At 67.9% G+C, this 57,671-nt stretch carries 48 protein-coding genes (1 of these 48 only partly in view); 20 read left to right on the plus strand and 28 right to left on the minus strand.

Annotated elements, in window-relative coordinates; translation table 11 throughout:
* The 18 genes from ASG74_RS14205 to mraZ all read right to left on the minus strand — a co-directional run.
* Window positions 1–1,243: the 5' portion of a DivIVA domain-containing protein gene (locus tag ASG74_RS14205; protein ID WP_056144979.1), read on the minus strand. It extends 161 nt beyond the left edge of the window; 1,243 of the gene's 1,404 nt are visible here — the first part of the coding sequence; its start codon is at window positions 1,241–1,243; its stop codon lies beyond the left edge, outside the window.
* A 69-nt stretch (window positions 1,244–1,312) separates the two neighbouring features.
* On the minus strand, window positions 1,313–1,588 hold the full coding sequence (locus ASG74_RS14210; RefSeq protein ID WP_056144983.1) for a YggT family protein: 276 nt from the start codon (window positions 1,586–1,588) through the stop codon (window positions 1,313–1,315).
* Window positions 1,589–1,633: 45 nt separating this feature from the next.
* Window positions 1,634–2,122 (minus strand): cell division protein SepF, encoded by a 489-nt coding sequence (locus ASG74_RS14215; protein ID WP_056144986.1) that lies wholly within the window; start codon window positions 2,120–2,122, stop codon window positions 1,634–1,636.
* 54 nt (window positions 2,123–2,176) lie between these two features.
* Window positions 2,177–2,875, minus strand: a complete 699-nt coding sequence (locus ASG74_RS14220; protein ID WP_056144989.1) for a YggS family pyridoxal phosphate-dependent enzyme — start codon at window positions 2,873–2,875, stop codon at window positions 2,177–2,179.
* A complete protein-coding gene (pgeF, locus tag ASG74_RS14225) occupies window positions 2,872–3,594 on the minus strand; it encodes a peptidoglycan editing factor PgeF (protein WP_056144991.1) in 723 nt (240 codons plus the stop codon). Before pgeF ends, ASG74_RS14220 begins: the two co-directional genes overlap by 4 nt.
* Before the next feature lie 95 nt (window positions 3,595–3,689).
* Window positions 3,690–4,961 (minus strand): cell division protein FtsZ, encoded by a 1,272-nt coding sequence (gene ftsZ, locus ASG74_RS14230; RefSeq protein ID WP_056144994.1) that lies wholly within the window; start codon window positions 4,959–4,961, stop codon window positions 3,690–3,692.
* A 464-nt stretch (window positions 4,962–5,425) separates the two neighbouring features.
* The gene (locus tag ASG74_RS14235) at window positions 5,426–6,199 is read right to left on the minus strand and encodes a cell division protein FtsQ/DivIB (protein WP_235498994.1); all 774 of its coding nucleotides are present in this window, start codon (window positions 6,197–6,199) and stop codon (window positions 5,426–5,428) included.
* A 5-nt stretch (window positions 6,200–6,204) separates the two neighbouring features.
* Window positions 6,205–7,596 carry a UDP-N-acetylmuramate--L-alanine ligase gene (murC, locus tag ASG74_RS14240; RefSeq protein ID WP_056145332.1) on the minus strand — a complete coding sequence of 464 codons (1,392 nt, stop codon included), beginning with the start codon at window positions 7,594–7,596 and terminating at the stop codon, window positions 6,205–6,207.
* A 59-nt stretch (window positions 7,597–7,655) separates the two neighbouring features.
* Window positions 7,656–8,774, minus strand: a complete 1,119-nt coding sequence (gene murG / locus ASG74_RS14245; RefSeq protein WP_056144999.1) for an undecaprenyldiphospho-muramoylpentapeptide beta-N-acetylglucosaminyltransferase — start codon at window positions 8,772–8,774, stop codon at window positions 7,656–7,658.
* Window positions 8,771–10,132, minus strand: coding sequence for a putative lipid II flippase FtsW (gene ftsW / locus ASG74_RS14250; protein ID WP_082569779.1), 1,362 nt, complete (start codon window positions 10,130–10,132; stop codon window positions 8,771–8,773). The genes murG and ftsW overlap by 4 nt, the downstream gene beginning before the upstream one ends.
* A 4-nt stretch (window positions 10,133–10,136) precedes the next feature.
* Window positions 10,137–11,624: a UDP-N-acetylmuramoyl-L-alanine--D-glutamate ligase gene (gene murD, locus ASG74_RS14255; RefSeq protein WP_235498996.1), complete on the minus strand. Its 1,488-nt coding sequence runs from the start codon at window positions 11,622–11,624 to the stop codon at window positions 10,137–10,139.
* Entirely contained in the window at window positions 11,621–12,703 is a 1,083-nt protein-coding gene (gene mraY, locus ASG74_RS14260) for a phospho-N-acetylmuramoyl-pentapeptide-transferase (RefSeq protein ID WP_056145005.1), read from the minus strand. Before mraY ends, murD begins: the two co-directional genes overlap by 4 nt.
* Window positions 12,700–14,127: a UDP-N-acetylmuramoyl-tripeptide--D-alanyl-D-alanine ligase gene (locus ASG74_RS14265; RefSeq protein ID WP_056145008.1), complete on the minus strand. Its 1,428-nt coding sequence runs from the start codon at window positions 14,125–14,127 to the stop codon at window positions 12,700–12,702. Before ASG74_RS14265 ends, mraY begins: the two co-directional genes overlap by 4 nt.
* Complete coding sequence (locus tag ASG74_RS14270; protein WP_056145011.1) at window positions 14,124–15,683, minus strand: UDP-N-acetylmuramoyl-L-alanyl-D-glutamate--2,6-diaminopimelate ligase; 1,560 nt, start codon at window positions 15,681–15,683, stop codon at window positions 14,124–14,126. Before ASG74_RS14270 ends, ASG74_RS14265 begins: the two co-directional genes overlap by 4 nt.
* 11 nt (window positions 15,684–15,694) lie before the next feature.
* Window positions 15,695–17,545: a peptidoglycan D,D-transpeptidase FtsI family protein gene (locus tag ASG74_RS14275; protein ID WP_082569780.1), complete on the minus strand. Its 1,851-nt coding sequence runs from the start codon at window positions 17,543–17,545 to the stop codon at window positions 15,695–15,697.
* A 179-nt stretch (window positions 17,546–17,724) separates the two neighbouring features.
* Window positions 17,725–18,429, minus strand: coding sequence for a hypothetical protein (locus tag ASG74_RS14280; RefSeq protein ID WP_056145013.1), 705 nt, complete (start codon window positions 18,427–18,429; stop codon window positions 17,725–17,727).
* A complete protein-coding gene (rsmH, locus tag ASG74_RS14285) occupies window positions 18,426–19,406 on the minus strand; it encodes a 16S rRNA (cytosine(1402)-N(4))-methyltransferase RsmH (RefSeq protein ID WP_056145017.1) in 981 nt (326 codons plus the stop codon). Before rsmH ends, ASG74_RS14280 begins: the two co-directional genes overlap by 4 nt.
* Before the next feature lie 154 nt (window positions 19,407–19,560).
* Entirely contained in the window at window positions 19,561–19,992 is a 432-nt protein-coding gene (gene mraZ / locus ASG74_RS14290) for a division/cell wall cluster transcriptional repressor MraZ (protein ID WP_056145020.1), read from the minus strand.
* A gap of 346 nt (window positions 19,993–20,338) precedes the next feature.
* On the opposite strand from mraZ, the gene ASG74_RS14295 reads away from it, so the two are divergent.
* The 3 genes from ASG74_RS14295 to ASG74_RS14305 are packed head-to-tail and all read left to right on the plus strand — an operon-like array spanning window position 20,339 to window position 24,940.
* Window positions 20,339–21,361 (plus strand): AAA family ATPase, encoded by a 1,023-nt coding sequence (locus tag ASG74_RS14295; RefSeq protein WP_442910090.1) that lies wholly within the window; start codon window positions 20,339–20,341, stop codon window positions 21,359–21,361.
* 7 nt (window positions 21,362–21,368) lie between these two features.
* Window positions 21,369–22,631 (plus strand): DUF58 domain-containing protein, encoded by a 1,263-nt coding sequence (locus tag ASG74_RS14300; RefSeq protein WP_056145023.1) that lies wholly within the window; start codon window positions 21,369–21,371, stop codon window positions 22,629–22,631.
* Window positions 22,628–24,940: a transglutaminase TgpA family protein gene (locus tag ASG74_RS14305; RefSeq protein WP_056145028.1), complete on the plus strand. Its 2,313-nt coding sequence runs from the start codon at window positions 22,628–22,630 to the stop codon at window positions 24,938–24,940. Before ASG74_RS14300 ends, ASG74_RS14305 begins: the two co-directional genes overlap by 4 nt.
* A 286-nt stretch (window positions 24,941–25,226) precedes the next feature.
* Here the strand turns inward: ASG74_RS14305 and ASG74_RS14310 are convergent, their stop codons facing one another.
* Both ASG74_RS14310 and ASG74_RS14315 read right to left on the minus strand, forming a co-directional pair.
* A complete protein-coding gene (locus ASG74_RS14310; RefSeq protein ID WP_162252808.1) occupies window positions 25,227–26,132 on the minus strand; it encodes an EcsC family protein in 906 nt (301 codons plus the stop codon).
* A gap of 496 nt (window positions 26,133–26,628) precedes the next feature.
* A complete protein-coding gene (locus ASG74_RS14315) occupies window positions 26,629–27,615 on the minus strand; it encodes a hypothetical protein (RefSeq protein WP_235498999.1) in 987 nt (328 codons plus the stop codon).
* Between the two features lie 154 nt (window positions 27,616–27,769).
* Here ASG74_RS14315 and ASG74_RS14320 point away from each other — a divergent pair, with 154 nt between their 5' ends.
* From ASG74_RS14320 to ASG74_RS17770, 5 genes are read left to right on the plus strand one after another with little or no spacing between them, the layout of a single operon-like run.
* A complete protein-coding gene (locus ASG74_RS14320) occupies window positions 27,770–29,224 on the plus strand; it encodes a type I restriction-modification system subunit M (protein WP_056145036.1) in 1,455 nt (484 codons plus the stop codon).
* A complete protein-coding gene (locus tag ASG74_RS14325; RefSeq protein WP_156465416.1) occupies window positions 29,221–30,363 on the plus strand; it encodes a restriction endonuclease subunit S in 1,143 nt (380 codons plus the stop codon). The genes ASG74_RS14320 and ASG74_RS14325 overlap by 4 nt, the downstream gene beginning before the upstream one ends.
* A 3-nt stretch (window positions 30,364–30,366) precedes the next feature.
* Complete coding sequence (locus tag ASG74_RS14330) at window positions 30,367–31,452, plus strand: endonuclease NucS domain-containing protein (RefSeq protein WP_056145038.1); 1,086 nt, start codon at window positions 30,367–30,369, stop codon at window positions 31,450–31,452.
* Window positions 31,453–31,461: 9 nt separating this feature from the next.
* Window positions 31,462–34,293 (plus strand): DEAD/DEAH box helicase family protein, encoded by a 2,832-nt coding sequence (locus ASG74_RS14335; RefSeq protein WP_235499001.1) that lies wholly within the window; start codon window positions 31,462–31,464, stop codon window positions 34,291–34,293.
* Entirely contained in the window at window positions 34,175–34,813 is a 639-nt protein-coding gene (locus ASG74_RS17770; protein WP_235499003.1) for a type I restriction-modification enzyme R subunit C-terminal domain-containing protein, read from the plus strand. Before ASG74_RS14335 ends, ASG74_RS17770 begins: the two co-directional genes overlap by 119 nt.
* A gap of 144 nt (window positions 34,814–34,957) precedes the next feature.
* Here ASG74_RS17770 and ASG74_RS14340 read toward each other — a convergent pair whose 3' ends face one another.
* Window positions 34,958–35,392 carry a helix-turn-helix domain-containing protein gene (locus ASG74_RS14340; protein WP_056145041.1) on the minus strand — a complete coding sequence of 145 codons (435 nt, stop codon included), beginning with the start codon at window positions 35,390–35,392 and terminating at the stop codon, window positions 34,958–34,960.
* A gap of 369 nt (window positions 35,393–35,761) precedes the next feature.
* Here ASG74_RS14340 and ASG74_RS14345 point away from each other — a divergent pair, with 369 nt between their 5' ends.
* The 8 genes from ASG74_RS14345 (at window position 35,762) to ASG74_RS17250 (ending at window position 42,403) form a co-directional block, all read left to right on the plus strand.
* Window positions 35,762–36,577, plus strand: coding sequence for a hypothetical protein (locus ASG74_RS14345; protein ID WP_156465417.1), 816 nt, complete (start codon window positions 35,762–35,764; stop codon window positions 36,575–36,577).
* 181 nt (window positions 36,578–36,758) lie between these two features.
* The gene (locus tag ASG74_RS14350) at window positions 36,759–37,199 is read left to right on the plus strand and encodes a hypothetical protein (protein ID WP_156465418.1); all 441 of its coding nucleotides are present in this window, start codon (window positions 36,759–36,761) and stop codon (window positions 37,197–37,199) included.
* A 204-nt stretch (window positions 37,200–37,403) separates the two neighbouring features.
* Window positions 37,404–37,778, plus strand: a complete 375-nt coding sequence (locus ASG74_RS14355) for a DUF6308 family protein (protein WP_056145056.1) — start codon at window positions 37,404–37,406, stop codon at window positions 37,776–37,778.
* Between the two features lie 500 nt (window positions 37,779–38,278).
* Window positions 38,279–39,283 carry a DUF4192 domain-containing protein gene (locus ASG74_RS14360; protein WP_056145058.1) on the plus strand — a complete coding sequence of 335 codons (1,005 nt, stop codon included), beginning with the start codon at window positions 38,279–38,281 and terminating at the stop codon, window positions 39,281–39,283.
* 193 nt (window positions 39,284–39,476) lie between these two features.
* A complete protein-coding gene (locus ASG74_RS14365) occupies window positions 39,477–40,367 on the plus strand; it encodes a hypothetical protein (protein ID WP_056145061.1) in 891 nt (296 codons plus the stop codon).
* A gap of 69 nt (window positions 40,368–40,436) precedes the next feature.
* Window positions 40,437–40,676 (plus strand): hypothetical protein, encoded by a 240-nt coding sequence (locus ASG74_RS14370; RefSeq protein ID WP_056145063.1) that lies wholly within the window; start codon window positions 40,437–40,439, stop codon window positions 40,674–40,676.
* 131 nt (window positions 40,677–40,807) lie between these two features.
* A complete protein-coding gene (locus ASG74_RS14375) occupies window positions 40,808–41,374 on the plus strand; it encodes a hypothetical protein (protein WP_056145065.1) in 567 nt (188 codons plus the stop codon).
* A gap of 126 nt (window positions 41,375–41,500) precedes the next feature.
* Window positions 41,501–42,403 carry a hypothetical protein gene (locus tag ASG74_RS17250; RefSeq protein ID WP_156465419.1) on the plus strand — a complete coding sequence of 301 codons (903 nt, stop codon included), beginning with the start codon at window positions 41,501–41,503 and terminating at the stop codon, window positions 42,401–42,403.
* Between the two features lie 334 nt (window positions 42,404–42,737).
* Here the strand turns inward: ASG74_RS17250 and ASG74_RS14390 are convergent, their stop codons facing one another.
* Window positions 42,738–43,016, minus strand: coding sequence for a hypothetical protein (locus ASG74_RS14390; RefSeq protein ID WP_056145073.1), 279 nt, complete (start codon window positions 43,014–43,016; stop codon window positions 42,738–42,740).
* 154 nt (window positions 43,017–43,170) lie between these two features.
* On the opposite strand from ASG74_RS14390, the gene ASG74_RS14395 reads away from it, so the two are divergent.
* The 4 genes from ASG74_RS14395 to ASG74_RS17265 all read left to right on the plus strand — a co-directional run bounded on the left by ASG74_RS14395 (window position 43,171) and on the right by ASG74_RS17265 (window position 47,947).
* Window positions 43,171–43,764 (plus strand): recombinase family protein, encoded by a 594-nt coding sequence (locus ASG74_RS14395; protein ID WP_056145076.1) that lies wholly within the window; start codon window positions 43,171–43,173, stop codon window positions 43,762–43,764.
* Between the two features lie 161 nt (window positions 43,765–43,925).
* Window positions 43,926–44,456 carry a hypothetical protein gene (locus tag ASG74_RS17255; RefSeq protein WP_156465420.1) on the plus strand — a complete coding sequence of 177 codons (531 nt, stop codon included), beginning with the start codon at window positions 43,926–43,928 and terminating at the stop codon, window positions 44,454–44,456.
* Between the two features lie 392 nt (window positions 44,457–44,848).
* Window positions 44,849–46,495 carry a hypothetical protein gene (locus ASG74_RS17260; RefSeq protein ID WP_156465421.1) on the plus strand — a complete coding sequence of 549 codons (1,647 nt, stop codon included), beginning with the start codon at window positions 44,849–44,851 and terminating at the stop codon, window positions 46,493–46,495.
* A 258-nt stretch (window positions 46,496–46,753) separates the two neighbouring features.
* Entirely contained in the window at window positions 46,754–47,947 is a 1,194-nt protein-coding gene (locus ASG74_RS17265; protein ID WP_156465422.1) for a hypothetical protein, read from the plus strand.
* Here ASG74_RS17265 and ASG74_RS14415 read toward each other — a convergent pair.
* The 6 genes from ASG74_RS14415 to ASG74_RS14445 form a co-directional block, all read right to left on the minus strand.
* Complete coding sequence (locus ASG74_RS14415) at window positions 47,936–49,165, minus strand: PGN_0703 family putative restriction endonuclease (protein WP_056145087.1); 1,230 nt, start codon at window positions 49,163–49,165, stop codon at window positions 47,936–47,938. The genes ASG74_RS17265 and ASG74_RS14415 overlap by 12 nt on opposite strands.
* A 61-nt stretch (window positions 49,166–49,226) precedes the next feature.
* Window positions 49,227–52,985 carry a DNA polymerase gene (locus ASG74_RS14420; RefSeq protein ID WP_162252809.1) on the minus strand — a complete coding sequence of 1,253 codons (3,759 nt, stop codon included), beginning with the start codon at window positions 52,983–52,985 and terminating at the stop codon, window positions 49,227–49,229.
* Between the two features lie 569 nt (window positions 52,986–53,554).
* Complete coding sequence (locus tag ASG74_RS17775) at window positions 53,555–53,953, minus strand: hypothetical protein (RefSeq protein ID WP_235499005.1); 399 nt, start codon at window positions 53,951–53,953, stop codon at window positions 53,555–53,557.
* A 275-nt stretch (window positions 53,954–54,228) separates the two neighbouring features.
* Window positions 54,229–55,158 carry a tyrosine-type recombinase/integrase gene (locus ASG74_RS14435; RefSeq protein ID WP_235499007.1) on the minus strand — a complete coding sequence of 310 codons (930 nt, stop codon included), beginning with the start codon at window positions 55,156–55,158 and terminating at the stop codon, window positions 54,229–54,231.
* 114 nt (window positions 55,159–55,272) lie between these two features.
* On the minus strand, window positions 55,273–56,952 hold the full coding sequence (locus ASG74_RS14440; RefSeq protein WP_056145348.1) for an RNA polymerase sigma factor: 1,680 nt from the start codon (window positions 56,950–56,952) through the stop codon (window positions 55,273–55,275).
* 277 nt (window positions 56,953–57,229) lie between these two features.
* On the minus strand, window positions 57,230–57,604 hold the full coding sequence (locus ASG74_RS14445) for a universal stress protein (RefSeq protein WP_056145100.1): 375 nt from the start codon (window positions 57,602–57,604) through the stop codon (window positions 57,230–57,232).
* Between the last annotated feature and the right edge of the window lie 67 nt (window positions 57,605–57,671).

The raw sequence follows: 57,671 nt of genomic DNA on the forward strand, positions 1-57,671 counted from the left end.
TGAGCTCCTGGAGGATGGCGGCCTTGCGCTGCTGCGCCTCGTGCACCATGCCCGTGGACCGCTCGCGCGCCTCGGTGATGAGCTCCTCGCGCTTGCTCGTCGCCTCGGCCAGCATCGTGTCGTGCTGCGTCTGGGCGGTGGTCACCAGCTCGTCGTGCTGCGCCTGGGCCGTCGAGATCAGCTCGTCGTGCCGCGACTGCGCCGTGGAGACGAGCTCGTCGTGCCTGGACTGGCCGGCGTTGACCAGCTCGTCATGCTTGGACTGACCGGTGTTGACGAACTCGTGGTGCTTCGCCTCGCCGGTGCTGAGCAGCTCGTCGTGGCGCGCCTGCGCCTCGCGCAGCATCTCGTCGCGGCGGGTCTCACCGGCGCTGACGTGCTCGTCGTGGAGTCGCTGCGCGAGGGCGAGGACGCCTGCCGCGGACCCGGCACCCGCTGCGCCGGCGCCGGCGTCGCCCTGGTCGTCCTGACCCTGTCGCTGAGCCTGAGCCTTCGAGATCCGCTCCTGCGACTCGGACTCTGCCTGCTCGGCCTCTGCCTGAGCCTTCTGGATGCGGTGCTGGGCGTCCTTCTCGGCCGCGTCGACGCGAGCCTGCAGGGTGGCGAGCTGCTCGTCGGCACCTTGGTGGGCCTGGTCGCGGACGGCCTGGCGCTCCTGCTCGTTCTCGGCGGACGCGGTCTCGCGCTCGGCACGCTCGCGGTCGCGATCGGCGGCGATCGAGTCGCGCTCGCCCACGAGGGAGTCGCGCTCGCCGACCAGGGAGTCCCGCTCGCCGACGGCCTGCTGGTGCTCGTCGCGCAGGGCCGAGAGCTGCTGGTCGGACTCCGCGAGCTGCTGCTCGAGGTCCTTGACGCGCTGCTCGAGCTCGTTGTTGCGCTGGGCGAGACCCTCGGCCTCACCCTTGCCCTCGTCGTGGGCCTGCTGGCTCTTGCCCTCGAGCTCCTCGAGCTCGCGCACGCGGGCCTCGAGCTCGGAGTTGCGGCCCTCGAGCTTGCTGATCTCCGCGGACCGGTCGGGCGAGACAGCGGCGGCGACGGGTGCCGCTGCGGCGACGGGCTCGAGACCACGACCCTGACGGCAGTCGTTGAGCTGCTTGCGCACCTCGTCGTCGGCCTTGGCCATGCGACGCATCTCGGCGACGATGTCATCGAGGAAGTCGTCCACCTCGCGCTCGTCATATCCGCGCCGGAACTGGGTGGTCGTGAACGTCTTGTTGAGGACGTCCTCGGGCGACAACGCCATGTCAACTCCTCTGTCTCGATCGGTTCGGGGGTGCCGTGCGCCTCCGGGCACAGGGCTCAGCCATCCAGCCTAGAGGATGGCCAAAAGCAGGTAGAGCGCGAGGACCAGGACGAGGAAACCGAGGTCGATCGAGGCGCCACCGAGGCGCAGAGGCGGCAGGACCTTGCGCAGTGCGCGCAGCGGCGGGTCGGTCAGGGTGTAGACGGCCTCGGCGACGACGAGCATCACTCCGCGCGGGCGCCAGTCACGGGCGAAGACCCGGATCCAGTCGAGGATGAGCCGTCCGAAAACCACCATCAGATACAGCCAGACGATGAGTTTGAGCAGCTCAAGCACCGTGTTCATGGGGACCAGTGTGCGGGACCGCAGTGCGGCTGCCGCGCGCCGGGGTCAGCTCTGGTTGAACAGCGTGCGACCGGGGACGGCTGCCGACTCCTCGGCGTGGACCTCGACGGTCGACGGCGAGAGGAGGAAGACCTTGGCCGTGACGCGCTCGATCGCACCATGCAGGCCGAAGACGAGGCCGGCGGCGAAGTCGACGAGGCGCTTGGCGTCGGCGTCGTCCATGTCGGTGAGGTTCATGATGACGGGGGTGCCGTCACGGAAGTTCTCCCCGATCGTCTTCGCCTCGTTGTAGGTGCGGGGGTGGATCGTCGTGATCCGCGAGATGCCGGAGGCCTCGGGAGTGCGCACCACCTGGGCGACGCTGCGGCGGTTCGCCAGGGGGGTGACCTCGGCGCCACGCTCACGCGGCTCAGCAGCCTCCTCGGGCTCGTAGGCCGCTTCGCTGTCGTACTCGTCGTAGGCCTCGTCGTAGTAACGGCCCTCGTCCTCGGCCAGGCCGAGGTAGACCATCGTCTTGCGCAACGCGCCAGCCATGAGAGCTCCTAGTACGAATTGGCGACCGGTGTGGCCGTGTGTCCGATAGAGAAGTTACCCAAGGGGCGGGCGAGAACCGAGTATTGCGGTCCCGACACGCAGGTGTGTCGCCCCCTCGAGGACGGCGTCCTCGAGGTCGCCGCTCATCCCGGCAGAGATCCATGATGCGCCCGGATGACCTGCCTGTATGCCGTGTGCCACCGTGCGCAGCCGGCCGAAGGCCGGGCGTGGGTCACCGTCGCGCGGGGCGACCGCCATCACGCCCCGCAGGCGCAGCGAGGGGCAGTCGCCGACGAGGTCGGCGAGCGCCTCGACGTCCTGCGGCGCGGCTCCCCCGCGGCCGTCGCTGCCGTCGAGTGCCACCTGGACCAGGACGTCGAGCTCGCGTCCGCGGTGCTCGGCTGCACGCTGCAGCGCGCGCACGACCTTGGGTCGGTCCACGGACTGCACGACGTCGGCGTAGGAGGCGACGTGGGCCACCTTGTTGGACTGGAGCTGGCCGATGAAATGGACCGTGACGTCGTCGCGGCGGGTCAGGTCGGCGACCTTGGCACTGGCCTCCTGGTCCTTGTTCTCACCGATGTGGCGGACGCCGAGCCCGATGAGCAGGTCCACGTCGCTGGCCGGGAAGTACTTCGTCACGACGACGAGGTTGACCTCGTCAGGCTGGCGACCGGCTCTCGCCGCAGCCCGGTCGATGCGCTCCCTCACCTGGGCGAGGTTGGCCGCCAGCTCGTCACGACGCCCGGTCACGGTGCACTCCGCATGATGACGCCGGCGAACCGACCCGTGGTCCCATCGCGCCGGTGGGAGAAGAGCGACTCGTCCTCGCGCGCGCATCCGGGCACCCACGTGATCTCGTCGACGCCGTTCGACCGCAGCTGCGCGACGACCCCGGCGGCGACATCGATCGCCGGCTTTCCCGTCCAGGTGACCGTGCGCGACTCCGGGCTCACTTCGGCCGCGTCCTCCCGCATGTCGAGGGGGACCTCGTAGCACCGCCCGCACACACTCGGTCCGACGACCGCCGACACCCTGGAGGCCCCGAGATCACGCATCGCGGAGATCGCCTGTCCGACCACGCCTTTGGTCATGCCGGGTCGGCCCGCGTGCACTGCTGCGATGACACCGGCGTCGACGTCGGACAACAGGATGGGCGTGCAGTCCGCGACGAGCACGGCCAGGGCAAGGTCAGGCTCTGCGGTGACCACGCCGTCGACGACCAGCGGCCCCGTGGGCTTCTCGCTCACCACCGCCACGTCCGCGCCATGGCACTGGTCCATGAAGACGAGGCGGTCGACGTCGACCGCGACTCCTTCGGCGAGCCGGGCGCGGTTCTCTCGAACGGACGCGGACGAGTCGCCCACGTGACCACCCAGGTTGAGACCGGCATACGCGCCCTCGCTCACCCCGCCGGAGCGGTCGGTGAACGCACGGCGCAGGCCGTCCACGTCATTCCGCCAGAAGAACACGAGACCACCGTAGACGCGCGCCCGGACGTTGTTGTGCCCGGCTGGGGCGCTCGAGGGAAGCGAGCGTGGTCCCAGCCGGGCACAGTGAAACGGGCCTACTTGAGGAAGTCGGGCACGTCCAGGTCGTCGCCATCGTCGAAGGTGACGGTGCGCGGCGGGGTCGGACGCTGCTCGGAGTCCGGGCTGCGCTGGCTCGAAGCGGCCTCGGGCTGACGAGCCGGCTCACCGGCCGAAGCCACCGGCGCGACGGCAGGAGCCTGCGCCGGCGAAGCCTGCTGAGCCGGACGCTGCGCGCCCTGGCCCTGGCCCTGCTGCTGCCCCTGGGCAGGCTGGGCCTGCGGTTGCTGGCTGGCGGCCTGCTGCGTCCTGCTCGGACCCTGGATGCTGCCGATTCCCCGCTCGTCGGGGCGCTTGGCCGGTGTGCCGCCGTCGAAGCCGGCCGCGATGACCGTCACGCGCACCTCGTCACCGAGGGCGTCGTCGATGACCGCACCGAAGATGATGTTGGCCTCGGGGTGGGCGGCTTCCTGCACCAGTCGGGCAGCCTCATTGATCTCGAACAGCCCGAGGTCGCTGCCGCCCTGGATGGAGAGCAGCACCCCGTGGGCGCCGTCGATGCTGGCCTCGAGCAGGGGGCTCGAGATGGCGAGCTCGGCGGCCTGGACCGCGCGGTCCTCACCGCGGGACGAGCCGATGCCCATGAGGGCCGACCCGGCGCCCTGCATGACCGACTTGACGTCCGCGAAGTCGAGGTTGATCAGGCCGGGGGTCGTGATGAGGTCGGTGATGCCCTGGACACCGGAGAGCAGGACCTGGTCGGCACTGCGGAACGCGTCGAGCATGGAGACGGCGCGGTCGCTGATCGACAGGAGGCGGTCGTTGGGGATGACGATGAGGGTGTCGACCTCTTCGCGCAGACCGGCGATGCCGGACTCCGCCTGGTTGGCGCGACGACGACCCTCGAAGGTGAAGGGGCGGGTCACCACACCGATGGTCAGCGCACCCAGGCCCCGGGCGATGCGGGCGACGACGGGCGCGCCACCGGTGCCGGTGCCACCACCCTCACCAGCGGTCACGAAGACCATGTCGGCCCCCTTGAGGACCTCCTCGATCTCCTCGGCGTGGTCCTCGGCGGCCTTCTTGCCGACCTCCGGGTCCGCGCCGGCACCGAGGCCGCGCGTCAGCTCACGGCCGACGTCGAGCTTGACGTCGGCGTCGCTCATGAGGAGCGCCTGCGCATCGGTGTTGATCGCGATGAACTCGACGCCCTTGAGACCGACCTCGATCATCCGGTTGATGGCGTTGACACCACCTCCACCGATGCCGACGACCTTGATGACGGCCAAGTAGTTCTGGGGTGTTGCCACGGTGGGGCCTCTCCTGAAGTTGCTGAGTGCTCGAGCTGGTGCGACGTGCGGGGGTGCGACGTGCCGGGCGGTGCGCGATCACCCATCCCGAACTCTCGACCTCACGTCAAGAGTCACAGTTTGATCACGAACCGTTGACCTGACGCTAGGCGTCGGTGGGGCGTGATGCAACGAGCGGGTGGGCGTGTCGCGGGACGGCTCGCCGATTCTTCCCCACGCGAGTCCCACCAGCCACACCGCCCCCACCGACCACGCCTCCCCCACGCTCGGACCCAACCCCGCCCACCTCACCTTTCCCGGCCCATGCGGGAACCTGGGCGAACGGACGGAAAAGTTCCGTCCGTTCGCCTTGGTTCCCCCATGGGGAGCAAAAGTTGGGACGCCGCGGGGCCTGCCGGATGAGCCAATGCGGGTCTCGGGGCCGTCGGCGGCGGGAGCGCACCCAGGGGCCCGCGGCGGGGCGGTCAGCTCTGGGACGGGGACGGCGAGGGGGACGGGCCGCCGCGGGTGACAGGGGTGTCCGGGGCGCTCACGTCGACGACGTCGGGGTTGGTGGCGAGGAGCGCCTTGAGGATCTCGAGCTTGCGGTCCGCATCCTCCGCGCCACCCCAGACCACCTTGACGCCGTCGAGGGTGAAGGAGACGAGGTTCGCGGTGCTCACCTGGATGGCGGTGACCTTCTTGGCGAGGTCCACCGGCAGGGTGTGGATGACGGAGAGGGCTGCTTCCAGCGCCTCCTTGGTCGTGCCCTTGCTCGAGGCTGCCCTCACCACCGGCACCCCCGCCGGAGCCTTGCTCACGGTCTCGTAGGAGACGCCCGTGGAATCCACAACCTCAAGTTGACCCTGAGGGTTCTTGAGCACGAGGGCGGGCTGTCGGGAGACGGTTCGCACGCGCAGGGTGCTGGGCCACTCGCGCCGCACCGAGACCTCAGCGATGGTGCGACGGGTCCGCACCCGGTCCTCCACCGCGCCGAGGTCGACCCGTGCCAGTGGGGTGCCCTTGTCGACGTCGACCAGAGCCACCACCGCAGCCTGGTCGGCACCCGTCACTCCGGTGACCTCGACCTGGCGGACCGCCAGCACCGGACTCCAGAAGGTCAGCCACACGATCGCGGCGACGAGGACGAGGGCGCCGAGCACCCACAGCGCGCGACGCCACGGCTGACGGCGTCGCTGCAGCGCCCGCTCGCGGAAGCGCGAGTCCGCGGCGGCGAGGTGGCGTGAGGACACGCCCACGCCGCTCACCCCTCCCCCAGCGCGCGCAGCACGAGTCCGGCGAGCTCGGTGACGTCGCCCGCGCCAACCGTGAGGACGAGGTCGTCCTCACGGGCGGACGACGCCAGGGCATGGGCGACCTCCTCAAAGCTGCCGCCGACAGCGACGTTGCGCTCCCCCGGCAGCTCTCGCAGGGGGGCCGCGATGACCTCGCTCGTGATGCCCTCCATCGGCTGCTCGCGGGCACCGTAGACGTCGAGCAGCACCACCGAGTCGGCCGGCGCGAGACCTGCAGCGAAGCCTGCCGCGAAGTCGCGGGTGCGCGAGTAGAGGTGCGGCTGGAACGCCACGTGCAGGCGTCCGCCTCGCCGGGCCGCGATGTCCGCGGCGGTGCGGACGACTGCTGCGACCTTGCCCGGGTTGTGGGCGTAGTCGTCGACGACCGTGACACCCGCAGCCACCCCCCGGACCTCGAACCGCCGCCGGGCACCGTCGAACGCAGCGAGGCCCTCGAGGACGCGGGTCCCGTCGGCGCCAAAGCCTGCCGTCGCGGCGAGGTAGGCAGCCCCGGCGTTGAGGGCGTTGTGTGAACCGGGGGTCGCGAGCCGCATCGTCACGTGGCCTCCCCCTGGCAGGTGGAGCTCGGTGCTCGTCCCGATGCCCTCGTCGTCGGCGACGTGGTCGCTGAGCGTGAGGTCGGCCCTGTCGTCGAAGCCGTAGGTCAGCACCCGGGTCCCCGACTCCATCGCCGAGGCGGCAAGACGCGCGGACCCGGCATCGTCGGCGCACGCGACGAGCAGCCCCCCGGGCTGGACCGAGGCAGCGAACGTGCCATAGGCCGCCTCCACGTTCGCGAACGTGCCGTAGAAGTCGAGGTGGTCGGGCTGGACGTTGGTGACGACCGCGACCTCGGGCCGGTAGACGAGGAAGGACCCGTCGCTCTCGTCGGCCTCGACCACGAAGAGGTCACTTCCGGTCCAGGCCGCGTTGGTGCCCTGTCCGGTGAGCTCGCCCCCGGAGGCGAAGGACGGGTCGAGGCCGGCGGACTGGAGGGCGACCGTGAGCATGGAGGTCGTCGTGGTCTTGCCGTTGGCACCCGCGACGGCAGCGCGTCGGGAGTCCTGCATCGTCGCGGCCAGTCCCTGGGAGCGGTGCAGGACAAGGGCTCCGGCCTCGCGCGCCGCGGCAAGCTCCACGTTGGACTCGGGGATGGCCGAGGAGATGACGACGGTGTCGACGTCCGCGACGTGGGCCGCGTCGTGGCCGACGAAGACCTGTGCACCCAGCTCGCGCAGGGAGTCGAGAACCGCACTGTCCTTGGCGTCGGACCCGCTCACCGCGACTCCGTGCGCCAGCATGACGCGGGCGACCGCGGACATCCCCGACCCCCCAATGGCGATGAAGTGGACCCGGCCCATCGTGTCGAGCCCGGGGACCTCCGAGGTGAAGTCGAACCGGGGGTTGCGTGCGACCACGGTCAGCTCTTCCCGGACACGGCGTCGAGCACGAGGTCGGCCAGCAGCTCGTCGCCTCCGTGCTCACCCACGGACGCTGCCGCGGTGGCCATGTCCGCGAGCCCGGCCGCATCGCGCAGCAGCGGGACGAGCGTGCCCTCGATCCACCCGGTGGTGAGGTCGGCATCCTCGACGAGCAGGCCCCCACCTGCTCCGACGACGGTCCGGGCGTTGAGCCGCTGCTCGCCGTTGCCGATGGGCAGCGGGACGTAGGCCGCCGGCAGCCCGACCGCGGTCAGCTCACAGACGGTGTTGGCGCCCGAACGCGCCACGACGATGTCCGCAGCGGCATAGGCCAGCTCCATCCGGTCGGCGTAGGGCACGACGACATAGGGAGCGAGGCCCACCCCCTCCGACACGGCGAAGTCCTTGCCGACCCCCGTGACGTGCAGCACCTGGACGCCGGCCACCCGCAAGGTGTCCACGGACGCCTGGAACGCCTCGTTGATGCGCTGGGCTCCCAACGAGCCGCCGGTGACGAGGACCGTGGGCCACTCGGCCTCGAGCCCGAAGTGCGCCAGCGCCTCCGCGCGACGCGCCTTGCGGTCGAGCAGGGCGATCTCACGCCGCAGCGGCATCCCGGTCACGGTGGCACCGTGCAGCGGCGTGCCGGGGAACGTCACGGCCACGTGCGTCGCGAAGCGTGCCCCCACCTTGTTGGCCAGGCCGGGTCGGGCGTTCTGCTCATGCACGACGATGGGTATGCCGCGTCGCCGGGCCGCGAGGTAGGCGGGCGTCGAGACGTAGCCACCGAAGCCCACGACGACCCGGGCCTCGGCCGCGCTCATCGCGTCGTCCGCGGCCTGGATCGCGCGCCGCATCGATCCCGGGAGGCGCAGCAGCGCCGCCGAGGGCCGGCGGGGCATGGGGACCTTGGGCACGAACTCGAGGTCGTAGCCGCGAGCCGGCACGAGCCGGGCCTCGAGACCCTCGACCGTGCCCAGTGCGGTGATGCGGACGTCGGGCTCCCGGCGGCGCAGGCAGTCGGCGAGGGCAAGGAGCGGAGAGACGTGCCCGGCCGTGCCGCCACCGGCGACGACGACGGAGCCCAGCCGCCCTGCGCCCGGCGCGGAGCCGCTCATGAGCGTGACCGCCGCGACGGCAGGACCGCGAACGACCGCTTGACGAGCGAGGGACGCGCAGCCAGGGCCTGGGCGCACCCGGGTTCGGCGCGGGCGAACGAGAGCAGGATGCCCAGCGCGAGCATGGTCGTCACCAGGGACGACCCGCCCGACGAGACGAAGGGCAGCGGAACCCCGATGACCGGCAGGAGGCCGATCACGGCCCCCACGTTGATCATGGCCTGCACGATGATCCAGCTCATGATGCCGGCGGTGGTGACGCGGACGAAGAAGTCGGAGGTGCGCATCACGAGCCGGTAGCAGGCCAGGGCCAGGACGACGAAGAGCGTGAGCACCATGAGGGTGCCGGGCAGCCCCAGCTCCTCGCCGATGATGGCGAAGATGAAGTCGTTGTGCGGCTCGGAGAGCCAGGACCACTTCTCGCGCGACCCGCCGAGGCCCAGGCCGATCCAGCCACCGTCGGCCAGCGCATAGCGGCCGTGGATCGACTGGCGCGCGGCCCCGAACTGGTCGGTGTCGCGCCCCAGCCAGACGTCGAAGCGACCGAGCCGGTTGGGACTGGTGATGACGAAGGCCACCGCGACCGCGGCAAAGCCCGCGGCGGACAGCGCGAACCACCGCCCGGGAACGCCGGCGGTGTAGAGGACGCCACCGATGATGGCCGCCATGACGAGCACGGTGCCGAGGTCGTGGCCGAGCAGCACCAGGCCGATCGCCAACAGGGCGATGGGGAAGACGTAGGGCACCAGGGCATGGCTGACCCGGGCGAGCTGCTTGCGCTTGGCCGACAGGACGAGTCCGCCGCTGAGCGCAAGACCGACCTTGAGCAGCTCCGACGGCTGCATCGTCATGACGCCGAAGTCGAGCCAGTTGCGGTTGCCCTTGACACCGACCCCCAGTGGCGTGAAGACGAGGAGCTGGAGGACGAGCCCGGCGACCAGCACGGGCAGCGCCAGGCGCTTCCACGTCGGGACCGACAGTCGTGAGGCCACGAGCAGCGCGACCATGCCGATGACGGCGAACTGGAGCTGGCTGAAGAAGATCGCGTAGGCCGAGCCCGACTGCGTCTCGCTGAGAGAGGTGACCGCAGAGGCGGAGAGCACCATGATGAGCCCGAAGCTCACGAGCACTGACGCAACGCCCACCAGCACGTAGTAGGTCGTGACCGGCCGGTCGAGGCGCTCGAGCCACTCGGGGACGAACCCCGAGCTGCGCCCGCCGACGGAGGCCTTGGTGCCAGAGGTTGTGGTGGCAGACGTTGTGGTGGCGGAGGCCTTCGCCGTGGAGGTCTTGGCAGTCGCGCCCTTGGCGACCTTGGACCTGCTGGAGCTCTTGACCGAGCCGGTCGTGCTGCTCACTGGCTCACTCCCCCGGTGCAGCGCGGCGGAGCACCGCCTCGGCGAAGGCGTCTCCGCGTGCGCCGTAGTTGACGAACATGTCCATGGACGCGGCCGCCGGCGCGAGCAGCACGACGTCGCCCGGCTGGGCGAGCGAGGCGGCCTGCGAGACGACGCGATCCATGGTCCCAGTGTCCGTCTCGGCGACGTCGATCACGGGGAGGTCGGGCGCGTGTCGGGCGAGGGCCTGGGCGATCGCCGCCCGGTCGCGTCCCATGAGGACGACGCCACGCAGTCGGGGGGCAGCGTCGCGCACGAGGTCCTCGACGTCCGCTCCCTTGAGGAGTCCCCCGGCGATCCAGACGACATGCTCGTATGCCGCGAGCGAGGCTGCCGCTGCATGCGGGTTCGTCGCCTTGGAGTCGTCGACGTAGCGCACCTCGTCGATGGTCGCGACGTGGGCGATCCGGTGGGCCTCGGGCTGGAACGCCCGCAGTCCGGCGCGCACCGCGGCCGGGTCGACACCGTGGGCGCGGGCCAGGGCAGCCGCGGCCAGCGCGTTGGCCACGAGGTGGGGAGCCACGTCGGGGGCGTCGCCACGCAGGTCCTCGAACGACGCGAGCTCGGCAGCGGCGTGGCGCCGCTGCTCGACGAACGCCCGGTCGGCCAGCACCTCTCCGACGACGCCGACCATCGAGGGTGCCGGCGTGCCCAGGGTGAACCCGATGGCGCGACAGCCCTCCTGGACGTCGGCCTCCTCGACGAGCCGTTCGGTCTGCGGGTCGTCGACGTTGTAGATGCAGGCGATCTCGGTGCCCTGGTAGACCTTGCCCTTGGCCGCGACGTAGGCGTCGTAGCTGCCGTGCCAGTCGACGTGGTCAGGTGCGACGTTGAGGCAGGCCGAGGCCTGCGGCCGGATCGAGTCGGACCAGTGCAGCTGGAAGCTGGAGAGCTCGACGGCGATGGCGTCGAACGGCTCGGGGTCCATGACCGCCTCGAGGATCGGCGTGCCGACGTTGCCGGCACTGATGGCCCGCTTGCCCGCGGCCCGCAGGATCGAGGTGAGCATCTGCACGGTGGTCGTCTTGCCGTTGGTCCCGGTGACGGTGAGCCACGGCGCCGCACCCTCGAGCGGGCGCATGCGCCAGGCGAGCTCGACCTCACCCCAGATCGGCACTCCGGCGGACGCTGCGTCCGCGAGCAGGGGCTGGGTCGGCGCCCATCCCGGGGAGGTGACGACCAGATCGACCCGCTCGGACGGCATACGGGAGACGTGGTCGGCACCGAAGCGCAGCTCGGCGTCGAGGATCTCGAGGATCCGTGCGCGCTCGGCCATCTCGGAGCCCGGCTCGGGGGTCCTGCCGTCGACGACGACGACCTCGGCGCCCCTGTCGAGCAGGGCGTCCGCCGCCGCGAACCCACTCACGCCCAGACCGGCGACGAGGACGCGCAGCCCTGCCCAGTCGGCCTCGCGGGAGGTGAGCTCGCGCAGCCGGTCGGTGCCGCCGGTCATGCCGCGCCCACGACCCATTCGGCATAGAACAGGCCGAGGCCCAGCGCCACGAACAGGCCCGCAATGATCCAGAACCGGATGACGATCGTGACCTCCTGCCACCCGAGCAGCTCGAAGTGGTGCTGCAGCGGCGCCATGCGGAAGACACGTCTGCCGGTCGACTTGAAGGAGGCGACCTGGATGATCACCGACAGGGTGATGGTGACGAAGAGACCACCGAGGATGACCACGAGGAACTCGGTGCGGGTGACGATGGCCAGGCCGGCGAGCAGCCCACCGAGCGCGAGCGAGCCGGTGTCCCCCATGAAGATCTTGGCCGGCGAGCCGTTCCACCACAGGAAGCCGAAGCACGCGCCCATGGCCGCGGCTGCGACGATCGCGATGTCGTGGGGGTCGCGGACCTCGTAGCACTTGATGCCCGGGTTGGTCTGGCAGTTCTGGTTGAACTGCCAGATGGCGATGAGGACGTAGGCGGCGAACGTCATCACCGACGCCCCCGTCGCCAGGCCGTCGAGACCATCGGTGAGGTTCACGCCGTTGCTCGTGCCGGCGATGATGACGTTGGCGAACAGGATGAAGAGCAGCACCCCGACGATGGTCCCCGCGAACGCCAGGTCGAGGTTGGTGTCGCGCACGAACGAGATCTTCGTCGAGGCCGGAGTCCGCCCCCTGCCGTTGGGGAACTGGAGCGCGAGGACGGCGAAGATCACACCCACGAGCGTCTGGCCGAAGAGCTTCTCCTTGGACCGCAGGCCCAGGCTGCGCTGCTTGCTGATCTTGATGTAGTCGTCGAGGAAGCCCACGAGTCCCAGGCCCGCCATGAGGAAGAGCACGAGGACCCCGCTCCACGTGGGCTTGGTCCAGAAGGCGAGGTGCGCCATCGCGTAGGCGGCGAGCGTGGCCCCGACGATGACGGCACCACCCATGGTCGGCGTCCCACGCTTGGTGTGGTGCGAGGTGGGACCGTCGTCGCGGATGAACTGGCCGTAGCCCTGCTTGACGAGGAACTTGATGTACATCGGGGTGCCGAACAGCGCCACGATGAGGCTGACCACGGCGGCGACGAGCACGGCCTTCACGGGGTGTCCTCCTGGGTGGTGCGGTCGTCGGTGTCCTGGTCGGCGGTGAGCAGCGTGTCTCCGAGCCACCGTAGCCCCGCGTCACGACTCGACTTGAACAACACGATGTCGGGCGCGGCGACTTCGGCGCGCAGGAGCGACTCGGCCGCGTCGGCGTCGCCGACCCAGCGGATGCGGGTGCCGTCGACGGGCGCGATGTCCGCCATGGGACGGGCCGTCGCACCCACGACGACGAGCTCGTCGACGCCTCGGCGCTGCGCCTCCTCCCCGACCTCGGCGTGGTCGCGGTCGGACTCCTCGCCCAGCTCGAGCATCGAGCCCAGCACCGCCCACGTGCGCCGGCCCTCACCCATCGACTCGAGCGCCGCGAGGGCGGCTCGCATCGAGTCGGGGTTCGCGTTGTAGGCGTCGTTGACGATCGTCACGCCATCTGCTCGCTCGGTGACCTCCATCCGCCAGCGGCTGACGATGCCGGCCTCGGCGATCGACGTGGCCGCCAAGGACAGGGGTATGCCGCACTCCAGGGCGACCGCGAGCACGGCCAGGGCGTTGCCGACGTGGTGACGACCCACGAGCCGCAGGGCCACGCTCGCCTCCCCCGCCGGGGTCACCGCCCGGAAGGACGCGCGACCGTCGCCACCCACCGTGACGTCGACCGCGCGGACGACCGCGTCCTCCGCCTCTCCGACGAACACGACACGCGCCGCTGAGACCTCGGACATGGCACGCACCGCCGGGTCGTCGGCGTTGAGGACGGCCACCCCGTCGCTCGGGAGCGCCCTGACCAGCTCGGACTTGGCCCGCGCGATGGCCTCGCGGGAGCCGAACTCACCGACGTGGGCCGTGCCGACGTTGAGGACGACGCCGATACGTGGCGGCGCAATCGTCGTCAGGTAGTCGATGTGCCCGATGCCCCGGGCGCCCATCTCGACCACGAGGAACCGGGTCTCGTCCGTGACGCGGGTGACGGTGAGCGGCACCCCGACCTCGGAGTTGTAGGAGCCCACGGGCGCGATCGTGGGGGCGGCCGCGCCGAGCACGCTGCCCAGGAGGTCCTTCGTGCTCGTCTTGCCCGACGAGCCGGTGATGCCGATGACGGTGAGGTCGGTGGCGCGGTCGAGGACGGCGCGCGAGATCGCGACGAAGGCGGCCTGCACGTCGTCGACGACCACGCAGGGCAGCTCGTCGACCGGGCGGCTCACCAGCGCGGCGACGGCTCCGTTGTCTCGGGCGGCACCGACGAACTGGTGGCCGTCCATGGCCTCGCCGATCCGTGCCACATAGAGGCTGCCGGCCTGCGCCTCGCGGGAGTCGGTGACGACGGCACCGGTGACGAGGACCGCCTCGGGTGGGGTGCCGGGTGCCGTGGCCCGAAGCGTTCCCCCGGTGGCAGCCGCGATCTCGGCCAGCGAGAGCGCGATCATGACGTGACCTCGGCGTCGAGCGCCGCGCGCAGCTCCTCGCGGTCGTCGAACGGCTGCACCTCCCCAGCGACCTCCTGGCCGGTCTCGTGACCCTTGCCGACCACCGCGATGACGGATCCCGGTCCGCCCTCGCGGGCCAGTCGCACGGCCTCACGGATGGCGTCACGGCGTCCACCGACCTCGACGACGACCGCTGTGGTGTCGAGGGAGCGCGCTCCCTCCACCACGGCGGTCCGGATGAGGGCGGGGTCCTCGCCACGCGGGTTGTCGTCGGTGACGACGACGACGTCGGCGAGCCCTGCTGCGGCACGGCCCATGCCGTGGCGCTTGCCGCGGTCGCGGTCGCCACCGGCCCCGAGGACGACGACGAGACTGCCCCTGGTCGCGGGCCGGAGGGCAGCCAGAGCCGCCTCGACGGCGTCGGGGGTGTGGGCGTAGTCGACGACGGCGACGAGGCCACTCTCGACGTCGCTCGGCCGGCTCGGCGCGACCTTCTCCATGCGGCCCGGCACGTGCGGGTCGGTGAGGATGGCACGGCCGACCGCGTCGGTGTCCTCACCCAGCAGCAGCAGCGCGACGGCGGCCATCGCCGTGTTGGCGACGTTGAAGTCGCCGGGCAGCGCCGAGCGCAGGTCGAGCTCGATGCCGTTGCCGCGCAACGTGAACCGGGCAGGTTCGTGCGGGTCCACGCTCACGACCCAGTCCGCCTTGTGCCCCTCGAGCGTCGTCAGCGTCGTCACGGGCACGCCGGACTCCTCCGCGAGGCGACGCCCCCAGATGTCGTCGACGCACACGAGGGCACGGGTCGAGAGCTGCGGGGTGAAGAGCTGGGCCTTGGCGGAGAAGTAGTCCTCCATGTCGGCGTGGAAGTCGAGGTGGTCCTGGGAGAGGTTGGTGAACAGCGCGAGGTCGTAGACGACCCCGTCGACGCGGTGCTGGCTCAGCGCGTGGCTCGACACCTCCATGACGCAGGTGTCGGTGTCGCGCTCGTCCATGACGGCGAGGATCGCGTGGAGGTCGGTCGTCTCCGGGGTGGTGCGCACGCTCTTGATGCGCTCGTCGCCGATGCGGGTCTCGACCGTGCCGATGAGCCCCGTGCGGTGTCCGAGCACGTCCAGGGCGCTGGCCACGAGGTAGGCAGTGGTCGTCTTGCCGTTGGTGCCGGTGATCCCGATCATCGTGAGGTTGAGGTCCGTCGTGCCGTAGACCTGTGCGGAGACGGCGCCCAGGACCGTGCGCGGCGACTCCACGACCAGCACGGGCAGCTCGACGCCGGCGGCTCGAAGGCGCGCGGCACCGTCGGCGTCGGTGAGCACCGCGGCGGCCCCGGCCTCGACGACCTGGGCCCCGAAGTCGGCGCCGTGCGCACGAGCGCCGGGCAACGCGGCATACAGGTCACCGGTTCGCACGGCGCGGGAGTCGAGGGTCACTCCCGTGACTTCCACGTCCTGCCCTCCCTCGTCGAGGGAGGCGCTGCCGTCGAAGGATCCGGAGACGAGCAGCGCGAGGTCGCGAAGACTCGAGCTGGTCAGGGAGGCGGGTCGGGGTGCAGACACGACCAGTCAGACTACTTGGCGCTGCCGCGCGGCCGGTCCCGCAGGGTCGTGGGGTCAGCCGCGGCCTCCTGCGGCGTGACCTCGATCTTGATGGGCGGCGTGGTGGTTCCCGTCGGCGGGATCTTGAGCTCCTGCAGGGCGTAGGTCATGACGTCGTGGAAGACGGGGCCGGACACCGTGCCGCCGTAGATGCTGGCGCTGGGCCGCTGGATGATGACGGCCACGACGAGCTCGGGGTCGTCAGCCGGCGCGTAGCCGATGAAGCTGGCGGTCTTGCCGCTGTACTTGCGCAGCTTGGGGTCGTAGAAGTCGGCGGTGCCGGTCTTGCCTGCGACGCGGTAGCCCGGGATCTGCGCCTGCGGGGCGGTGCCCTCCTTGGACACTACGCCCTCCAGCATGGCGTTGACCTTGCTGGCGGTGTCCTGCGAGATGACCCGGCTGCCCGGCTTGGTCTCGGCCTTGGTGAACGTCCCGTTGGCGCCCGTCGTCCCCGCGATGAGGTTGGGCGTCATCCGCATGCCGCCGTTGGCGATGGTCTGGAAGACCGATGCCGCCTGGATCGCGGTGACGGACAGGCCCTGTCCGAAGACCACCGTGGAGCGCTGCGTGCCACTCCACTTCTCCGAGGGGGCGAGCAGTCCCGCCGACTCGCCGGGGAAGCCCAGGCCGGAGCGCGAGCCCAGGCCGAACTTGCGGAAGTACTCCTCGAGCCGCTTGGACGTCAGCGTCTCGCCGATGAGGATCGTCCCGATGTTGCTCGACTCGGCCAGGGTGCCCGCGACCGTGCGGTTGATCGTCGGGTGCTCGTGGCTGTCCTTGAAGGACGCGTCGTAGCGCTGGAGCCGGTTGGGGATGACGACCGGCTGGTTGGGAGTGACCTTCTTGTCCTCCAGGGCGGCCGCCACGGTCATGACCTTGGCCGTCGAGCCGGGCTCGAAGACGTCGTTGAGTGCCTTGTTGACCAGGCTCCCCTTGGCGCTGCCGACGTCGTTGGGGTCGTAGGTGGGATAGGACGCCAGCGCGAGGACGTTGCCCGTCTTGGCGTTCATCACGACCGCGGTCCCGGACTGCCCGCCCATCTTGGCCATCTGCTGGGCGATCGCGTTCTGCGCGTACCACTGGATGTTGGAGTTCACCGTCAGGGTGACGTCGCGACCGTCGACGGCCTTGACCCCGCCCTGTCGACCCCCGGGGATCTTGGAGCCGTCGGGCGCCTTCTCGAAGACCGAGTGCCCAGGGGTGCCCTTGAGCGCCGTGTCCATCATCAGCTCGAGGCCGCCACCGGCCGCGCCGTCGTTGGTGACGAAGCCGACCAGCGAGGCGGCGTTGGGTCCCTGCGGGTAGACCCGTTCAGGGACGGCCTCGGCGGAGTCCTTGTAGATGCCCGGGATGCCCAGGGCTGCGACCTTGCGCCAGGTGAGCGGGCTGACCTTGCGGTCCAGCACCTGGTAGCGGCCGCTGCCCCCGAGCTTGGGACGCAGGCTCTCGACCGACCGTCCGAGCAGCGGTGCAAGGGCCTTGGCCGCGAGGTCGACGGCGACACCGTTGGTCGCCTCGTCGCACGTGCGGTCCTTCTGCTTGTAGGTGCACACCGCGGTCGGGTCCGCGACGACCGTGTCCCGGGCGCGGCTCGACGCGAGCACGACGCCGTCGGAGGAGGTGATCTTGCCGCGCAGCGCGGGGATCGTGACCTTCTCGGTGCGCTGCTCCAGGGCCTGGGCCGCCACGGCCGAGGAGTCGAAGCCCTGGATGCGCAGCAGCTGGGCCGCGAAGATGCTGAAGACGAAGAGCGTGGCGACCGTGAGGCCCCGCATGCGGCGGCGCGGGTTGCCCGGGGGCTTGGTGGCGCCCCCGCGTGCCACAGGTGGACGTGCGACCCGACGAGGCAGGGTGCTCGTGCTGCCCTTCCTCGCCGCCGGCGGTTTGCGAGCGGCCGGGGCCTTGCGAGCAGCAGGCTTGCGAGGCGAGGGGGTGCGGCCGGAGGGAGTCGCACCGGGACGTCGAGGGTCGCGGCCACGAGGAGGTGGCGGCGTCCGGGGCGTCACGGCGTCGCGGTGGCGGAGGGCGGAGCCGCCGGGCTCGGTGAGGTCTGGGTCGACGGGCTCGGGGTGGCCTGGTCGGCAGGCGGCGTCACCGCTGCCTGCTCCTTGGTCGACGTCGTCGTGCTGGTCGCACCGTTGCGCGAGTCGACGCTCGTGGTCGTGACCTCGATGTTGTCTCCCTTGACCGTCGTCACCGTCGTCGTGGTCACGGTGCCCACCGTCTTGACGGTGGCCAGTGGCGTGGTCGACGGACGGGCCGCCGCGGCGGCTGAGTTGCCCTGTGTGGCAACAGTAAATTCCTTCTTGGTGTCAGCAGCTTCCGCCACGCCGAGGATCTTGCCGTCACTGAGACGGAGGAAGGCCGCGGTCGTCGACGGGACCATGCCCAGGGCCAGGGCCTGCTGGGCGAGGCCGGCCGGAGCGCTCTGGGCGTCGATCGCGTGGTTGAGCTCCTCCTCAGCCGCAGCCAGCTGGTTGGAGGTGTCCTGGAGGTCGCCGAGGACGAACGAGCCCTTGGCCATGGCGGTGTTGAGCATGAGCACCCCGAGCAGCCCCGCGATGAGCAGTGCCAGGCAGGAGGCGACGAACGCCGGCTGACCGTGCTGCGGCTGCGTCCTGACGACCCGCAGCGGCCTGGGCCGCGCCGCCCGCGAGGCCGGCCGCAGTGCGGGGCGGTTGAGTGGACGTGCCGCGGTCGTGGTCATCGCCGGGCTCCTTTCGTGGGGCGGGTACGTTCGGCGACCCGCAGCCGTGCTGACGCGGATCGTGGGTTCATGGACTGCTCGGACGCGGAGGGCTCCTCGGCCCCCCGGGTCAGCAGACGCAGGTATGCCGCGTGCTCGGGCAGCTCGACCGGCATACCGGGCGGGGTGCTCGAGGTGGCGCCGGCGGCCAGGGCGCGCTTGGTGATGCGGTCCTCGAGCGAGTGGTAGGACAGGACCGCCATCCGGCCGCCGACGGCGAGCACGTCGATCGCACCCGTGACCGCGCGCTGCCACGCGCCGAGCTCGTCGTTGACCTCGATGCGCAGCGCCTGGAAGGTGCGCTTGGCGGGGTGACCGCCGGTGCGCTGCGACGCCGCGGGAACGGCCTGTCGGAGCAGGTCGACGAGGCGGGCCGAGCGGGTGAACGGCTCGCTCTCGCGCTCACGGACGACGGCCGAGACGATGCGCTTGGCGAAGCGCTCCTCGCCGTAGTCGCGCAGGATCCGCAGGAGCTCGCCGGGCGCGTAGGTGTTGAGCACCTCGGCGGCCGTGATCCCACTGCCCTGGTCCATGCGCATGTCCAGCGGTGCGTCCTGCGCGTAGGCGAAGCCGCGGTCGGCCTCGTCGAGCTGGAGGGAGGAGACACCGAGGTCGAACAGGATCGCCTGGACCTCGCGCAGCCCGAGATCGGAGACGACCGTGTCGATCTCGTCGTAGACCGCGTGGACCCCGCGGAAGCGTGTCCCGAAGCGGGCCAGCCGCTCCCCCGCGAGCGCCAGCGCCTCCTCGTCGCGGTCGATGCCGATGACGGTGGCCTCGGGGCAGGCCTCGAGGAAGGCCTCGGCGTGACCGCCCATGCCGAGGGTGCCGTCGACAAGCACCGACCCCGGCTCGGTGAGGGCCGGGGCCAGGAGGCTGACGATGCGGTCGCGAAGGACGGGAACGTGCCGCTGTTCGGCGGCTCCCCGTGACTCCATCTGACGTCTCCTCATGCGTGGTGTGCGTGTGCGGTGGTCGATCCCTGTGCTGGTGGCTCCTCCCCCGGCTCCTGGTCCCCATCCGTCCGGGGCCCGGCACGGGGGAAGTCGTGTCGGGAACCGGTCGGCTGGAGGCCGGGAGCCGGGGGTGGGCTCACATGAGTCCGGGGATGACCTCCTCGGACTGCTCGGAGTAGGCCTGCTCGGTGCTCGCCAGGTAGTCGTTCCAGGCGTCGGTGTCCCAGACCTCGACGCGTGAGCCGGTGCCGATGACGGTGCACTCGCGGGTGAGGCCGGCGTACTGGCGCAGGTGGGCCGGGACCGTGACGCGTCCCTGCTTGTCGGGGATCTCGTCGCTGGCGCCGGAGAGGAAGACGCGGATGTAGTCGCGCACGGCGCGGTTGGTGGTGGGCGCCGCCTGCATCTGCTCGGTCACCTTGACGAACTCGTCCATCGGGAAGACGTAGAGGCAGCGCTCCTGCCCACGGGTGACGACGAGACCGGTCGAGAGGCGCTCACGGAACTTCGCGGGCAGGAAGAGGCGGCCCTTGTCGTCCAGGCGGGGGGTGTGGGTACCCAGGAACACACGCTCACCTCCCCATCCGTTTCGACCCGTGCGCGACACTTCTCTCCGGTTCGCTCCACTTTACTCCACCCATGACCGAAATCAAGCCGTTATCCGGTGAAACTGCCATGTTTCTGCAGGTCACAGCCGGTGGTGCAAAGTGGAGCAAACGCGCTTCCCGCGCGATTCTCGCGGCTCAGGCACCCGGCATACCCCCGTATGCCGGGCCGCCACCGATCGCTCGAACCTCCCCCAGCCCCCGCCATGAGGCTTTTTGTGACCCGAGCACCTACCTCGGTGGAGGAATGTGGGGCAAGATGAAAACCCGTTGCGCAGGGCTGCGGGAGCACTCATCCCAGGAGCCACCGTGTCGACACACGACGAGGTCCACCAGACGCAGGAGCAACGACGGCTCAACGGGGGGCCGGCCCGGTCCGGGGCTGCGCTCGACCAGGTGCTCCAGGTCGCCAGCTCGCTGCAGACGGCCATGAACACCGTCATCGAGGGCAAGCCAGCAGCGGTCCGCACGGCGGTGACGGCGCTGCTCGCCGAAGGACACCTGCTCATCGAGGACGTCCCCGGCGTCGGCAAGACGATGCTCGCCAAGACCCTCGCCCGCTGCATCGACGCCTCGGTGCGCCGCGTGCAGTTCACCCCCGACCTGCTGCCGAGCGACATCACCGGCGTCAGCGTCTACAACCAGGACGTGCGCGACTTCGAGTTCCGTCCGGGGGCGATCTTCGCCAACGTCGTCGTCGGTGACGAGATCAACCGCGCCTCACCCAAGACGCAGTCGGCGCTGCTCGAGTCGATGGAGGAGGCCCAGGTCACCGTCGACGGGACGACGTACGCGCTCCCCCGCCCGTTCATGGTCCTGGCCACCCAGAACCCCATCGAGATGGAGGGCACCTATCCGCTGCCCGAGGCACAGCGGGACCGCTTCATGGCGCGTATCTCGATGGGCTATCCGTCCGCGCGCAGCGAGGTCGACATGCTCGACCAGCACGGCGCCCACTCCCCGCTGGACGACCTGCGACCCGTCACCGACGCGGCGACGGTGATCCAGATGATCGACGCGGTGCGCAGTGTGCACGCCTCGGCCGCCCTCAAGCAGTACGTCGTCGACGTCACGCAGGCCACCCGCACGAGCTCGGCGCTGCGCCTCGGCGCGTCACCTCGGGCGAGCCTGCACCTGCTGCGCGCCAGCCGTGCCCACGCCGCCCTCGCCGGTCGCGACCACGTCCTGCCCGACGACGTGCAGTCCATGACCATCCCGGTGCTCGCGCACCGCCTCATGCTCACCGGTGAGAGCCAGCTGGCCCACCGGTCGGCGGCCGACGTGCTCACCGACCTGCTCCAGCGCGTCCGCGTGCCCGCCCCCACCCGCTGAGGCTGCCATGCGACGGTTCCGCGACTCCCTCACGACGCGTGGCGCTGCCTTCCTCGCGTCCGGGATCGTGCTCGTCCTCGCAGGCTTCGCCCTGGGCCAGCACGACCTCAGCCGCATCGGCATCGTGCTGTGCGCGCTGCCGCTCCTCGCCGGCTTCCTGGGCCGGCGGCACGACCTCTCGCTCGTCGTCGCCCGCGAGGCACGCCCCTCGCGGGTGACGATCGACGAGCCGGCCATCGTGCAGATGACGGTCTCCAACCCGTCCCTGAACCGCTCGCCGGTGCTCTTCGCGGAGGAGCACCTCGACTACTCGCTGGGCGACCGACCGCGCTTCGTCATCCCTGCCCTGTCGACGGGCGTGTCGACCCACGTGGAGTATGCCGTCCGCGCCCACGCGCGCGGTGCGCACCGTCTCGGCCCGCTCGGCGTGCGCGTCCAGGACCCGTTCGGCCTCACGATGCGCCACGCCTCGCTGAGCAGCCACGACGAGCTCCTCGTGCTGCCGCGGGTCGTCGGACTGTCCGACGGCCGCGCCCTGGGCCGCGGACTCGGGTCCGAGGGTTCGGTGCCCCACCGCGTGGCCCTGCACGGTGAGGACGACCAGTCCATCCGTGAGTACCGTGACGGTGACGACCTCAGACGCATCCACTGGCCGGCGACCGCACGCACCGGCGAGCTCATGGTGCGACAGGAGGACCGGCCGGCCAAGCGCCGCGCGGTGGTCCTGCTCGACACCAGGGCCCGCGCCCACGCCGGCTCCGGACCGTCCGGTTCGCTCGAGTGGGCCGTGACGATGGCCGCCTCCGCCGTGACCCACCTCCTCGACCTCGGCTTCGCCGTGCACCTGCTCACCCCCGATCCGGGGCAGGAGTCCGGCGTGCGCGAGGACTCCGACCTCGACCGTTCGCTCGAGACGCTCGCCCGGGCCGTGCCGACCGACGAGGCCGGCATCGGCGGCATGCTGCACGCCGCCAGCGGAGCCACCGCCCAGGGTGGGCTCATCGTCGCCGTCATCGGAGCCGTGGACGACGACGCGGCGCGTGCCCTGTCCTCGTTGCGGCAACCCGGTGGGCCTGGACTGGCCTTCGTCGTCGACGCCGCCGCCTTCTCCAGCGGTGAGCGCGGGTCGAGCGACGGCCCAGACCCGCGCGCGACCACCGCGGCACTGGCCGGCGCCGGGTGGTCGGCCGTCTCGGCGACCCCGGACCTGGCAGTGGCCGATGCCTGGGCCGGCGTCGCAGGCTCCCGCCGCATGGTCGGTGCGCGATGAACCGCACCCGCCCCACGGAGACCCTCCTCGCGGCCCTGGCGAGCTTCACCGTGGCCCTCCCCTTGCTCACGCTCTTCGACGCCAACACGTGGGTGCGTCCCAGCCTGCTGGCCATCGCCACCATCGCGCTGGCCGGCATGGGGCTGCGCCGGATGCGGGTCTCGGCGTGGGTCGTGGTGCTCGGGCAGCTCCTCGCCGGGTTCCTCATGGTCTCCTGGCTCCATGGCCGGGGGCACCTCTACCTCGGCATCGTGCCCGGACCGGACACGGTGAAGTCGTTCGGCATCCTCTTCGGCGAGGCCGGTCAGACGGTCATGGCGTTCTCGGCACCGGTGCCGACGGAACGCGGGATCGTCGTCGCCATCACGGTCCTCGTCGGGGTGACGGCCCTGGTCGTCGACGCCCTCGCCGTGACCCTGCGCTCGCCGGCGCTGGCAGGCCTCGCGCTGCTCACGGCATACCTCATCTCTGCCACGAACTCCGGCGACGGACTCTCCTGGAAGTACTTCATCCTCCCGGTGGCGTTCTGGCTCTCGCTGCTCGCCACCCAGGGCATCGGCTCGGCGCGCCGCTGGGGCACTGCCGTGCCGCTGGGACGGGCAGGTGAGGATCGTGACCCGGTGCTCGGCGTCGCGGGGACTGCGCGGCTGCTCGGTGCCGGCGCCGTGGTTCTCGCCATCGTGCTCCCCACGGTCCTGCCACACCTGCCCACGACCTTCCTCGCGGACGGCCTCGGCCGCACCGAGAACTCCCGCGGCGGTAGCGGAGCCGTGAGCCTCAACACGACCCTGGACCTGCGCCGGTCCCTCGACGACCAGTCCCAGACTCCGGTCCTCACTTACACGACGTCGGCCACCAGCCCCGAACCACTGCGGGTCGGCATCCTCACCGACTACCGGCGTGGCGAGTGGAGCACCAGCTTCGATGCCAACCGGCCCGTTCCCGGCGGTCGAGAGGAGCCGGTCGGCGATCCGGACATCAAGCGCACCACCCAGGAGGTCAAGGTCAGCGAGAACCGCCTGACCGGGCCACAGATCGCCCTGCCCACACCGCTGCTCGATGTCGACCTGGGCAGCGTGGCGCTGCGCGAGAACTTCGTCGGCGGCTACGAGGTCGACCGGAGCGTCACGGACTACACCGCCTCCTACAGCCGGCTCGCTCCGACGACCGTTGACTTCTCCGACGACGGGCGGAAGCCGCGCGGTTGGGAGGAGGGCGTCTACAACGACATCGACGGTGAGAGCATCTCCCGGCTCAGCGCGCTCGTGGACGAAGTCGTTCCCGCAGAAGCCACCCCGCTCGAGACGGCGCGCCTGCTGCAGGCGCACTTCCGCAGCAGCCAGTACACCTACTCCCTCCAGCTTCCCCAGCCGACCGATCCGGTCTCCGGTCGCACGATGATGGCCGACCCGCTGTCGAACTTCCTCGTCTCGCGCACGGGCTACTGCGTGCAGTTCGCGACGGCCTTCGTCATGGCCGCCCGGCTCAAGGACATCCCGGCCCGCATGGCCATCGGGTTCCTCCCCGGCATTCAGACGAACGGGACCTACACCGTGCGGGCCGCCGATGCGCATGCCTGGCCCGAGCTGTGGTTCCCCCACCTTGGCTGGACCCGCTTCGAGCCCACTCCGGGCACTCGCTCCGGCGGCGCCCCGGCCTACAGCCTCATCCCCACCGACACGAGCCCCGCGGAATCCTCGGCGCCCACGGCCACGGGCGCGGCCCCGACGCCGTCGGTCGCCGACCGCCCCGACCCCGACGCCGGAGCCGTCGACAGGTCGACGAGCACCTCTCCCGGCCCCTTCACGTGGCTGACCGACAACCTCCTGACGATCGTCGTCCTGCTGGCGATCGTGCTGTCCCTGCTCCTGCTGCCGGTCGCCGCGTCCGTGCGTCGACGCCGGCTGCGCACCGCGGCGCGCGACGATGCCGAGCGGGTCGAGGCCGACTGGTCCTCGCTCATCTCCCGGCTCGGTGACATCGGCATCGCCCCGCCCGAGGGCAGCACGCCACGTCAGGCCGGTGTCCGGCTCACCCACGACGCCCTCCTGCGCGGGGAGCCCCAGGAGGCGATGGGCCGCATCGTCGCCACCGTCGAGCAGGCCCGCTACGCCCCGCCGCACGCCCCGATCAACGACGTCAGCGCGGACGCCCGGACGGTGTGGAGGGCCGCGCTCTCGGCCCGTCAGCGCAGCGACCAGGTGCGGGCCCACCTCTTCCCGCGGGACGGCCTGCGTCAGTGGAACGACTCCCGGCAGGCTCTGCTGGAGTGGCCACGCGCCGCGTGGTCGCGCCTGCGCCGCCACTGACATCGAGTCCACACCCTCGGAACTTCGTGCCCTGGGACCGGGGCGCGCCGGGCCAGCGAGAACACCATGGGTGGCCGGTCGGACGCGGTCCCGGACGCAGGTATGCCGTGTGCCCGAGGTGGGCACACGGCATACGTCGCGTGGTGCAGTGCTTCGCGGTCGCTCAGTCCAGGTAGTCGCGCACTAGGAACGGCTGAGCGCTGTGCCTTCCTGCGTGACGAGCCTGCAGGTCAGGACGCTGTGCAACGAAATATCCTGGACTGACGACTGTGGCGCCCGGCCCGGATCATTGGTGTCTGTCACCGTTGCGCTCGTGCCCACCGTCGTCCTCGACCCGGACTTCCTCGAGAACCTCCAAAACGTCGACGATCTCTTCACCGCTGGTCTCGGTTTCCTCTGGAGCCGCCGCCGTTACGGAACTGTCGACCCATTCGGTCGGGTCAATCCCGTAGATCTCGGAAAGTGCACGCAGTCGGTAGACCGCCTGAGCCCTCCTGAACGTCTGCTCGGTGAGCTGGGCACTGAGAGCGGCATTCAGGCCGACGCCGACCAGGGGAACCGCCTGGGCAAGCTTGCGATGGGTCAGCCTGAAGCCGAGCAGTGCGTATGCCCTCCCGATCGCTTTCACGAGAATCCGCTCGTTGAGCTGTCTCCACGTGGCCTGACGCATCATCTCCTGCGTCAAGCGTGACAGTGCCGCCAGGGCCTGGGTCTTGGCACCGACCGAGCTCGCCACGCCGAGCGACAGCACGCCCATAGCGAACAGCTCCTCCTCAGGGAGACGGACGTCGTACCCGTAGCGCGTTGCGACCGCGCCGATCGTGCGGCCCATCAGTGCCATGGACGCCACCGCATCCGCGGCCAAGGCGCCGAAGGCCACTCCCGCCGTGGTTCCACCGGTCACGGTGGTGGACACCACTGCACCAGTGACCGCGAGGGCGCTCGCACCACCCTGACCCGCTGCGAACGCGGCGTAGCCGAACTTCGGTGGCTGCATGGCATCGCGCTGCTCGAGCGAAAGGTTCCGCACATCCGCCAAGGTCCGAACGTCAGGATACTTCTTCGCGTAGCGCTTCGCGGTCGCATCCGGTCGGGAGCTGCGCATCGCCGGCTGAAACGTGAGTGCAAGCGTTCCTTCGAACACCTTCTCCATCGTCTCTCTCGCCGAATCGACGCCCGGGAGGTCACCCATCCTGCTGGAGACCGTCGAGGCAACCTCACTGCCCCGCCTCCGGACGCTCGCAGGCACCACGCTGCGGCGTGGAGGCGCATACACGGTCCGAATCGACCGATTCCACGCCGTCTGGTCGTAGGACGTCATCTGCTCATAGCCCACAGTTGGGCCCTCCTCGTTCTTGAAGCCGGTGTCCGTTCGTTACGTCCGACAGGACCGTTCGGCGCGTCCACACAGGGCTGCGACTGTACGACGGAGGCGCCGGTCACTGGCGAGGTTGGGCGGCGTGGCGTCGACGCATCTCCTTGAGGGTCACCACGTCGCCGACGATCTGATGCTGCGCTCGCTGAAACAACCACCCGTCTGTCTCGATATGTTGTCTTGGCGAGGCTGGCCCCGCGGGACGATCTCGGGCGCCTGTGGGGTACGACAGAGAAGAGTGCGTCGGCGGTGCACGCCGATCTAACACTGGTCACGGCCTACTGTCCTCGACCAGCTAAGCCTCACTGGAGCGCTACGCGAACTGCCAGTGGCCGGAGGATGCTGCGCTACCCGCCGTCTCAATCAAGTGCAACGGCACGTCACGCCAAGTCAGGGTCGAGCCGACCACCTGCGTGCGGACTCCGGGGCCGATCAAGTACGAGACGCCATCGTGTGTCAGAACCTCGAGTCTGGCCGACTCGCTGACCGCAGTGTTATCTGACTCGTAGGAGCGCCAATCTCTGTAGCCAGCCGGTCCTGCGGACAGCCACGCTTCCAAGCGTCGTCGCGTCGACACCAATTGACTCGACGTCAAGCCCTGCACAGCGCCCTCGCGGCTTCTCGCCCCTCGGTAGACCGCTGCGTGACTCAGGGCCTCCTCCATGAGGCAGGGGTGGCACGTGTGCGCTCCCAAACCAGGTTGGGGTCCGACGGCCGCCTCGATGTGGATCGCCGTCAGGTCGAAGATCGCGTGCTCCATCTCGTGGTTGATGAGGTCGGCAGCCGCGTACCCAATCGCCCTCGCATGAGAAAACCCGGCGGGAAGATACACCTCGGCTGCCAAGTGTTCGACGCCTCCCGCATGCAAGTAGATTCCCCAGTCACGGTTCGATCCGGACGACGTGGGAGCCATGCAACGAGGGCTTCGGTAGAAGGCGAGCTGCGCTTGCCAGTCTTGCTGGGAAGCCAACGCAGCTGAAGAGTCGATGGCGCGGACAAGCGGCAGGAGGTCTTCGATTGTGTAGTCGCTCGTTTCCTCAAGAAAGAGGCCGTCGCTTGTCGCGGGACTGGCCGACTGCTGAGTAAGCAGCCGACGTCCGCCCTCGTCGACATATGCCTGCAGTTCTGGGTCTCGTAGTTGGATAGTGCGCTTCACATCCACCGCGAGCGGAGAGCCGCTCTCGCCCATGCGGAGCTCATAGATCTCAACGGAACGAGGGGGCGGTCCGCCGGGCAGCAGGGCAGGTTGCTGCTTGGCCCAGGCGACCAAGAGATCGGTGGGATACGTACGCGCAGTCACCTCCGTGATTCTGCCGGGGTGGGTCCCGTCGTGCCGGGTATTGACACTTCAGCGCCACGTTCGTGAAACCAGTGGACGCGCGTACGGTTGCGGTGCTCCCGCGAGGGTCGCTGACCTGGCGAGAAAGTCGCAAGTGTTGTGTAGCCTCCGGGACGTGATCACAGGTGACCTGAAGAGCAAGATCGACCGAGTCTGGGACGCCTTCTGGTCGGGGGGCATCAGCAACCCGCTCGAGGTGATCGAGCAGATCACCTACCTGCTCTTCATCCGCCGGCTCGACGACGTCCAAACACTCGCCGAGAAGAAAGCCCGCGTCACCGGCGGGGCCGTCGAGAACCCGGTGTTCCCGCCCGGTCAGGCGCACCTGCGGTGGAGCCAGTTCAAGAACGCGTCCCCCGACGTGATGCACAAGACGATCGCCGACGAGGTCTTCCCGTTCCTGCGGGGCCTGGGCGACGGCACCACCTACAGCGAACACATGAAGGACGCCCGCTTCACCATCCCAACGCCGGCGCTCCTGAGCAAAGTCGTCGACATGCTCGACGACATCCCAATGGTGGACCGTGACACCAACGGCGACCTGTACGAGTACCTGCTATCCAAGATCGCAGCGGCCGGCGTCAACGGCCAGTTCCGCACGCCGCGCCACATCATCGACCTCATGGTGAAGATGACAGCGCCACAACCGTCGGACGAGATCTGCGACCCGGCCTGTGGCACCGGCGGCTTCCTCGTTGCCGCCAGCGAATACGTCCGCGACACCCACGCCGACGCGCTGCTGGGCACCACGCAGCGCACGCACTTCCACAACTCGATGTTCCACGGCTACGACTTCGACTCCACCATGCTGCGCATCGGCAGCATGAACATGCTGCTGCACGGCATCGAGTCCCCCGACATCCGCTACCGCGACTCCCTCTCCGAGGGCGCTGCAGGCGACGCCGACAAGTACACGCTCATCCTCGCCAACCCGCCCTTTGCGGGATCGCTCGACTACGAATCCACCAGCAAGGACCTGCAGCGCATCGTCAAGACCAAGAAGACGGAACTGCTGTTCCTAGCGCTCTTCCTGAAACTGCTGAAGCCCGGTGGGCGGGCGGCTGTCATCGTGCCCGACGGTGTCCTGTTCGGGTCGAGCACCGCGCACAAGGCCCTGCGCAAGGCCCTGGTCGAGGACCAGAAGCTCGACGCCGTCGTGAAGCTGCCCTCCGGTGTCTTCCGCCCGTACGCCGGCGTCTCCACCGCCATCCTGTTCTTCACCAAGACCAACTCCGGTGGCACCGGCGACGTCTGGTTCTACGACGTCCGCGCCGACGGCTTCTCCCTCGACGACAAGCGCAACCCCGTTGACGCCAACGACCTCCCCGACGCGCTCGCCCGCTGGCAGAACCGCGGCTCCGAGAAGGGGCGCGCGCGCACCGAGCAATCCTTCCTCGTGCCCAAGGACGACATCGTCGCCCAGGCCTACGACCTCTCTCTGAACCGCTACAAGGAGATCGTCCACGACGAGATCGAGCACCGCGCTCCGCTGGAGATCATCGCCGACATCGAAACCCTCGAAGACGAGATCGCCAAAGGCCTCGCCGAGCTGAAGGCGATGCTCTTGTGAAGACGGTTGCACTTGGCGATGTCGTGGCTTTCACCAACGGTGGCACTCCGTCACGCTCGAAGGCGGAGTACTGGGACGGCTCGATCCCTTGGATCACCGGAGCCGACATCTCCGAGGCCGGCGATGTGGCTGCGCGTTCGTTTATCTCCGACGCTGCGGTCAAGGGCTCATCTACTAACGTCGTTCCGCAGGGCACGGTTCTATTGCTGACCCGGACGTCCGTCGGCAAGGTGGGCGTGCTAGCCGAGCCGATGGCGATCAACCAGGACATCACAGCCATCACGCCGTCGGGAGAGCTCGACACCCGCTACCTCGTGCACTTCCTGCGAACCAGCAAGCCCGCGTTGATGAGGAACCTCCGGGGCGCAACCATCAAGGGCGTCACAAGGGACGATGTAGCAGCACTGAAGTTGGCCCTCCCACCCCTTCCCGAGCAGGGCCGCATCGCCGCGATCCTCGACCACGCCGACGCCCTCCGCGCCAAGCGCCGCCAAGTCCTCGCCCACCTCGACTCAATGTCACAGGCGATCTTCTACGAGATGTTCGCCGACTGTTCCGCGACATCGACGGTCCAATCGGAGGCGTCACTAATCCGTACCGGCCCCTTTGGCAGCCAACTTCTGCACAGCGAGTTCGTCGATGAGGGAATCGCAGTACTTGGACTCGACAACGTAGTAGGCAATGAGTTCCGATGGAGCGAGCGCCGCTTCATCACGGCGACCAAGTACGAACAATTGAAGCGCTACACGGTGAAACCAGGCGACGTCCTAATCAGCATCATGGGGACGACCGGGCGGTGTGTCGTGGTCCCAGACGACATTCCGACGGCCATCCACATCTGTGCGATCACCCCGGATCCCTCCCGCCTCCATTCGACGTTCCTCCGCGCAGCGTTCCTCTGGCACCCGGAGTCGCTGGCTCACCTTCGCCGCCAGACCAAGGGCTCGATCATGGACGGACTCAACATGGGGATCATCAAGTCGGTGCCGATCCCTGTTCCGCCACTCTCGGTTCAACACGAGTTCGCGGAGCGGGCCGAGCAAGTGGCGACCAACCGCGGAATCATGACTCGTGCTGCCACTGCCGACGACCACCTCTTCGCCTCACTTCAGTCGCGTGCCTTCCGAGGGGAGCTATGACTGATGCCTGTTGAGATGAGAATGTGGCGCATCGACGACGACAGGCCGCGACCGCTGTCCACCTCGGTCCTGCCGGCCGAGAAGGATCTGCACGAGTTCCTCGCGCAGGACCCGTCGCTGCTCGGCGATCGGCTCTTGGTCATCGGGAGCGAAGTGCTGACGCCGTATGGCAAGCGCCTCGACCTGCTGGCGATTGACACTGATGGCAACCTGCACCTGCTGGAGCTGAAGCGCGACAAGACTCCGCGTGAGGTCGTCGCCCAGGTACTCGACTATGGCTCATGGGTCTCGACCCTGTCGCGGGATGACGTTCTCGACATCGCCAGTGGGCATCTCGACGAGCAGTTCGAGGTCGCGTTCGAGCGCGTCTTCGGTAGTCCGCCGCCCGACGAGTTGAACGGCGAGCTGCACCTGGAGATCGTCGCGAGCGAACTGGACGCCAGTTCGGAGCGCATCGTCACGTACTTGCGTGGCTTCGGCGTGCCCGTGAATGCGGTCTTCTTCTCGTACCTGGAGGACGAGGGTCGGCGCTACCTCGCGCGGAGTTGGCTCGTCGACGATCACCTCGCCCCTGCTGCGCCGGGTTCCAAGAAGGGCAAGCGCGCCCAGTGGAACGGCCAGGACTGGTACGTGAACTTCGGCACCCACGGCCGCGACTGGGAAGACGCTCTGGAGCTCGGATTCGTCTCAGCCGGCGGATCGCCGCGCTCGTCAGGGACGCTGCGCACCATCCCGGTGGGCGGCCGTGTCAACGTCTACGTGCCGGGGAGTGGCTATGTGGGCGTGGGGGTCACGCTCGCGGAGGCCAAGCGATTCGATGCCGCACTCGTCCAGCAAGGCGACGCCTGGCTACCCCTGGCTCAGCAGGAGCTGCGCGGCAACTATCAACACGACGGGTCGGGGCAGACGGAGACAGACGACATCTCTGAATGGGTGCTCCCGGTCAGATGGCTGGCTGCCGTCCCCTTGGCGGAGGCCTACACAGCGCCGGGCGTGTTCTCCAACCCCAGTACCTCGTGCAAGCTCCGTCAGGAGTTCACGCTGGAGCGTCTCGCCGACCACTTCGGTCTCGACAAGGACGGCGAGTGATCGACCGCGATGGGTAACTTCGACTTCGTCCGCCAGACGCTGCCGTCACTGCATGACGACTGCGCCCGGGCCGAGTCGTACCTGTCGTCCGACCCGCGATCGGCCTGCTTCTACAGCCGCCGGGTGGTCGAGGAGCTCGTCGGCTATCTGTACGACGTCCTCTCGCTGCCCATCCCGTACCGCGACGACCTCGCGGCGAAGATCAACGACGCTGCGTTCAAGGCCGAGGTGCCGCAGGGCATCACGCAGAAGATGACCGCGATCCGTCGCATCGCCAACACCGCGGTGCACGAGAGCCGGACGATCCGCCCGGACGTGTCGCTGGCGGTGCTGCGGGAGCTGTTCAACGTCGTCGTGTGGACGTCGTACCACCACTCCCCTGCGCCGACAGTGGTGCCGCTGCAGGCCCAGTTCGACCCCGCCTTTGCGGCCAAAGCCGCACCGCTCTCACGCGAGGAGGTCGCCCGCCTCGCTGCGAAGTTCAAAGAGCAGGACGAGGCCCACGCCCGCGAGCTTGCAGAGAAGGACGAGCGTCTGGCCGCCCACCAGGCGGAGATCGCCGAACTGAAGACTCAGATTGCAGCCGCCCAGGCAGCAGCCGCGCCGGATACGCGTGACTACGACGAGGCTGCGGCCCGTGACCTGTTCATCGACGTCCTCCTGCACGAGGCCGGCTGGGCGCTGGATGAGGAGCGCGACCGGGAGTACCCCGTCACGGGGATGCCCAACGCCGAGGGGACCGGCTTCGTCGACTACGTCCTCTGGGGCGCCGATGGTCTGCCGCTGGCGGTGGTGGAAGCCAAGCGCACCGCCAAGTCGCCGGAGGTGGGTCAGCAGCAGGCCAAGCTGTACGCCGACTGCCTGGAGAAGCAGTACGGTCGACGACCCGTGATCTTCTACACCAACGGCTACGAGCACCGGGTCTGGGACGACGCTGGCGGTTACCCGCCCCGCGAGATCCAGGGCTTCTACACCCGCGACGAGCTCGAGCTAATCATCCAGCGCCGCCAGACCAAGCTCCTGTTGTCGTCCGCGCAGGCGAACACCGACATCGCTGGCCGTCCGTACCAGGTGCGGGCCATCAAGGCAGTGGGCGATGCGTTCGACCGCAAGCAGCCTGAGGCCCTCCTCGTGATGGCAACCGGCTCGGGCAAGACCCGCACTACCATCGCGCTCGTCGATCTGCTGCAGAAGGCGAACTGGGCCAAGAGAGTCCTGTTCCTCGCTGACCGCACCGCCTTAGTCAACCAGGCGGCGAACGCTTTCAAGCAGCATCTGCCTGGCTCTACGACGGTCAACCTCGTGACCGAGAAGGCCGTCGAGGGCCGCGTCTACGTCTCGACGTACCCGACCATGATGAATCTCATCAATGAGGTCGACGGCGGCCTGCGCCGGTTCGGTCCGGGCTACTTCGACCTCATCGTGATCGATGAGGCTCACCGATCCGTGTACGCCAAGTACGGCGCGATCTTCGACTACTTCGACTCCTTGCTCGTCGGACTGACAGCGACGCCGAAGGACGAGGTCGACCACAACACCTACCGTCTGTTCCACCTTGAGGACGGCGTGCCCACGGACAACTACCCGCTGGACGAGGCTGTCGATGCGGGCTACCTCGTGCCCCCGAAGGGCATCAGTGTCGGCACCCAGTTCCTGCGCTCCGGCATCAAGTACGACGACCTCACCGAGGAGGAGAAGGACCAGTGGGACGCCCTCGACTGGGGTGAGGACGGACCGCCCGACGAGGTGGGCACCGAGGAGATCAACCGGTTCCTGTTCAACGAGGACACCGTCGACAAGGTCCTTGAGACGCTGATGGTGCAGGGCTACAAGGTGGCCAGTGGTGATCGGCTCGGGAAGACGATCGTCTTCGCCAAGAGCCAGAAGCACGCAGAGTTCATCGAGAAACGCTTCAACCTCGCTTACCCCGAGCTGGCCGGGCACTTCGCCCGCGTTATCACCCACGGCACCCCCTACGCCCAGTCGCTCATCGACGACTTCTCGATGAAGGACAAGGCGCCGCACATCGCGATCAGCGTCGACATGCTCGACACTGGCATCGACGTACCCGAGGTCGTGAACCTGGTGTTCTTCAAGATGGTGCGCTCGAAGTCAAAGTTCTGGCAGATGATCGGGCGCGGCACCCGCCTGTGTCCCGACCTGTTCGAACCCGGTGAGGACAAGAAGGACTTCCTCGTCTTCGACTTCTGCGGCAACCTCGAGTTCTTCAGTCAAGATCTGCCTGGCTCGCAGGGGCAGGTCCAGAAGTCGCTGTCCGAGCGGCTGTTCGAGGCTCGGGTCGGCCTAATCACGGCCTTGGGTGACGACGAGCCCGACCTGCACCGGTCGACGGCGTCGACGCTCCACGAGATCGTCGCCGGGATGAATCTCGACAACTTCGTCGTACGCCCGCACCGTCGTGCAGTCGAGAGGTACGGCTCCGCGGAGGCGTGGACGGAGCTGAGCCCGGCCGACACCGAGGCCCTGTTCAGGCTGGCCGGACTTCCGTCTTCGGTCCGTGATGACGACGAGGACGCCAAGCGTTTCGACCTACTGATCCTGCGCCGCCAGCTCGCCCAACTCGACGGTGACATGGCCTTGGCCGAGCGCGTACGTGAGACCGTGCAACACATCGCTGCCGCCCTCCTGGGCAAGACAACCATCCCGTCGGTGGCCCAGCAGGCCGTGCTCCCTGGAGTCCGTCGCTGGCGACCAGTGGTGGGTGGACGTCAACCTGCCAATGCTGGAGGAAGCTCGACGGAAGTTGCGCAGTCTGGTTCGGTTCATCGAAAAGACCACTCGCAACCCCGTCTACACCGACTTCGAGGACACCATCGGTGAAGGGGTCGAAGTCGTACTGCCCGGCGTGACGCCCGGCACGAACTTCGAACGCTTCCGCGCCAAGGCTGAGGCGTACCTGCGTGAGCATCTTGAGAACCTCGCCCTGCAGCGTCTTCGGCGCAACAAGCAGCTCACAGCCAGCGACCTCGTCGAGTTGGAGCACATGCTCGCCGCCTCCGGCGGCCAACCGGTCGACATCGCCTGGGCCACCGAGCAGGGCGGCAGTCTGGGCATCTTCGTCCGCAAGCTCGTCGGCCTCGACCGCGACGCCGCCATCGAGGCCTTTGAGAACTACCTCGATGGCACCAAGTTCTCCGCGGACCAGGTGCGCTTCGTGAACCTGATCGTCGACGAGCTCACCAAGAACGGCGTCATGGAGCCGGCACGGCTCTTTGAGTCCCCGTATACCGACCACGCCCCCACAGGCCCCGACTACTTCTTTCCCGACGCCGATGTCGAGGTCATCGTCGACATCCTTCGTCACGTCAACTCCCACGCAGTACCAAGCGGTGCGGCCTAGACAGTGCCGCCGACCGTAGATTCGCTACCAATCACCAGCCCATCAATGCATACCAACCGGGGGAACCATCCATGATGCGAGAAGGAGGGGCCCTCACTACGTTCTTCCAGGCAACACATGGGATGCAACGTACGCAGGGCACTCCTAGGTCGCTGTCTTATCCACACGGTGTCCTCTCCCTGGCGAGCATGAACACACGACCGTGGCGCAAACCCGCTTCTGTTCGACCACCCGGCCGCTCAGGCCGAATAGTCGGACTCTGGCCTCGATGATCCGTCGAACTTCGGCCACTGCGGCCACGTCGCCAGCCATCGCACGGCTCCACAAGCTCACCTGAAGCCCGTCGAGACGCTCGGTCTCCAACTCCCTCAGGTTCTCGACTTCACCGGCCTCCTGAGCAGCAAGGGCCTTGCGGACGATCGCGTAGACGGTGGCGCGGCTGGCGTAGCCAAGTTCATCAGCGATCGCCTCGTACGTCCAGCCCTGGCAGCGGAGCTCGACGGCACGGGTCCGTCGGGCAGCGGCAAGCGCTCTATTGCGGTGCCGGCCATCGACACGGGGAATGGCGGCGACGTTCACGCGTCCAGTGTGACTGGCGGGGCGGACAATCCGGCGGATGAACGGGGTGGGTCGGGAGTCCACGGACGAAGTGCGGCTGCCATTCACCGCGCCTGCGAGGCGGCACGCTCTGCGGCCAGATGAGCACCCGTTCCAAGTATCAGCGGATGTAGATCACGGCGTCGTGTTGTTCCCGCCCCAGCACACTGACGGAACAGTTAGCCCGCGACGGTGGGCGGCCACGAGCGACGTGGATATTCCTGAGTTCCCGCCCTTCGGGGCCGCAAGTGAGTACGGTCACGCTGACACCGAACAATCGGCACTTGGGGGTGATTCATGGCTGCAACCAGGACTGGTCGCAGACCTGCGGGCACCGGTCCAGCGTTTGCCGTGGCTGCAGTGCTCCTTCTGGGCGGGTGCGACCCCAGCGCGCAGGAGGTCGCCGACCAGCGGGCGAAGCAACGTGAGGCGCAGATTGAGGCCTTGAGGGACGCACCAGTCTGGATTGGCACTGTGACGGGGTACGACGGCTTCCTCGAGGACAAGGTCAGCGTGGACTACGGCGGCAAGTATGACGCCGAGGTCAAGGTCTCGTACGTCAAGAGAGTTGACCAGTACGGGGACGACTGCACGTCCGACCTTGGTGACAAAGGGCTCGACACTTTCGTTGACTTCCTCCACACCGCTGCACCTGTGGGGTCCCAAGTCGCGGTCATCCGCTCCGGCTCAGACCGAGACGGCGGTGTGCTGCTGCCGGTCACCGCGGATCGGAAGCCAGATACATCGAAGGCGTCAGTGAATGAGCGGATGGTTGCTGCCGGGGCTGCACTCGTGGACCCGTTCGCGCGAAACCTCAATGCGAAAGCGGATCAAGAAGTCGTCGCGGCGCAAAAAGTGGCACTCGACCCAGCGGACTTTGCGTGGTGGATCAAGATCGTCTCGGCCGCAACCAAGGCGTCCACGGCTGGCACTGGCCTAGTCGGTCGATGCGCGCGGGCAGTGAAGGCGGAGAAGGCCGCGGACGCGAAAGCACAAGCGAAGGCCGATGCGGATATTCGGCGGTGGGAACTCGGTCCTGACAGGCGTCGGGGCACGGCCGACGACTATTCGTACGGAGACGAGCGTGAGCGTGACGGTTCGCGCGGCCCCGGAGCTGGCGGTTTGGGCAACGTGCCCGGTGGAATGTGCCCCACACGGTGGTGTTGACCCGGCACCTAGCGCCTGCTGTGGAAGGGCTTGCGCCAGCGCACAGAGTCAGAACGGACGAGCTAGCGGGCCCTACGGAAGGAAGTGACTGCGAATGGGCATTCGTATTGGAACCGGAATAGGACCAGTGTCGGTGTCGACTGGGGTCAGCAGCCGCGATGCGTCAAGCTGCATGGCTCTGGTGGGCTATGTGATCGCCGCAACGATCGTCTTGGCCATCATCGTATTCGTCTTGCCGCCAGTCGCGGTCTTGGCCTGCGTGTACATGTGGACGACCCGGTCGCGGGCCGAAAGATCTGGTGCCCAGCTCGCGCTGGTGACAATTGTGGCCGCGGTCGGTGTTGGGGTAGCCGCGTGGGCATGGCCAACGACATACGCGTCATACAAGTACGGAGTGAATGTGCCGGCGTCGTCGTTCTCCGAGTCGGTCGGGGACTACCAGGACAAGCTCGCGACGGCTGGCTTCCAGCACGTGGACGTTGTGCTCGTCGACAAAAACACATTGCCGAAGTCGGTAGCAGACTGCGCCATGGAGTCGGTCAGCCCTGCCGAGGGCAACCGCACCGACATCCGGGACGTCGTGGTGGTAACCGCCGACTGCGCGCCGCTCCCTCAGGGTTGAAGCTCACCGTCTGCTGAGGCATGCCATCTCCGGTGACACAACCGGGCGGACGCAATCAGGGCGACGCCAAGGTACTGCGCGGGCCACACGTGGCACGGACAAGGTTATCGCTGGCAACCCTCTGTGATGAGACCGCGAACTCGGGGTGCTTAAGACACGACTATGTAGGTCACGCCTGACGAAAACAGGAAGCCTGCTACCGCAGTGACCAAGGTCGGACAGCAGTCAGCCGAGCAACTCCTGCGGCTGGGCGTGGACGGCTTCGGCCCGTTCAGTAGCGCCGAACAGTGGGACCGCGATGCGCTAAGGGGCCGTTCGAAAGATGAGGCGGTGAAGGTCTTAGTACGCAACCACTTCTTGGTAGCGGGCAATCAGGGCTTGCTCACCAATATCGGCGGCTTCATCACGATGCCGGTGACCATGCTCGCCAACATTCGGGCGGCGTTGCAAGCAGGCGGCCAAGCTTTGCATCATCGCCTCCTGGCCCTGCGGGATGAGGCGGATCTTCCCGCATCCGTGAGCGCTTTGCGGGTGTTCTACGTGATCGCGTGGCGAGATGGGAAGGACCTGGGTCACTAGGGAGCCCGGATCCGAGGCCTCCTATTGGGGCCTCCAGGTCGTCACGGCTCGATCCGCTGATGGCGCAGGCTCTCTGTTGCTCACGGACCTGCCAGAGCGCCCACGCGTCATCGAAACGTTGCAGGGCCTTCTCCGAGGCCTGCAGAGCGATGTTGACGCGTTCCACGCTCTCCTCGAACCGAGCAATCCCGGCATCGACTTTTCGCTCCAACTCCTCCAGGCGGGCAAGTCGCTCAGCGCGTCCGGGATACCTCTTCATCCTGATCAACATGCACCCAACGGTACGCAATGCTGGGGTGAGGGTCGATAAGCCATGCTGGCGTCAGTTCACCTGTGTGACAACGCAATTGGCTGGTAGAATGGCTTTCGTGAGGTAGGGGTAACCACGTCCACTTTGGACTGGAGAAACCCACCTCACCCAGGCTCGCCACACACGTGGCGGGCCTTTTCTCATGCCCGGACCCACTCCGAGCGACCGCCACGGAAAGCGAGGCACCACCATGTCCACAGCCCCTACGATCAGGATGCGCAACACAGCAGACCTCGTCGCGCTCCTGCCCCACCTTCTCGGGTACCACCCAAGCAACGCCCTCGTCCTGGTCTGTCTGCGCGAGGGGCGTATCTGCCTCACCGCGCACCAGCCGCTTCCCCCCACGCGGGAAATCCACCCCGCACTTTGCGACCTGCTGGCTGGGATGGCCAAGGCTGATCCCGAAGGCGTCATCATCGTGGGCTACGAGGTCGCGCGAGCTGCGGCCACGGCGATCAATCTCGCGGCTAAGGCCTGCAGCGAGGTGGGGGTGCGGGTGCACGACCGCATTCTCGTGACCAGCGAAGGATGGCAGTCTCTTGACACTGGGGAGGCGTCAACAACCGCCGGATCGACCTCGGCCGCGATCGCCGAACTGGTGGCCGCTGGCGTCGCCCCTCTTGCCTCACGCGAGGCTTTGGCCGCGGTCCTGGAACCCACCGGTGATGCCGCGAAAGTGGCCCGGCACATCGCCCGGTACACCGCCCGCAGGGACGACGAAGACCTCCTCGAGCTTTTCTGCTCGGCATGGCCCGTTGTCCTGGACGTCCGGGACGGCGCTGGGCAGGTGGCGTCGAAGATTGCGGCGCGGGCTGTGCTCGCTGTGCACGACGTCACCGTTCGGGACCTCCTTGTCGCCCGGCTCACTCCGGGGACCATCGACCCCGACGATGTGCCGGGGACCATGGGTGGCGCGATCCGCTCCCTCCCGAGTCCGGCGTGGGCGAACGACACCGGATGGGACCTGGTCCGCACGCAGAGCCGCCTGCAGGACCGGTTGGTGCGGCTGTGCGCGATGACCCCGGACAGCCACGCGGCCCCGCCACTCACCGTGCTCGCCACCTGGGCGTGGTGGCGCGGAGACGGGGCCCTCTCTCGAGTCGCGGTCGACCGGGCACTGCGCTGCCAGCCGGACTACCGGCTCGCGCTCCTGCTCGAGAAGATGCTCGACCTGGCCATCCCACCGCGCCGCTAGCTCAAACTCCACGCTTCCCACCCCTGTAGGCCCGCCGACCTCGGCGGGCCTTTCGCATGCCCGAAGGACCCGAAGGACCTTCTCGAATGTCCTCACGACAACCGCACTTGGGACACGACGCAGCCGGTCCTTCGGGTCCTTCGCAAGCAAGACAGCTCACCTCACCCATCACCCCACGAAGGAGAACAGCACCATGAGCGCAGCAACCTACGACCGGACACCGCTGTACGCGGTCCCGGCACCCAGCGAGCAGAAGGCCCAGCTCGGCCTGCTGCTCGGACTCCGTCGGCGGGCCCGCCAAGCCCTCGACGCTCTTCTGGCCCTCCCCCGCGGGGCCGCCGGCTGGGTGCTGCGTCACGCACGCACCCTGTTCGACGAGGTCTCCGAGCACCGGATTCTCAGCTGGGCCGCCAGCCGTCTGCAAGACGCCTCACGGTTCCTGCGGTCCGTCGGGGTCATCCCGCTTGCCGCCGCCGTCCTGAGCACCCCGCCGGTGCGGCGCACCGCGGCACGTTGGGGCCGAGCCATCGGCGCGGTCATCGCCACCTTGGGCCGTAACGCGTGGACGCGCACGCACCGCCTCCTCTCCCGCAGAGGCACCATGGGGATCCGTCTGTCCGCGGCCCTCGCCAACGCGGTTTCCATGGTCGCTTCCGCTGTACACGCAGTGACGTCACACCCGGCGGTCCGACAGCTCATGCAGGCACTGAGTGGTCTCTCCGGAGCAGTCCGGCCTGTCAGCCACAGCGTCGTCGCCCACCGTGCCCTGGGCCTACTGGTGCCGACCACATGGCTGCGCGTTGCGCTCGAGGTCTTGGCGCTTCCGCTCATCCTCGCTCCGGCGATGCCAAGCACCTTCCGACGGTCCACATCCGATCCCGTCACGGCGGCGGTTCCGGCTCACGACGGGCCGCCCCAAGAGCCCGTGTTCAACGTGCCTGACGCAACCGCTGACTCCAACGGCCTAGGACCGACCGGCGACGACGGTGAGCAGCCCATCGACCTCGAGCCACGCAACCGCGCTGAGCGCCGTGCACAACAGCAGGAGCAGGCCCGCGCACGCCGGCACCACATCCGGCACTGACCCCACCCACCCCCTGCTGGCGGGGCACACCCGGCCCCGCCAGCCCTTGCCCTACAGAAGGGACCGCCCGTGTTGATCATCTTTAGCGTCGCTGCGGCCGCGGCGTTCGTCGTAGTTGCCTACACCAAGCTCAGGGAGCACTCACCCGAGGCCGGCACCGCCGGCCTCCGGGCCGTGCGTGAACTCGCCGCCATCGTTGTCGTCTGCACGAAGGCCGTCGAAGGCGTCGTTGACGTCCTCGGGGGATCGCATCGCGCTCCCGTCTACGGCCAACGCGACTTCCTCTACGACGAGCCAGACTACGGCTGATCCCCCGATTCCCCTTGGCGGCCGGATGTTCCCGGTCACCATGGGGCATGACCGCCACACCTTCGACACCGTCAGGAACTTCCGCGCCGATCCCACCCCCGCCCCCAGGGGACCAGTGGGTAAGACGCATCGTGCCTTTCGTCGAGGACGCAATCGAGGAGCTCGTCCGGCAGTACATCGAGCACCCCTACGCCCACCGCGTCGAACACTCGCTGCATGCCGAGTTCTACCGCATCCTCACCGGCCATCCGCACCTGTCGCGCCGATACCCCTTGGGTACCACGGGGTACCGGACCGGCCTCGTCCACAAGGAGTGGCCGGAGACAGTCCCCCGCCCAGACAAGGCCGGGCGACGGGGGAACTTCGACATCGTCATCCTTGCCCCGACACAGCTTGCCGCAATCAGTTCCATCGACCAGTTCACTCGCGGCGAGATCGCTGCACCCATCGTCATTGAACTGGGATTGGGCTATGGAGAAACCCACCTGACCGGCGATGTCATCAAGCTGAGAACCAGCCGCGTGCACCACCCCTACCTCGTGCACTTCTCGCACGTCCGCTCCCGCCGGCACGCCGCGACAGAAACGGCAGTCATGAAGGTCCAACCACCCCTTCAAGTCGCATACGTCCGCCACGACCCGGGGGCCAAGACCATCTACATCAAGCACCTCGCGGACACCACCATCAAAACAACTTAAGACGAGGCTCGTCGTAGCTGACGCGTCCAAGGGAAGTAGTAGCTCACCGTCAGCCGCTCAATCCCAGTGGGGATCCGCACATTCCTCGAAAGGCGCACGGCTCAAGGGACGGGAACCTACGCTGACATGAGGGACGACGAGGGGAAGCGGCAAGTGGAAATGGCCAGGAAGCCGGGCTGGTACTACGCGGGCAACGGCCAGCTCCGCTACATGGACGCCGACGGGTGGACCGACGAATACCGCAACATCGACGAGCACGCACCTTCCACGGCACGTGGCACCAACTTCGAAGCGCCACTCGCCGCGACGAGCACCTCTAGGTCGGAGCCGAACCGGTACAAGGGATGGCTCATCGGCGTGACAGCGGCCACGGTCACCGCCGTTGCAGTCAGCACCGCTTGGGCCTCCGGCCTTGTCCCCGGTAGCCACGTCGTGCCCTCCGCCGCAATCACAACATCCGCCGCCGCGACGAAGGAGAAGCCGGCAAACCAAGCGAGCCTGGGAAAGATCACGACATCGCCGAAAAAGGCGGCACCCACCCCCGCCAAGAAGGTACCCGCCCCGACCACACCGGCGCCCACCCCCGCCAAAAAGGCACCCACCCCCGCGAAAAAGGCACCCGCCCCGACCAAACAAGCCGTCCCCACCAAGAGAGCGATCGCACCGTCTCCGTCAATTGTCGTGAGCGACTTCGACGAGGAGTGGGCACTGGCCAAGGCTGCCGACATCACCGAAGACATCGCAACGGTGGACGAGCGTCTGGGTGACGGGATCCAAGTCCCCGGTGCTCTGACGCTCCTCAGCGGCAGTTACAGGCGGCTGGCCAACGCCGGCGTCCCCCCCGGCCTCGACCGGGCCCAGTATCTTGCCCGCGTCAAGACACTGGAGTCCTTCGCAGCCCAAGCAGCCGACGAGTACGAATGGGACCCGTCCAGCGCAACCGCGAAGTACCTCGTGGCGCGCGAGGAGACCGGCGTGCTGTTCAAGCAGATCAACGGCGCCATCGGATCGAACCTTCGACTGCCTTGAGAGGTGCCGAAACGGTCTTCCCTCTCCCGCATGCAGGACAACAGCGCTCACGAGCCCCGGCGGGAGGCCCGCAGCGGCAGCCGCTTCACACATTGAAACGAGCTCCCGCGTCTCGCCTCGCCTGCTACAACTCGCCAAGCAAGAAGCGGCGCTGAGGCACCTGCCACCACCTGGCCCGGAGAAGTGAGGAACTCGTCTTCGGGACGTCGCAACAGGGCAGGTGGGCGACAACCCCCATGTACGCAGCCTCCGACTGCCCAACTCAGGGGCCCGCAGCGACGTATGCGCCGGACAGTCCAAGCCCAGGAACCCCACCGAGGCTTGCGCGCAGGCCCTACCAGTCTCCCCCGCGGATTCGGCCGTCCATCAAAATCGCCCAAGTGTAGGCCGAACCCTGTCGATCCTTGATGTCACTCGGACGTTCCGCCGGCATGGAGGCCAGGGCTCGGGCGAAGTTCGTGCAAGAGAGCGAGCGGTTGACCTCACGCCCGTCGCGAGTGACCCGCAAGTACGCCCCGGGCGCCCGGTAGGTGAACTCGAGCTCGGTGATCGTGGTGAACGGCTGTCCGGCGTGGCGCCCAATCCGCGCCCACACTTCGTCGATGCCCACCACGCGCTCAGAATGCCACGTCCTGCCAAACGTTGGGCATCACAATCCTGTGTCTGCCTGAGGTAGACCCCAACCAGACACCCCACCCTTGGGCCCCAGACCGTCCGTCTGGGGCCCAACCCGTTGTTGTTGGACACATCTGCAAGGAGGTCTTGACATGCCCGGACAGGTCATCGGCTATGTCCGCGTCTCCAGCGCCGACCAGAACCCCGAACGCCAGATCCTTGCCATCCGTTCGGCCACAGGAGCCGAGCCCGATCGCTGGTTCACCGACCACTCATCGGGTAGCAGCACCGACCGCCCCGCCCTGGCGGCCATGCTCATTCACGTGCGCGACCAAGACGTCATCGTCGTCGCCTCCATGGACCGCCTCGCTCGATCCGTCGTGGACCTCGACCAGCTCGTCACGCGGCTCACACGCCAAGGCGTGACCGTCCGCTTCCTCAAGGAAGGGCTCACCTTCCAGCCAGCAGCTCAGGCAGATCCACTGGCGGTCTTCCAGTTGCAGGTCATGGGCGCCTTCGCCCAACTTGAACGCGCCCTTATCCGGGATCGCCAACGCGAGGGCATCGAGGCAGCCAAGGACCGCGGGGTCTACCGCGGGCGAGCCCGGCGCCTTTCCCCCGAGCAGGTGGTGGCAGCGAAGGCGGAGGTCAGTTCCGGAGTGCCAAAGACCGTGGTTGCTCGCCGCCTGGGCATTGCGAGGCAGACCCTCTATGACGCACTCTCGACCCCCTCTGCGGCCGAATAGCCAAGATGCCCCCACGCGCCACGGCGCGTGGGGGCCAGGGTCCCTTTCGTGTTTCTGCCGCCTCGCAGGTCTGTAACGTCACGCATTCACTCATCGCAGCCTGGGCGATTGTTTGGCTCGATCACCAGACGACGCTCCTTGGGGGGTTGTACGGTCCCTTCGTGGCGACCAACTTCATGCAGCGTCTTGGGGAACGTTGGGACGAGCGAGAAGAGGGCCTTGAGTCGGCCATCGTCCACTCCTCACTCAAAATCGCTGCCGAGACGCAAGTTGTCTGGGATTTCGTAGTTGCACCGGAGTCGGCACTCCTTCTCGGCGACCAGGTCGTGAAGGCCTTCCGTGTCCCCCACACTCCAACAGCTCAGCCAGGCGAGCAGATCTGTGTGGTGACAGAGGATGACGGCCGACTGTCAGTAGGGATCATCGAAACAGTGGCTCTCGAACCGCGGGAGTTCTTGCTGTCCCGCTGGCTGACCGGCCCCACCGAACTGCTGGAGAAGACTACCCTGACGCCGACTGGCCAAGGTGGAACAACAATCACACTTCGACTCGCCATGCGCGTCGAGCTCGGGACGGCGCGACAGGTACGCCCGTTACTTGAAAGACACGTCAGCCAGACGTTGCGCCGGCTTCGCGCTGCTGTGGAGTCAGGCGTCAAATTCCCACAAGAACAACCGCTGCCACCGGTCTAGACGTCTTCGGCTTGCCACACGCCCTGCGGCATGGCCGGGTGAGTCTCCTACTGGGTGGCGCGCCTCCTAGGTTCCTCTCTGGACCTACTGATCGTTCTGCGGATTCTGTGAAGTCTCCCTGCCAATTGATCAGCCGCCGCGCACGACGCTACCGACCGGCGGCGGTCGCGGACATCTGCCAGACCGCCGAGGGGTAAGGTGCGAAAATCGCATGCCTGTTTGCCTCAGCCCACCACGAAGACTGCCTGGATCGCTAGCATCCAAGGCGTAAGAGCGTTGTGATCCGAGCGAACTGCGGTCCTCGATGTCATGGCGATCTAGCCTGCGGGCGACCAACTCAACGGGGGTGAACAGTGGCGCGTCGAGCAACGGCGGAGCGGGACTCTGAAATCGTGAACCTATACGAGCAGGGCGTCCCAGGCACTGACCTGGCAGAGCGCTACGGAGTGACCCGCCAACGGATCGATCAAATCCTCAAGGCGCGCGGTGCCATGGACGCTGTGCAGGCGAGGGCGGTGCGATCCGAGCGCCGGGCAAGCGAACGCTTCGAAGGTGTACAGGCTTTCCTTGATGAGCACGATACGAGCCTGCGCTCACTCGCCAATTCGGGCGCCACGCGTACAGAGGTTGAGAGCAAGTTCGCACTCCTCACACCTGAAACATCAGCGGACATAGTCCGCGAGGCAATCAGGCGCTCCGGGGTGCTCTTTGATGTGAACCGGGAGGAGTACCACTTCGGACAGTCCGTCGTCGAAGCCGGGGTTTGGTACATCCTCGCGAGCGCTAACGCGCTACGGGGCGATCTGCCGGTCGCACTCGCTGAACTCAGCTTGGACGAGATGACAGAGGTGGCTCAAGCACTGGCAAGGCTTGGGATCGGTCCTGAGCGATCCAAAGAGGTGCTTGTCTCGGTCGCCGCGGCACGGCGCCAACTTATCGCCGCTCCGGACCTGACGATCTCGAAGAAGAGGTACGACGAGCAGCGAAGCGTGGCGCTGATTCACTTGGGACTCACCGGCGGCCACGGGTCGCTGGTGTGGCCGCCCACGTCTCAGACGGTTATGAAGCGGCTGGGCAGTGGCTATTGGAAGGACGCGCTTGCGTCCATCGGCATCACCGCATCGGGGCTAGGGAGATCTCGAGGGCTCATCGTCTTCGAGGAGTCTGACTATCAGAGCGCGATGACAGACTTCTTGCATCACTGTGCTGCGACGGAGAGTCCTGAGTCGTTCGACTCTTTCGAAGCCTGGGTGAGCAATGAAGACCGACTTGGCCGGCAGCGTCCGTCCGGAGCGGCCGTTCGGAACTTTTACCAGTCTTGGACTAACGCAAAGCGAACGGCCCTAACGGGTTGGTCGGTGCAGTCTGCGCGACCGAGCGCTACAAGCACCGCTGCGTCTGCTGCCCGCACCGCGCTCCACGATGCAAGCAATGCCCATCGCTCAGCCCTAGATCAGTTGTCAGGCCTCCCTGCGAGGGACCGTGCCGCGGCCCTAGTCACATTCGTGAAAGACCATATGGGAGTCTTCGAAGCGCGCCGACGCGTATGGTTCCGAGCAATCGTCAAGAGCGATCCGGGAGCCATCACGCGCAGACTCGCTGCGCCCGGATTGAAGCCAGCACAACGATTATTGCTCGAAGCCACGCCGCCCGACCTAGACGCCGTGCTGACGGACATGTACCTGGATCGGCTCCTCGGCACCACCGAAGGACTTCGGAGCACGGACGGCTGGCTGGAGAGCGATGCTCAAGCCGAACTGGATTCGATCCCGGAGGTAGACCTGTCGGCAATGCGGGTGATGCGGGAACTGCGCAACTTCTTCACGCACGACTCCGCTGAGTCCCAGAGCCGCCTCACTACAGCAATGAGTGAGCTCGGCGAACTCGACGATCGGTTTCGGACTGATCGGCCCCTGACGCGCAGATTCATCTGCCGATGGCTCCTCAGCGACGATGCGAACCGCCTTGCGGCCCTCTCCGGTTCAGTTCTCGCTGCATGGAGAGGCATGTTGGCGGCCGAGGCGGTGGCCTCCGGCTAATGCTGACCCGCACGCTGGTCGGCATGAGCGCGAGGAACGCGGTTGACCTCAGGTGGCGGCGGTCGGCACACCACGTATCGGATAAGACAAGCAGCAGCGCCTTGGCGCGTGGGGACACTGACCGCTTTTGCGTGTCTGCAGCTCCAAGGCCCATGGCTAAGCGCGCGCGCCCGTCGACGGTGATGGCCTTCGCGGATGGCCGACTGAACGCGCTCGAACTCGCTACCTTCAGACCATGACGAGTGGGCGAAGTGCAGCATGACGGCCAAGGAAGACCGGGAGTTGTTTGCCCAAGGATCCGCTGACCTGCTGGCTGAGAAGGCGGGTGCGGAGCCGTCTACACGGCTGTCCGCGAAGGGTCGAAGCAGCCGCTTCGTCTGGTACCAAGACGTGGGCACCCTCACCTTGGTCGTTGGTGCGCAGGAACGAGGCGACGTCGACAAAGCACTCGCTATTGGGCTGGCGGAGCGCGGTAAGCGTGACCTGGCACTGGTGCTGCCGCGCGGGTGGCACGAGCCGACGTTGCACCGTTGGGCTTGGCTGTACGAGGCGCTGCCCCTGCGAGTCTGGTCGCATCACGGCGGAGGAGTCTCAGAGGAGGACCGGCCGACGCGAAAGGCCTCGATGGCCGTGGTTGAAGGTGGCGAGGACCCACATCTGCACTTGGGTGATCGGACAGCCTGGGTCGAGGACTTGATGCGCTGGGCGGGCGACCAACAGAATCTCGAGCCCTCCCATCGACGCGACGTGCGAGCGTGGCAATGCCGAGGCCAGCGTGTGCTGCGCGTGGCCCGCACCAAGGACGGTCTCCGGGTTGTTGCCGGAATCGACTGGAGCACTGCGTCAGGGAACCCTCCGGCGATGACCCTCGACATATCCGGTTCACTGTCAGGAGCCGCAGAGCAAACCGTTCGAGACCGGGTGCTGCAGGGCTGCGCAGAGAGATTGAAGGGGGTCGCGCACAAGGCCGACGAGCACTGGCTTCAATCGGTGCTGCGGCGCCACCCTGAGGCTCTCGGGTTGGAGCAGCCAGTGCTGCGCGAGTTGCCTGCCTGGCGGCCCGGCGGATCGCTGGGGACGGGACAGACGACGCCGCGTGGGCGCGGTTTCGTCGACTTGGCTGGCTTGGACGCCGCCGGCACTCTGCTTCTCGTGGAGACCAAGCTCGGAGCTGACGACATGCTCGTCCTGCAGGGGTTGGACTACTTGATCTGGGCTGAGGCCAACCGCGAGCGGCTCACCACCCGGCTCGACGCAAGAAAGTCGATCCCGTTCGAGATCTCGTACTGCGTCGGTGGCAAGAAGGGCGGGGACCCGTCCTGGAGCCGACACGCCAAGGCCCAGCTGAGCGCCTTGGCTCCCGACCTGCGCTGGCACGTCCAAGAGGTCACCAACTGGACCGATGACGCTCCTAAGGCCGTCCGGTCCCCGCTGCGGCAACTACCCGTCTAGCGCTCGGTCGGCGTTGACGCCCTGCTGTCGCCGCTCCACTTCAGCCTCCATCCGCTCGGCGAGGTCACGCAGCTCGCTGAGTCTGAGCGGGTAGCCGAGGTACTCGTACTTTGAACCCATCCACAGGGTGACGCCGACCTGATCTACGACCGCGGTTCCGTCGTCGTACTCGAAGAGCTGGAATGTAAGGGAGTCCGAGCTGTCCGCTTCTGTGAGGGCGTATAGGTTCTCAGTGTTGAAGGCGACATCGCTGGCGTACCGGTTGACGTACTCCGGGCTGGTCACCGTCGGGTCAAGGAGTGCGTCAGAGTCCATGACAAGGAACCGGTCCGGGCTTCGCAGGAGTTGCTGCCAAACTTGGTCGACCGTCTCGCCCAGTGCCCGGTGCGAGTCCCGCACCAGCGACTGCTGGTAGGCGTCGTTCGCCGCTGGGTGAACGTGGACGACGCGAACTACGTCGGCGTCGAGCACCCGGTTCTTCTCCAGCTGGTGGGCCAGCAGCTGTTGCCGCACCAGCTGGTAGAACGGCCCGTCCAAGATGTCCTCGAACGACAGGACGTCCTCGCGAACGGGGCCGGCTGGATCGCTCCACGTGGTGAAGTACCGCCGGCGGCGTGTCGCGTCCTTGGCCGGGTCGGGCCGGCGCGCGGTGCGGTACTCCTCAACGTACTTCCACTCCACTAGGGCAAGCTCAACCTCGCCGTTGCCAGTGCGGTAACGGAAGGCGGCATCGACACTCGTGCAGCGCGCCCCGCGGATCCGCTCGCGGCCGGGCGACTCGTTGAAGTAATCGGTCGGCCCGATGTACTCGAATGTCAGGAACCGGCCCGGCTCGATTTCGAGGACGTGGTGGATGTCCAGGACGTCACCGAAAGCTCGGACGATCCGGTCGGGGTCGTTCACCATCGGCGCCAGGGCGTTGGCGCACTGCACCTGTGAAGACAGCAGATGGTTCGAGGACCCGGTACCGACGCCGGCGTGCCAAGGGATACCCAACTCGGCGAAGAGACTGAGCGCCGTTGCACGCGCTTCGGACAGGAGATTCAGCGAGGCATACTCCCGCGGTAGGCAGAAGTCGTAGGCGACCGTCCCGACCCTGTTCTCTTTGCCGACGTACGGCGCTGACGCCCGCGCCGGCTCGGGAAGAGCCAAGGTACCGGCCTTCCACCGGGCCGCCGCCGCCCGCTGGTCGTCTCGAAAGGACGTGCTTCGGTTCATGACCGCACCGTATGCCCACCTTGTGACTCCACGGCAGTTACGGGTCGCACCGGCCGGATCATCAACTGTCCGAGTCGCCGGCAACGGTGTAGAGCTCCGACCAGCGCCTCCCCGCGTGCTCGTGGGGTTCGGCCGTGATCGGAATGACGAGCCCGGAGGGAGAACGCCATCGGAAGGACATCAGTGCAGCGACTTGGGCTAGCAGGTCTGGAGCCTCCACACGCGGCACGGACAAGACCACCTCGTCATGAAGAAAGAGTCGCAGGTTTTGGAGGAGGCCGGCTTGCTCGAGTCGCAAGAGACCAGTGACAGCCACGTCGAGGGCGGCCGCCTGAGCCACCCGTGCCGGAGCCGTGGTGTACGCGGCAGCAGGATCGACAACGACATATCGGCCTGTTCCCGTGGCTAACCGGCCGCCCACTGCAGCGGTCCGTAGGTTCCCCTGCCATTGCGCCAAGTCGGGGTAGGCCACGCGGTACCCGCGGAGCAGGGCCTCGATCTCCGCCAGGGACTTTCCTGTCTGTTCGGCGATTGACTGGGCGCCCCGCCCGTAGTTGATCCCGTGGGTGATCGCCTTGGCGGCGGAGCGTTGGTCCGTTGTGCCAAAGAACGCCTGGGCCATCGCGCCGTGCGGGTCGATGCCGGTAACCAGATCTGCGTAAGCACGGTCTCCGGACAAGCCCGCTACGCATCGCGCGTCGATCCCAGCGAGATCCACCCCGATCATCACGTGGTCGGACTCGGCCAAGAGGACGTCCCGGTCGGCGAGCAGCGCTGCAGTCCGCCGGCCCGCAGCAAACACGTTCGGGCGCGTGGACGTCCATCTTCCCGTCACTGTGTCCGCGCGGTAGGTGGGGTGGACTCGTTGAGTCTGAGCGTGCACTGCGACGTCTTGGAGGAAGGTGCTCGGTGTCTGCAGTTCGGTGATGATTGCGGCAAGGTCCTTGGCGTCCTCACTTTCGCTTCGCGACGTGACTGCGTCCAGGCTTGCCCGGTCGATAGCCGGGTGGCCATCGACTCCTGACGGCCATCCCGTGTCGGCCACTAGTCCTTGGAGGTGCCGCCTCCCTTCGGTGGACGACCACGGGTGGCTTGCGATGTGGCCACTCGCGGTGTGGGCTGGGAAGCCGAAATCGTGAGTCAGTCGTTGCCGCAGGTTCGTACGACGCCGGGCTGAGTCTTCGAGGCGGCGCAGCACCAAGGGCAGATCCAGGCGGATCCCGTGCAGTGACATCGCCCGCATCACCCGGGGAACCCCCGCTGCGCGGGTCCGGGCATCTTCGGTCGAGTCCAGGTCAATCTCGCGGAGGGGATCGGAGGGATCGGAGGGAAGGTGTCGTGTGGTGCCCGTGCCCCCTAGTTGCGCCGCGCCGCTCGGCGAACCTCCACGTCGGATCAGACCCCCGCTTTCGTCCGGAAGTAAGGATGGCTCCGATCCCTCCGATCCCCCTGATCCCTCCACGTCGAGATTAACGTGCTGGTGAGCCGGGCTAGGAGGGGCGGCGCCACCGGCTGCAGCCGGGGCTGCGGATGCGTCTCCCGTGGCCGGTGCTGGATCTCGCCGTTGATCCAACTTCCATCGGTTGACCTTGCCCTGGGCTCCACCCTTGCCGGGAGTGCCGTGGCGGCGTAGGCGCAGGTTGCCATACCAGCGGTCCTTCACCCTGGCGTACGTCTGGCCGAGTTCTCGGGGGAACCCTCGACCAGTGCAGTCCGCCATGTGCGGAGGCATCTGCTCGATGAGGCCCGACTTCATGTTCTCTACCACTTCGGCGACGGTGAAGGTTTCCTCCCCGAAGGCGCACCACACGTCATGCAGGTGCTCCTCCCAATACCCGGACTCGAAGTCCGCCTCGGCTCGCCACTCACGGGTGTTGCCCAAGAAGCCTTCTACACCTGCGACATGCAGGATCCCGCCGATGATCCGGTCCCACGCCTCGAAACTCCCAAAGCTGACTCCGTTGGGCGCTGTTGGCTGGCCCGCTGCGAACCAAGCCCGGACGAGTGTCAATGTGGCCCCGACGAGCTCGCCCCGGTTGGCTCGGGTCCACGCGCGCAGGTCAGGGTGACGGAACTGAGACGCGTGACGACGATCAGGGTCCGGGTCAGTTGGTCGCAGTGAGATCCGGTACACCCGGCGAGCAAGGTCGCCATGAACCTGCACCTGGTTGCCCAGAGCGACCCATGTCACGGTGTTGGGGTAGTTCGCCATCTGAGACACACCCAAGATGCGGTCGGTGTACGTCGTGGCGGTCAGCGCCCGCGCCAACGACCTGCCCCCGATCGAGTGCGCCTCGTCGAAGACAAACAGTTCGGCCCCGGTCCCGAACGTCGAGGTGATGACCTTTCGCAGCTCGTCGTCGTCGCTTGGGTATGGCAGCGGATGGGCGTTTTCGCCCATGATGAGTATGGCGACGCAGTCGGCCAAAAGGTTCTTCCCGACCCCCATCTGCAGGCCATCGACGACAGCCAAGGGGGCGAGCGGAACGAGACCGCGGATGATCGGCGTCAGCACCAGAGCGAGGACGTTGGCTCTGTCCGCTGCTTCAGCCAGCGGCATGTCTCCGAGCCACTCGACCTGAAGTAGCGTCAGCGCATCACAGACTTCCGCGTGGGACGGGTGAGCGGGCACGGTGACGTCAGCCAAGCCGTCACCCTTGAGCAGAAAGGTGCGGCTCGGCTCGTCGTATCCCGGCGCCTGGCAGATGGTGCCGTCATGCCTGACGAACGGCACGCGGCTGACCCGATCCAGGGGGGTGAACTGCCCAGCCCGTGCGGTGACAGCCGCGAGGACATTGGCGTCCGGCCAAGCGGCGGCCGGACCACTGCGGGTGGGTCGGAAGAAGCGTGCGGTCTCAGCAAGAAGACCGAGGAGGTGTCCACGGTCCACGGCAAGGGTCTTGCCGTTGCTGTCGAGCTCACTGATGACGTCGCCATGGTTGAACAGTCGCCAGCCATCCCACCTGCTAATCATCGAATCGACTGTCCTCTCGAGCAGAAACAGCCGGTCCTGCGTAACGTCGATGGGCGGTCGGGCGATGTCGTCGCTGCCAGGGATGCTGGCTCCGGCTGGCGGCGCCTTGGGGAGTTTCGTCGCCCGGTGCGCCAGTCGGCGAAGGAGCTTTGCGCGCCCTTGTGGCGGGCGATCTCCCAGGAGGTCGTCTAGACCGGCCTTTCCATCGCCAGGCACTCGAGCAAAATTCACGGAGGTGGCACCCTCCAGCTCGAGGGCCTCTTGAAGAGCCTGCCCTGCCTTCCAAACACTCGGATTGGTTGCCAGGTCGGCGTCGAAGACGACAACGACAGGCCTGTCCTCGATCAGCCCCACCAGCTCGGGCAACAGCCGTCCTTCAGCCATGCCGTTCCAGCAGCCGGGAATCCCGACGACCAGCACCCCTGGCCCCGCATGGGCGCCGGCAGACAGAGCCTGCTTGGTGCCCTCAACAATCCAGACTTCGCTTGCGGCATGCGGGTCACCCATGACGTTCAGGAGATGCACACCAGCCGCCTGCAAGTACTTCCGCGGCCGCCCTTCAGCATCAGCGACCGGCACGTCCGGGCGGACCTGGTAGTGGACAGGTTCTCGAGGGCCCCGCCACTCAAACAGCAGCCCCGGAACGATCCCAGCGCCGGCATGGACACTGAGCTCGTACGGCAGGTCCTCCGGCGACGTCACCGACCGAACGCCTCGTTCTGCTGCGAACTCTCGATGGATGCCGGACCTCTCCAGCAGCTCCCGGTGATGCGCGAGAAGCGGAGGGGGCAGTCGGCGAACGTCGGCGCCGCTCACTGCCTCACGGGCGACATCGCTGTCAGCCACCTTCGGTATGCTCTCTTCAGTTGTCTTGGCGGATGACTCGGATGGCGCCCCTGCGGGGCGCCGTTCGCTTGCGGTCATCGCACGGACCTGCTGACCGCGACAGACCGGTTCGCAGCGTCGATGGTGGGCGTGCCATCGCATGTCGCCTGGGTTCCCTCAGAAGGGTCCGAGGATGACTGCGTCGCCTCTGCAAGTAGAGCGGTTGCCTCGCCGAGTTCCGCGAGAGCCGTCCGCTGACTACTGGCCGATCGACGCGATTGCACCGACCGCAGGGCGAGCCGAGTGAAGTGCGCCTTCCGAGCATTGACTGCCCGACGTGCGCGCTCATCCGGGAGCAGTTCTTGCCGAGGGTCGACGAGGTCCTCGAACTTCGCGAGGAAGGCATTCCGCGCTGGCGCGGTGCGTGCCGTCCGGTCGGGTGTGCGGACCCAGGACTCGTGGGCTGCCAGGCGAGCGACGAGCTGTCGCTCGGTGGGCTTGGGTGTGGACATGGCGAACCAAGGTCTCTCCCAGAGTGCGTCACTCCTGGGCTCGCCACCGGCGCTCGCACAATGACCACCTTCAGCGGTCTAACGAGAGAATAGCGCTCCAACGTCGTGCAGCTCGATGACCGTCGCGTCTGGCGTGTCGCGCTGACGGCGCCGCTCACGGTCCTGCAGGTAAGTCTTGTACAGGCGCACCCGGTCGATGGTGCCCGGGCCGTGGTCCGCGCACTTGACCCACAACCGCGCACCCTGCGTGCTTGCCTCCTCGAGGAAAAGCCGGACGACGGTGACGGGAATGGGCTGCCAGCCCGGCAGAGGCCGCCAACCGGCGAGGCGTCGACGCTTCGCCTTCTGCTCCTTCGCCAGGACCGCCGTCGGGGGCGCGAACGCATCGCTGGGATCATTCGGTGGGTCGAAAAAACCGCCGGGCAGCTTGGAGATGAAGAACGGGCCGCGGTCAGTGTTCCAGACCTCGGCGAGCATGTGAGAGGCACCCCTGGCGTGCGGCTGGCTGCAAAGGATGCGCAGGAGTGCACGGGTCGTGGACGGTGGGAGCGGCTCCCACTGGCCCTTCTCGAGGTTCAGACGGCGGTCGGTGACGAGGTAGTTGTACGTGGAGTCGAGCGCGTTCTGATGAGGTCGCCGCGGTTCAGAATCGCCGTCATACGGTTGCAGCGGGTCCTCTTCGGCCCAGGAGGGCCACAGCCCCGTGACCATGCTCCCGTAAGCCCGCGCTGGTCGCTGCGGACGTGCGCGCCTCACAGCTCGCCCAAATTGAGGGTGCGTGCCTCGACGGCGGCGCGGGCCGAGGCCTGCGCCTGGGTGTACCTCAACAACATGTCGGGGCGGGCCCATCCAGCCACGGCCATCAGGCCGGTCTCCGAGCCGCCGGCGGCCAGCCAGCGGTGGGCGGCGGTGTGGCGCATCCGGTGCGGATGGAAGCCCGAGATGCCAGCGGACGCCGCCCGCTCCCCCAGGGACTTGTGCAGAGCGTCGTAGGAGAACTGCTTGCCGCGGTCGCCGAGCCACAGTGCCGAGGAAGTGGCGCCGAGGCGGTGGTGGCGGCGCAGCCGCAGATAGCGGTCGAGGGCCTTGGCGGCGTGCGGACCGACCGGAACGACGCGGCCCTTCCCGCCCTTGCCGCGGCGGATGATCGCGGTGCCGGCAGTCAGGTCAAGGTCCTCCAATGCCATGGCGACGACCTCGCCCGCGCGGGCGCCGGTCTCGAGCATGAGGCGGACGATGGCCTCGTCGCGGCGGTGCCGCAGCGCCACCTGCGGGGTGGCCCCGGCCGGGGGCTGGCAGGCGGCGAGAAGCCGGCGCAGCTGGTCGTCGTCGAGCGGTTCGACGACCTTGACGTCAAGCTTGGGTGAGCGCAGCCCCAGGAACGGGTCGGCGACGATCTCGCTTTCCTCGGCGAGCCAGGCGGTGAACCGGCGCACCGGCAGCTGGCGGGCGCGGATCGTGGCCGGCGCCATCCCGGTCTCGACGAGCTCGGCGACCCAGGCGCGCAGGCTGTCCCGGGCCAGCGGGTCGGCGCCGCCTTGCTGACACCAGTCGAGGTAGAACCGCACTCCGTCGCCGTAGTTCTTCAGCGTCTGCGGCGACTTGCGTTCGGCCCGCAGGGCGAGCATCCAGGACGTCGCCAGCAACCGCAGATCCGGGACGCCAAGGCTGCTCGTGGTCACGCACCGAGCCTAGGGGATATCTGGACTAGGAGCGCTGTGCTGTCCGAATCCGGACAGAAGGATCGGCCAAAAGGAGCGCTGACCTGCGAGGATGCGTCAGCGCACCCCGTCCGATCAGTCCAGATAGTCGCGCAGGGCCTGCGAGCGGCTCGGGTGACGCAGCTTGCTCATCGTCTTGGACTCGATCTGGCGGATCCGCTCCCGCGTCACGCCGTAGACCTTGCCGATCTCGTCGAGGGTCTTGGGCTGGCCGTCGGTGAGGCCGAAGCGCATGGAGACCACGCCGGCCTCGCGCTCGGACAGGGTGTCGAGCACCGAGTGCAGCTGCTCCTGGAGCAGGGTGAAGCTCACGGCGTCGGCCGGGACGACCGCCTCGGAGTCCTCGATGAGGTCGCCGAACTCGCTGTCGCCGTCCTCGCCGAGCGGGGTGTGCAGCGAGATGGGCTCCCGGCCGTACTTCTGGACCTCGACGACCTTCTCGGGCGTCATGTCGAGCTCGAGCGCCAGCTCCTCGGGGGTGGGCTCGCGACCCAGGTCCTGGAGCATCTGGCGCTGCACACGGGCGAGCTTGTTGATGACCTCGACCATGTGCACCGGGATGCGAATGGTGCGGGCCTGGTCGGCCATGGCGCGGGTGATGGCCTGACGGATCCACCACGTCGCGTAGGTCGAGAACTTGTAGCCCTTGGTGTAGTCGAACTTCTCGACCGCACGGATGAGTCCGAGGTTGCCCTCCTGGATGAGGTCGAGGAAGAGCATGCCGCGACCGGTGTAGCGCTTGGCCAGCGAGACGACAAGTCGCAGGTTGGCCTCGAGCAGGTGGTTCTTGGCGTTCTTGCCGTCCTGGGCGATCCACCACAGCTCACGCTTGAGCTTCATGTCGATCTTGTCACCGGAGTTGAGGCGCTCCTCGCTGAACAGACCGGCCTCGATGCGCTTGGCGAGCTCGACCTCCTGCTCGGCGTTGAGGAGGGCGACCTTGCCGATCTGCTTGAGGTAGTCCTTGACGGGGTCGGCCGTCGCGCCTGCAGTGACGACCTGCTGGACGGGGGCGTCCTCCTCGTCGTCGTCGCGCAGGACGAAGCCGCCGGCAGCCACGGGCTCGGGGGCGTCCTTCTTGTCGTCGGCCTCCTCCTCGTCCTCGGGGCCGGCGGCACCCACGGCGGCGACGTCGGCGTCGGCCTTGGCCGCAGCCGCCTTCTTGGCCGCGGTCGCCTTCTTGGCGGCGGTCTTGGCGTCGGGGGTGGCGGCTGCGGCGGCGGCCTGCTTGGTCGTCGCCGCCTTGGCGGGAGCCGCCTTCTTGGCGGGTGCGGCCTTCTTGGTGGCGGCGGTCTTGGTGGCGGCGGTCTTGGCGGCCGCCTTCTTGGCGGGAGCGGTGGTGGTCGCTGCCTCGTCCTCGCCGCCCGTGGCCTGGGTCGCGGCCGTCTTGGCAGCGGACGCCTTGGTGGCGGAGGTCTTGGTGCTCGCCGGCTTCGCGGTCGACGTCGTGGCTGCAGTCTTGCTGGCAGCGGCCTTGGTCGGAGCGGCCTTCTTGGCGGCAGCCTTCTTGGTCGTGACCGAGGTGGTGCCCTTGGCGGCGGCCTTGGTCGCGGCAACTGCGCGGTCGGGCGCCGTCATGCTGACCTCGATGCCCTGACCCGCGAGGGCCGTGAGGACCACGCGGCCACGGTTGGCCCGCACACCCGCGGCGATGATGGCCTGGGCCACCTGCTCACCCGTCACCTGACCAGTCGTGCGTCCGGCGCGGACGAGGTCCTGCAGGGCAGGGTGGCTGAACTCGGCGGGAAGGGGCATCTCGAGGGCGTTCGTGGGCACAGGCGACACCGACAACCTTTCATCACAGGGGGCATGCGGCTGGTGCTCACGCTCAGGCGGGGCACTGCCGGTCGGGCGAGTGGGTGCACCTCTGCCTCGTCCGCAGGGGCGAGGATCGGCCATTGCTTGCAGGGTGCTTGTACATTATAAATCGCCACGGCCCCCATCCCCTATTCGTGGGGCCATGGGCGAGGCGGCAGGGTGACACCTGGTCGCCGCCATCCGGCAGGAGACGGCCCGCAAACAGCGGCCGGAATCAGCTCTTGACGGCGAGCACCGGGCAGGACGCGTCGAGCAGGATGCGCTGCGCGTTGGAGCCCAGGATCAGCTTGCCCACCGGGGTGCGGCGACGCAGACCGATGACGATGAGGTCGGCGCCGATCTCGTCGGCCACCGCGAGGAGGTCCTCGGCCGGCTCGTTGCCCCGGATGAGCTGGCGCACGGTCACGTCCACGCCCTGGCCCCGGAGCTCGTCACCGAGCCGGTCGAGCTGCTCGGAGTCACTTCCGGCACCGTCGCGGTTGGAGTTGATCACCACCAAGTTGGTCTTGCGGAGCACGGCTTCCTCGCCCGCGCGAGTGAAGGCAGCAGCGCCCTCCTTGGTCGGGATGTATCCCACGACGATGGCCACGAGTTCCTCCTTGTCAGCAGGTCAGCCCGCTCGGGCTCCTGCTGGGACCGTACCGGATGTTGTGACG

The organism is Knoellia sp. Soil729 (assembly GCF_001427985.1).
GTDB lineage: Bacteria > Actinomycetota > Actinomycetes > Actinomycetales > Dermatophilaceae > Knoellia.

Coding starts and splice junctions, on each gene's coding strand:
- ASG74_RS14210 (WP_056144983.1), bottom strand. CDS start 1,588: ATGAACACGGTGCTTGAGCTGCTCAAACTCATCGTCTGGCTGTATCTG.
- ASG74_RS14215 (WP_056144986.1), bottom strand. CDS start 2,122: ATGGCTGGCGCGTTGCGCAAGACGATGGTCTACCTCGGCCTGGCCGAG.
- murC (WP_056145332.1), bottom strand. CDS start 7,596: ATGGGCCGGGTCCACTTCATCGCCATTGGGGGGTCGGGGATGTCCGCG.
- murG (WP_056144999.1), bottom strand. CDS start 8,774: ATGAGCGGCTCCGCGCCGGGCGCAGGGCGGCTGGGCTCCGTCGTCGTC.
- murD (WP_235498996.1), bottom strand. CDS start 11,624: ATGACCGGCGGCACCGACCGGCTGCGCGAGCTCACCTCCCGCGAGGCC.
- ASG74_RS14265 (WP_056145008.1), bottom strand. CDS start 14,127: ATGATCGCGCTCTCGCTGGCCGAGATCGCGGCTGCCACCGGGGGAACG.
- ASG74_RS14280 (WP_056145013.1), bottom strand. CDS start 18,429: ATGACCACGACCGCGGCACGTCCACTCAACCGCCCCGCACTGCGGCCG.
- rsmH (WP_056145017.1), bottom strand. CDS start 19,406: ATGGAGTCACGGGGAGCCGCCGAACAGCGGCACGTTCCCGTCCTTCGC.
- ASG74_RS14300 (WP_056145023.1), top strand. CDS start 21,369: ATGCGACGGTTCCGCGACTCCCTCACGACGCGTGGCGCTGCCTTCCTC.
- ASG74_RS14305 (WP_056145028.1), top strand. CDS start 22,628: ATGAACCGCACCCGCCCCACGGAGACCCTCCTCGCGGCCCTGGCGAGC.
- ASG74_RS14310 (WP_162252808.1), bottom strand. CDS start 26,132: ATGGGTGACCTCCCGGGCGTCGATTCGGCGAGAGAGACGATGGAGAAG.
- ASG74_RS14330 (WP_056145038.1), top strand. CDS start 30,367: ATGCCTGTTGAGATGAGAATGTGGCGCATCGACGACGACAGGCCGCGA.
- ASG74_RS14335 (WP_235499001.1), top strand. CDS start 31,462: ATGGGTAACTTCGACTTCGTCCGCCAGACGCTGCCGTCACTGCATGAC.
- ASG74_RS14360 (WP_056145058.1), top strand. CDS start 38,279: ATGTCCACAGCCCCTACGATCAGGATGCGCAACACAGCAGACCTCGTC.
- ASG74_RS14365 (WP_056145061.1), top strand. CDS start 39,477: ATGAGCGCAGCAACCTACGACCGGACACCGCTGTACGCGGTCCCGGCA.
- ASG74_RS17250 (WP_156465419.1), top strand. CDS start 41,501: ATGAGGGACGACGAGGGGAAGCGGCAAGTGGAAATGGCCAGGAAGCCG.
- ASG74_RS14395 (WP_056145076.1), top strand. CDS start 43,171: ATGCCCGGACAGGTCATCGGCTATGTCCGCGTCTCCAGCGCCGACCAG.
- ASG74_RS17265 (WP_156465422.1), top strand. CDS start 46,754: ATGACGGCCAAGGAAGACCGGGAGTTGTTTGCCCAAGGATCCGCTGAC.
- ASG74_RS14415 (WP_056145087.1), bottom strand. CDS start 49,165: ATGAACCGAAGCACGTCCTTTCGAGACGACCAGCGGGCGGCGGCGGCC.
- ASG74_RS17775 (WP_235499005.1), bottom strand. CDS start 53,953: ATGCTCGCCGAGGTCTGGAACACTGACCGCGGCCCGTTCTTCATCTCC.
- ASG74_RS14440 (WP_056145348.1), bottom strand. CDS start 56,952: ATGCCCCTTCCCGCCGAGTTCAGCCACCCTGCCCTGCAGGACCTCGTC.